General features: G+C 67.6%; 53 protein-coding genes (1 of these 53 cut by a window edge). 20 read left to right on the forward strand and 33 right to left on the reverse strand.

What is annotated here, in order from left to right:
* From GGQ93_RS08050 to GGQ93_RS08090, 9 genes are all read right to left on the reverse strand, one after another.
* A protein-coding gene (locus GGQ93_RS08050) for an RNA-binding protein (protein WP_054764484.1) crosses the window boundary here: on the reverse strand, nt 1-164 show its beginning. Its footprint begins 511 nt before the window's first position; the window shows 164 of its 675 coding nt (coding positions 1-164); its start codon is at nt 162-164; its stop codon lies beyond the left edge, outside the window.
* Between the two features lie 18 nt (nt 165-182).
* Nucleotides 183-1,901: a transcription termination factor NusA gene (nusA, locus tag GGQ93_RS08055; RefSeq protein ID WP_183216274.1), complete on the reverse strand. Its 1,719-nt coding sequence runs from the start codon at nt 1,899-1,901 to the stop codon at nt 183-185.
* A complete protein-coding gene (rimP, locus tag GGQ93_RS08060; protein ID WP_183216276.1) occupies nt 1,901-2,500 on the reverse strand; it encodes a ribosome maturation factor RimP in 600 nt (199 codons plus the stop codon). Before rimP ends, nusA begins: the two co-directional genes overlap by 1 nt.
* Nucleotides 2,501-2,601: 101 nt before the next feature.
* Nucleotides 2,602-3,168, reverse strand: coding sequence for a hypothetical protein (locus GGQ93_RS08065; RefSeq protein ID WP_183216277.1), 567 nt, complete (start codon nt 3,166-3,168; stop codon nt 2,602-2,604).
* 69 nt (nt 3,169-3,237) lie between these two features.
* Nucleotides 3,238-3,744, reverse strand: coding sequence for a DUF1993 domain-containing protein (locus GGQ93_RS08070; protein ID WP_183216279.1), 507 nt, complete (start codon nt 3,742-3,744; stop codon nt 3,238-3,240).
* A gap of 74 nt (nt 3,745-3,818) precedes the next feature.
* Nucleotides 3,819-5,771, reverse strand: coding sequence for a methyl-accepting chemotaxis protein (locus tag GGQ93_RS08075; protein ID WP_183216281.1), 1,953 nt, complete (start codon nt 5,769-5,771; stop codon nt 3,819-3,821).
* 109 nt (nt 5,772-5,880) lie between these two features.
* Complete coding sequence (gene trmB / locus GGQ93_RS08080; RefSeq protein ID WP_183216284.1) at nt 5,881-6,597, reverse strand: tRNA (guanosine(46)-N7)-methyltransferase TrmB; 717 nt, start codon at nt 6,595-6,597, stop codon at nt 5,881-5,883.
* A gap of 47 nt (nt 6,598-6,644) precedes the next feature.
* Nucleotides 6,645-7,217, reverse strand: coding sequence for a cob(I)yrinic acid a,c-diamide adenosyltransferase (locus GGQ93_RS08085; protein ID WP_054764479.1), 573 nt, complete (start codon nt 7,215-7,217; stop codon nt 6,645-6,647).
* A gap of 13 nt (nt 7,218-7,230) precedes the next feature.
* On the reverse strand, nt 7,231-7,425 hold the full coding sequence (locus tag GGQ93_RS08090; protein WP_370866411.1) for a twin transmembrane helix small protein: 195 nt from the start codon (nt 7,423-7,425) through the stop codon (nt 7,231-7,233).
* Nucleotides 7,426-7,530: 105 nt separating this feature from the next.
* On the opposite strand from GGQ93_RS08090, the gene GGQ93_RS08095 reads away from it, so the two are divergent.
* The gene (locus tag GGQ93_RS08095; RefSeq protein WP_152949311.1) at nt 7,531-8,682 is read left to right on the forward strand and encodes a hypothetical protein; all 1,152 of its coding nucleotides are present in this window, start codon (nt 7,531-7,533) and stop codon (nt 8,680-8,682) included.
* A gap of 19 nt (nt 8,683-8,701) precedes the next feature.
* On the opposite strand, the gene polA is transcribed toward GGQ93_RS08095, so the two are convergent.
* The 4 genes from polA to GGQ93_RS08115 form a co-directional block, all read right to left on the reverse strand.
* A complete protein-coding gene (gene polA, locus GGQ93_RS08100; protein ID WP_183216286.1) occupies nt 8,702-11,617 on the reverse strand; it encodes a DNA polymerase I in 2,916 nt (971 codons plus the stop codon).
* A gap of 38 nt (nt 11,618-11,655) precedes the next feature.
* Nucleotides 11,656-12,291: a DUF6655 family protein gene (locus GGQ93_RS08105; RefSeq protein WP_054764475.1), complete on the reverse strand. Its 636-nt coding sequence runs from the start codon at nt 12,289-12,291 to the stop codon at nt 11,656-11,658.
* Nucleotides 12,291-12,731, reverse strand: coding sequence for a VOC family protein (locus GGQ93_RS08110; RefSeq protein WP_054764474.1), 441 nt, complete (start codon nt 12,729-12,731; stop codon nt 12,291-12,293). Before GGQ93_RS08110 ends, GGQ93_RS08105 begins: the two co-directional genes overlap by 1 nt.
* Nucleotides 12,732-12,801: 70 nt before the next feature.
* The gene (locus GGQ93_RS08115; RefSeq protein ID WP_054764473.1) at nt 12,802-13,041 is read right to left on the reverse strand and encodes a zinc-finger domain-containing protein; all 240 of its coding nucleotides are present in this window, start codon (nt 13,039-13,041) and stop codon (nt 12,802-12,804) included.
* 106 nt (nt 13,042-13,147) lie between these two features.
* Between GGQ93_RS08115 and GGQ93_RS08120 the strand changes: the two genes are divergently transcribed.
* Nucleotides 13,148-14,122 (forward strand): ABC transporter ATP-binding protein, encoded by a 975-nt coding sequence (locus tag GGQ93_RS08120; protein WP_152949308.1) that lies wholly within the window; start codon nt 13,148-13,150, stop codon nt 14,120-14,122.
* Between the two features lie 65 nt (nt 14,123-14,187).
* Here GGQ93_RS08120 and GGQ93_RS08125 read toward each other — a convergent pair whose 3' ends face one another.
* Together GGQ93_RS08125 and GGQ93_RS08130 are read right to left on the reverse strand one after the other, a co-directional pair.
* On the reverse strand, nt 14,188-15,369 hold the full coding sequence (locus tag GGQ93_RS08125; protein WP_054764471.1) for an ROK family protein: 1,182 nt from the start codon (nt 15,367-15,369) through the stop codon (nt 14,188-14,190).
* Nucleotides 15,370-15,409: 40 nt separating this feature from the next.
* A complete protein-coding gene (locus tag GGQ93_RS08130) occupies nt 15,410-16,288 on the reverse strand; it encodes a DUF6528 family protein (RefSeq protein ID WP_054764470.1) in 879 nt (292 codons plus the stop codon).
* Nucleotides 16,289-16,390: 102 nt separating this feature from the next.
* Here GGQ93_RS08130 and GGQ93_RS08135 point away from each other — a divergent pair, with 102 nt between their 5' ends.
* A complete protein-coding gene (locus GGQ93_RS08135; RefSeq protein WP_183216287.1) occupies nt 16,391-19,030 on the forward strand; it encodes a TonB-dependent receptor in 2,640 nt (879 codons plus the stop codon).
* Here GGQ93_RS08135 and GGQ93_RS08140 read toward each other — a convergent pair.
* A complete protein-coding gene (locus GGQ93_RS08140) occupies nt 19,027-19,902 on the reverse strand; it encodes an alpha/beta fold hydrolase (RefSeq protein WP_183216681.1) in 876 nt (291 codons plus the stop codon). The genes GGQ93_RS08135 and GGQ93_RS08140 overlap by 4 nt on opposite strands.
* Nucleotides 19,903-19,971: 69 nt before the next feature.
* The gene (locus tag GGQ93_RS08145) at nt 19,972-20,481 is read right to left on the reverse strand and encodes a D-glycero-alpha-D-manno-heptose-1,7-bisphosphate 7-phosphatase (protein WP_183216289.1); all 510 of its coding nucleotides are present in this window, start codon (nt 20,479-20,481) and stop codon (nt 19,972-19,974) included.
* A gap of 311 nt (nt 20,482-20,792) precedes the next feature.
* Here GGQ93_RS08145 and GGQ93_RS08150 point away from each other — a divergent pair, with 311 nt between their 5' ends.
* The 8 genes from GGQ93_RS08150 (at nt 20,793) to pnp (ending at nt 28,604) form a co-directional block, all read left to right on the forward strand.
* A complete protein-coding gene (locus GGQ93_RS08150) occupies nt 20,793-21,956 on the forward strand; it encodes a DegT/DnrJ/EryC1/StrS family aminotransferase (protein ID WP_183216291.1) in 1,164 nt (387 codons plus the stop codon).
* 3 nt (nt 21,957-21,959) lie between these two features.
* A complete protein-coding gene (locus GGQ93_RS08155) occupies nt 21,960-22,892 on the forward strand; it encodes a Gfo/Idh/MocA family protein (RefSeq protein ID WP_183216293.1) in 933 nt (310 codons plus the stop codon).
* Nucleotides 22,893-22,939: 47 nt separating this feature from the next.
* Nucleotides 22,940-23,452: a hypothetical protein gene (locus tag GGQ93_RS08160; RefSeq protein ID WP_183216295.1), complete on the forward strand. Its 513-nt coding sequence runs from the start codon at nt 22,940-22,942 to the stop codon at nt 23,450-23,452.
* Nucleotides 23,453-23,529: 77 nt separating this feature from the next.
* Nucleotides 23,530-24,207: a DUF2459 domain-containing protein gene (locus GGQ93_RS08165; protein ID WP_183216297.1), complete on the forward strand. Its 678-nt coding sequence runs from the start codon at nt 23,530-23,532 to the stop codon at nt 24,205-24,207.
* Between the two features lie 65 nt (nt 24,208-24,272).
* On the forward strand, nt 24,273-24,722 hold the full coding sequence (gene rbfA / locus GGQ93_RS08170; RefSeq protein WP_183216299.1) for a 30S ribosome-binding factor RbfA: 450 nt from the start codon (nt 24,273-24,275) through the stop codon (nt 24,720-24,722).
* Between the two features lie 134 nt (nt 24,723-24,856).
* Nucleotides 24,857-25,786 carry a tRNA pseudouridine(55) synthase TruB gene (truB, locus tag GGQ93_RS08175; protein WP_183216301.1) on the forward strand — a complete coding sequence of 310 codons (930 nt, stop codon included), beginning with the start codon at nt 24,857-24,859 and terminating at the stop codon, nt 25,784-25,786.
* 80 nt (nt 25,787-25,866) lie between these two features.
* Nucleotides 25,867-26,136 carry a 30S ribosomal protein S15 gene (rpsO, locus tag GGQ93_RS08180; protein ID WP_183216303.1) on the forward strand — a complete coding sequence of 90 codons (270 nt, stop codon included), beginning with the start codon at nt 25,867-25,869 and terminating at the stop codon, nt 26,134-26,136.
* 245 nt (nt 26,137-26,381) lie between these two features.
* The gene (pnp, locus tag GGQ93_RS08185; protein WP_183216305.1) at nt 26,382-28,604 is read left to right on the forward strand and encodes a polyribonucleotide nucleotidyltransferase; all 2,223 of its coding nucleotides are present in this window, start codon (nt 26,382-26,384) and stop codon (nt 28,602-28,604) included.
* A gap of 69 nt (nt 28,605-28,673) precedes the next feature.
* Here pnp and GGQ93_RS08190 read toward each other — a convergent pair whose 3' ends face one another.
* Together GGQ93_RS08190 and rph are read right to left on the reverse strand one after the other, a co-directional pair.
* Nucleotides 28,674-29,048, reverse strand: coding sequence for a hypothetical protein (locus tag GGQ93_RS08190; protein WP_156314142.1), 375 nt, complete (start codon nt 29,046-29,048; stop codon nt 28,674-28,676).
* A gap of 61 nt (nt 29,049-29,109) precedes the next feature.
* Complete coding sequence (gene rph, locus GGQ93_RS08195; RefSeq protein WP_054764458.1) at nt 29,110-29,835, reverse strand: ribonuclease PH; 726 nt, start codon at nt 29,833-29,835, stop codon at nt 29,110-29,112.
* A gap of 106 nt (nt 29,836-29,941) precedes the next feature.
* On the opposite strand from rph, the gene hrcA reads away from it, so the two are divergent.
* Both hrcA and grpE read left to right on the forward strand, forming a co-directional pair.
* Entirely contained in the window at nt 29,942-30,994 is a 1,053-nt protein-coding gene (gene hrcA, locus GGQ93_RS08200; RefSeq protein WP_183216683.1) for a heat-inducible transcriptional repressor HrcA, read from the forward strand.
* The gene (gene grpE, locus GGQ93_RS08205; RefSeq protein WP_183216307.1) at nt 30,991-31,629 is read left to right on the forward strand and encodes a nucleotide exchange factor GrpE; all 639 of its coding nucleotides are present in this window, start codon (nt 30,991-30,993) and stop codon (nt 31,627-31,629) included. The genes hrcA and grpE overlap by 4 nt, the downstream gene beginning before the upstream one ends.
* Before the next feature lie 127 nt (nt 31,630-31,756).
* On the opposite strand, the gene GGQ93_RS08210 is transcribed toward grpE, so the two are convergent.
* The 7 genes from GGQ93_RS08210 to GGQ93_RS08240 all read right to left on the reverse strand — a co-directional run bounded on the left by GGQ93_RS08210 (nt 31,757) and on the right by GGQ93_RS08240 (nt 42,831).
* Entirely contained in the window at nt 31,757-33,808 is a 2,052-nt protein-coding gene (locus tag GGQ93_RS08210; RefSeq protein WP_311734592.1) for a S8 family peptidase, read from the reverse strand.
* A 275-nt stretch (nt 33,809-34,083) separates the two neighbouring features.
* Nucleotides 34,084-35,001, reverse strand: coding sequence for a dienelactone hydrolase family protein (locus GGQ93_RS08215; RefSeq protein WP_183216309.1), 918 nt, complete (start codon nt 34,999-35,001; stop codon nt 34,084-34,086).
* 199 nt (nt 35,002-35,200) lie between these two features.
* Nucleotides 35,201-36,805, reverse strand: a complete 1,605-nt coding sequence (purH, locus tag GGQ93_RS08220) for a bifunctional phosphoribosylaminoimidazolecarboxamide formyltransferase/IMP cyclohydrolase (RefSeq protein ID WP_183216311.1) — start codon at nt 36,803-36,805, stop codon at nt 35,201-35,203.
* Nucleotides 36,806-36,894: 89 nt separating this feature from the next.
* Complete coding sequence (locus tag GGQ93_RS08225; protein WP_183216313.1) at nt 36,895-38,748, reverse strand: heparinase II/III family protein; 1,854 nt, start codon at nt 38,746-38,748, stop codon at nt 36,895-36,897.
* Nucleotides 38,745-39,416: a ribulose-phosphate 3-epimerase gene (gene rpe, locus GGQ93_RS08230; RefSeq protein WP_152949292.1), complete on the reverse strand. Its 672-nt coding sequence runs from the start codon at nt 39,414-39,416 to the stop codon at nt 38,745-38,747. The genes GGQ93_RS08225 and rpe overlap by 4 nt, the downstream gene beginning before the upstream one ends.
* 47 nt (nt 39,417-39,463) lie before the next feature.
* Nucleotides 39,464-40,807, reverse strand: coding sequence for an RsmB/NOP family class I SAM-dependent RNA methyltransferase (locus GGQ93_RS08235; RefSeq protein WP_183216688.1), 1,344 nt, complete (start codon nt 40,805-40,807; stop codon nt 39,464-39,466).
* A gap of 47 nt (nt 40,808-40,854) precedes the next feature.
* On the reverse strand, nt 40,855-42,831 hold the full coding sequence (locus tag GGQ93_RS08240; protein ID WP_183216315.1) for a potassium transporter Kup: 1,977 nt from the start codon (nt 42,829-42,831) through the stop codon (nt 40,855-40,857).
* Nucleotides 42,832-42,998: 167 nt separating this feature from the next.
* Between GGQ93_RS08240 and GGQ93_RS08245 the strand changes: the two genes are divergently transcribed.
* Together GGQ93_RS08245 and GGQ93_RS08250 are read left to right on the forward strand one after the other, a co-directional pair.
* A complete protein-coding gene (locus GGQ93_RS08245) occupies nt 42,999-43,469 on the forward strand; it encodes an Rrf2 family transcriptional regulator (RefSeq protein WP_054766795.1) in 471 nt (156 codons plus the stop codon).
* A gap of 7 nt (nt 43,470-43,476) precedes the next feature.
* Nucleotides 43,477-44,274, forward strand: a complete 798-nt coding sequence (locus tag GGQ93_RS08250) for an SDR family NAD(P)-dependent oxidoreductase (RefSeq protein WP_183216317.1) — start codon at nt 43,477-43,479, stop codon at nt 44,272-44,274.
* Between the two features lie 18 nt (nt 44,275-44,292).
* Here the strand turns inward: GGQ93_RS08250 and lpdA are convergent, their stop codons facing one another.
* The 7 genes from lpdA to GGQ93_RS08285 form a co-directional block, all read right to left on the reverse strand.
* Entirely contained in the window at nt 44,293-45,690 is a 1,398-nt protein-coding gene (gene lpdA / locus GGQ93_RS08255; protein ID WP_183216319.1) for a dihydrolipoyl dehydrogenase, read from the reverse strand.
* Between the two features lie 286 nt (nt 45,691-45,976).
* Nucleotides 45,977-46,111 carry a 2-oxo acid dehydrogenase subunit E2 gene (locus tag GGQ93_RS08260; RefSeq protein ID WP_183216322.1) on the reverse strand — a complete coding sequence of 45 codons (135 nt, stop codon included), beginning with the start codon at nt 46,109-46,111 and terminating at the stop codon, nt 45,977-45,979.
* Nucleotides 46,111-46,476, reverse strand: a complete 366-nt coding sequence (locus tag GGQ93_RS08265) for a type II toxin-antitoxin system VapC family toxin (protein WP_183216324.1) — start codon at nt 46,474-46,476, stop codon at nt 46,111-46,113. The genes GGQ93_RS08260 and GGQ93_RS08265 overlap by 1 nt, the downstream gene beginning before the upstream one ends.
* Nucleotides 46,470-46,688 carry a ribbon-helix-helix protein, CopG family gene (locus GGQ93_RS08270; RefSeq protein ID WP_183216326.1) on the reverse strand — a complete coding sequence of 73 codons (219 nt, stop codon included), beginning with the start codon at nt 46,686-46,688 and terminating at the stop codon, nt 46,470-46,472. Before GGQ93_RS08270 ends, GGQ93_RS08265 begins: the two co-directional genes overlap by 7 nt.
* A 44-nt stretch (nt 46,689-46,732) precedes the next feature.
* On the reverse strand, nt 46,733-48,448 hold the full coding sequence (locus GGQ93_RS08275; protein ID WP_183216328.1) for a dihydrolipoyl dehydrogenase family protein: 1,716 nt from the start codon (nt 48,446-48,448) through the stop codon (nt 46,733-46,735).
* 1 nt (nt 48,449) lies between these two features.
* Nucleotides 48,450-49,574: an alpha-ketoacid dehydrogenase subunit beta gene (locus tag GGQ93_RS08280; protein WP_183216330.1), complete on the reverse strand. Its 1,125-nt coding sequence runs from the start codon at nt 49,572-49,574 to the stop codon at nt 48,450-48,452.
* Nucleotides 49,575-49,576: 2 nt separating this feature from the next.
* Entirely contained in the window at nt 49,577-50,824 is a 1,248-nt protein-coding gene (locus tag GGQ93_RS08285) for a 3-methyl-2-oxobutanoate dehydrogenase (2-methylpropanoyl-transferring) subunit alpha (protein WP_183216332.1), read from the reverse strand.
* Between the two features lie 150 nt (nt 50,825-50,974).
* Here GGQ93_RS08285 and GGQ93_RS08290 point away from each other — a divergent pair, with 150 nt between their 5' ends.
* From GGQ93_RS08290 to GGQ93_RS08310, 5 genes are all read left to right on the forward strand, one after another.
* A complete protein-coding gene (locus GGQ93_RS08290; protein ID WP_054764449.1) occupies nt 50,975-51,463 on the forward strand; it encodes an Lrp/AsnC family transcriptional regulator in 489 nt (162 codons plus the stop codon).
* A 39-nt stretch (nt 51,464-51,502) separates the two neighbouring features.
* The gene (locus GGQ93_RS08295; protein ID WP_182715105.1) at nt 51,503-52,441 is read left to right on the forward strand and encodes a pirin family protein; all 939 of its coding nucleotides are present in this window, start codon (nt 51,503-51,505) and stop codon (nt 52,439-52,441) included.
* 103 nt (nt 52,442-52,544) lie between these two features.
* The gene (locus tag GGQ93_RS08300) at nt 52,545-53,510 is read left to right on the forward strand and encodes a WD40 repeat domain-containing protein (RefSeq protein WP_183216334.1); all 966 of its coding nucleotides are present in this window, start codon (nt 52,545-52,547) and stop codon (nt 53,508-53,510) included.
* Nucleotides 53,510-54,220, forward strand: coding sequence for a monofunctional biosynthetic peptidoglycan transglycosylase (mtgA, locus tag GGQ93_RS08305; RefSeq protein WP_183216336.1), 711 nt, complete (start codon nt 53,510-53,512; stop codon nt 54,218-54,220). The genes GGQ93_RS08300 and mtgA overlap by 1 nt, the downstream gene beginning before the upstream one ends.
* Nucleotides 54,221-54,339: 119 nt before the next feature.
* Nucleotides 54,340-56,244, forward strand: a complete 1,905-nt coding sequence (locus GGQ93_RS08310; RefSeq protein WP_183216338.1) for a M2 family metallopeptidase — start codon at nt 54,340-54,342, stop codon at nt 56,242-56,244.
* Nucleotides 56,245-56,286: the final 42 nt, after the last annotated feature.

Here is a 56,286-nt window from a genome sequence, read left to right on the forward strand (position 1 = left end):
CTGGCTTCGACCCACAGGCCGCGACCGGGCAGTTTGCGCCCCAGGTCGGGAACCACCTGACCCTCGGGCCCGGCGACGAAACGGATCAGACGAGATTCGTCCATGACCTGGTGGCTGACCAGGTCCCGGCGTTCCCTATCGATCGTCGCGTCGCGCAAGCTCATGAAGGGCCAGGTCTCCCATCACGTGTTCGACGGTTCGGCGTCGTCGGACGCCTGGCCTTCGCCACCGGCCTCGCCGAACACCTGGTCGGGATCGTACTCGCCCTCGGCGTAGTCGCCCTCGTCCTCATACTCCGGCTCGGGCTGCGGCAGTTCCGAGGCGTCGATCCAGCCGGCGGCCACACGGGCCTGTAGGATCAGCAGTTCGGCCTCTTCCTGGGCCAGGTTGAAGCTTTCCAGAACGCCCGGGACCTTGACCCGTTCGCCGTTCTTCACCTCGTAGCCGCCGCGAATTTCGTCGGTCGCCAGATCGGCCAGGTCCTCGACGGTCTTGACCCCGCCTTCGCCCAAGGCGACCGCCATGGCGAGCGTCACGCCCGGCACGTCCAGAACCGCGTCCTCGACGCCCAGTTCGACGCGCTTGGCGTCCAGCTCGGCGGCCTTCTTGTCCAGATATTCGCGGGCGCGGGTCTGAAGCTCCTCGGCCGTCTCCTCGTCGAAGCCCTCGATTTCCGAGACCTCATAGGGATCGACATAGGCCAGGTCTTCCACCGTGGCGAAGCCTTCGGTGACCAGCAGCTGGGCGATGACCTCGTCCACGTCCAGGGCTTCCTGGAACAGGGCGGTGCGCTCGCCGAACTCGCGCTGGCGACGCTCGGAGTCCTGGCTCTCGGTGATGATGTCGATCTGCCAGCCGGTCAGCTGGCTGGCCAGACGCACGTTCTGGCCGCGACGGCCGATGGCCAGAGACAGCTGTTCGTCGGGCACGACCACTTCCACCCGGCCGGCTTCTTCGTCGAGCACGACCTTGGAGACTTCGGCCGGGGCCAGGGCGTTGACGATGAAGGTGGGCTCGTCCGGGTTCCACTGGATGATGTCGATCTTCTCGCCCTGCAGTTCGGCGACGACCGCCTGAACGCGCGAGCCGCGCATGCCGACGCAGGCGCCCACGGGATCGATGGAGCTGTCGTTCGACAGGACGGCCATCTTGGCGCGCGAGCCGGCGTCGCGGGCGGCGGCGCGGATCTCGATCACGCCGTCATAGACTTCCGGCACTTCCTGGGCGAACAGCTTGGCCATGAAGCCGGGGTGGGCGCGGCTCAGCATGACCTGCGGGCCCTTGGCCTCGGGCCGGACGTCGTAGATGTAGGTGCGAATCCGGTCGCCGATGTTGAACACTTCGCGCGGGATGGACTGGTCGCGGCGCATCACGCCCTCGCCCCGGCCCAGGTCGACGATGGTGTTGCCGTATTCGACGCGCTTGACCGTGCCGTTGACGATCTCGCCGACGCGATCCTTGAACTCTTCATACTGGTTGGCGCGCTCGGCCTCGCGGACCTTGCCGGTCACCACCTGGCGGGCCATCTGGGTCTGAACGCGGCCGAACTCGAACGGCGGCAGCTGTTCGACATATTCCTTGCCGACCTCGGCCTCGGGGTCGCGCTTCAGGGCGTCACGCAGACGCACCATGGCGCTGTCGTTGAACTCCTCCAGCTCGTCTTCCGGCTGCCAGTCGTCCTCGACGATGGTGACGTGACGGGTCAGGGACAGTTCGCCGGTCTTGTGGTCGATCTTGGCGCGGATGTCGTGATGGGCGCCGTAACGCGACTTGGCGCCCTTCTGGATCGCCTCCTCGATCGCCTCGATGACGATCTCGCGGTCGATGTTCTTCTCTCTAGCCACGGCCTCGGCGATCTGCAGCAGTTCGAGGCGGTTGGCGGAAATACCGGTGACGGCCATCAGGCTTTGTCCTCAGAAGGGGTCGTGGTGTCGGTGTCAGCGTCGTCGGCTTCCCCTTCGGGCAGGCCGTCGTCTTCAGGTTCGCCGCGAGCGGCGCGGATGGCGGCGCCCCGTTTCATCAGGGCGTCGGTCAGGACCAGCTTGGCGTCGGCCAGCCAGTCGAAGGGGATCAGGGCGGTGTCCTCCTCGCCCTCCAGGTCGATCAGGACATTGCCGTCCTCGAACCCGGCCAGCACGCCCTTGAAGCGTTTGCGGCCCTCGATCATCCGGTCCGTCTCCAGCCGCGCCTCCTCGCCCTCGAACAGGTCGAAGTCGATGGGACGGGTCAGGGGCCGGTCGATGCCGGGCGAGGACACCTCCAGCAGATATTCGCCGGAGATCGGGTCGGCGGCGTCGAACACCTCCGAAACGGCCCGGCTCAGCTTGGCGCATTGCTCCACCGAGATGTCGTGGTCGGACGGGCGCTCGGCCATGATCTGCAGGCGCTGGCGCTTGGAGCCGCTCATCAGACGAACGCGCACGACGTCAAGGCCGAGCGACTCCGCGATCGGGTCGATCAGCTCCAGCAGTTGGCGGTCCTGGGCGGTCTTTGCGCGCAAGCGGCGAATATCCAAAACAAAAGCGGCGGTCCGTCCGGGCCGCCGCTTTGAACGACGCCGTTGGACGCCGGTCTAACGATGTGGAGCGCCATATAGGCCTTTCACATTCGCTTGTCAGCCCCAATCGGCGCCCACCGACCGCGACAGAGGCGGAAATAGAGGGCGCCGGCCAGAAACCCGCCCGTCAATATGCCGGCCACGCTGGCCGCCAGCATCATGTCGAGGGCGCCGAAAACGCCCTCGGCGCCGGGCGTGAGCCCGGCCCGAAACATCCAAGGCGCCATCAGAAATCCCGCAGTCGGTGCGAAAGAGCGGCAGATCAGCGAAACGACGACATAGACGCTCGCGCTTGCACTTCCGGCCAGGCCCCAGGCCCACCAGGCTCGCGCTTGCAGGCTCCGCTCCGCGAGCCAGCATCCGACGCCGCCGAACAGGAGGGCGGGGATGAGGCCCCACAGGGTCACAAGAATGAACAGGGCGATGAGGCTGACGACGCCCGAGAAGATGGCGTCGATCGACACGTTGCCGCCGTCGACGCCTCCGGTGAGCGCCTGCGGAATGGAGGCCAGCAAAACACAGGCGAAAAAGGCGATCAGGGAAAGACCCGGCGCGTAGAGGACGCAGGCCGCCAGGTGATGGATGTTTGGTCCGGGACTGCTCCGCTTCATTTCGCATTCCCCGGCGCTCGAGACAGCCGACCGAAGAATGCCGCGCTCACCTCAGATTGCAACCTTTCCCTACTCGATCAAAGTAAGTCGCCCCAGATAATCCATCTTGCCCAACGGCACGCCCGCCTTGCGCAGGATGGCGTAGGCGGTCGTGACGTGGAAATGGAAGTTGGGCAGGACGAAACTGGTCAGATAGCCCAGGCCGTCGAAATTCAGTTCGCGGCTGGGCGTCTTCAGGCTGATCGGCCGCGTCTCGGCGCCGGCGAAGGCGGCGGGGTCCACGCCCTCGATGAAGGCCAGGGTCCGGGCGATCCGGTCCTTCAGTTCGGCGAAGTTCGTCTCCGTGTCCGCCATGGAGGGATTGCCCACCCCGGCCAGCCGCGCCACGGCGCCCTTGGCCGTGTCCGAGGCCAGCTGAACCTGGGCGGCCAGGGGGCGCATCTCGTCGTGCAGCCGGGCCTGGATCAGCACGGCCTCGTCGAAGCCCTCCGCCAGGGCCTTGTCCAGAAAGCCGGACAGATTGGTCAGGCCGCGCGCCAGAACGGGCGTGGCGAAGTCGTAGATCGAGAGGCTCATTCCAGGGCTCCAGTCGGAAACGCCATAGCCGGGCGGTCCGGCGTCATGGCGCCAGCCCGCCCCCGCCGCCGGATCTAGAACTCTTCCCAACCGTCTTCGGCGGGAGCGGCCTGTTGGGCGGGGGCGGGGGCGGCGCCGCCGCGGCCCAGGGTCTTGAGGGCCTGGACCATGCGGTGGGCGGGCTTGGCCGGTGCGGGGGCGGGCGCCGGTGCGGCGACCGGCGCCGGGGAGGCGGCCTGAGCCGCTGAGCCGACCTTGAACCGGGCCACCGAGGCCTGGAGCGACTGGGCCTCCTGGGCCAGAGAGTGGCTGGCGGCGGTCGACTGTTCGACCATGGCCGCATTCTGTTGCGTGACCTGGTCCATCTGGTTGACGGCCGTATTGACCTCGGCCAGGCCGATGGCCTGTTCCTGGGCCGAGGCGGCGATTTCCGCCACCAGGCCGTCGATCTCGGCGACACGGTCCACGATCCGCTGCAGGGCCTCGCCGGTCTGGCCGACCAGTTTCACCCCCGAACCGACCTGGGTGCTGGAGGTCGAGATCAGGGTCTTGATCTCCTTGGCGGCTTCCGCCGATCGCTGGGCCAGGGCCCGGACCTCGGAGGCCACGACGGCGAAACCGCGACCGGCCTCGCCCGCCCGGGCCGCCTCGACCCCGGCGTTCAGGGCCAGAAGATTGGTCTGGAAGGCGATCTCGTCGATGACCCCGATGATCTGGCTGATCTGTTCGGAAGAGCCTTCGATGGCCTGCATGGCCTGGACCGCGTCGCGGACGATGACGCCCGAGGTCTCGGCGTCGCCCTTGGCGGCCTGGACCACGTCCGAGGCCTGGCGCGCGCCCGAGGCGGTCTTGTTCACCGTGGCGGTGATCTCATCAAGCGCGGCCGCCGTCTCTTCCAGGCCCGCGGCCTGCTGTTCGGTACGACGCGACAGGTCGTCGGCGGCCTGGGAAATCTCCCCGGCGCCCGAGCGGATGCCGGCGATATTGGCCACCACCACCGAGACCGCCTGTTGCAGCTGGGCGATGGCGGCGTTGAAGTCGGACTTCAGCTGGGCGGCCTTGGGCGCGAATTCGGTGTCGATCCGATAGGTCAGGTCGCCGTCCGCCATGGCCGCCAGACCCCGGCCCAAGGCCTCGATCGTCACCCGGTCGGCTTCGGCCTCCGCTGCCTTCTCGGCCTCGCGGGCGGCCCGCTCCTGCTCGCTCATCGAGCGCTGCGAAAGCGCCTCCGCCGCCAGACGCGCCTTCTCAATGGCGGCGTCGCGGAAGGTCGCGAGCGCCAAGGCCATCTTGCCGATCTCGTCGCCGCGCGCGACGCCCGGAATCTCGGAGGCCGTATCTCCCTCCGCCAGGCCGCGCATCCGCCGCTCGAGCGCCACCACGGGCCCCGACACCGACCGGCCGATGAACCAGCCCGCCGCCCCGACCGCCAGCAACACCAGCAGGGCCATGGAGCCCAGGGCCAGGGCCGACTTGCCCACGGCCGCCGCGATCTGGTCGGTATAGACGCCTGAACCGATCACCCAGCCCCAGGGCGCAAAGCCCTTCACATAGGAGATCTTCGGCGAGGCCCCGTCCTGGTTCGGCTTGGCCCACTGGTAGTGGACGAAGCCCTCGCCGTCCTTCTGCACCACGGCGACGAATTCCTTGAACATCAGCACGCCGTCAGCGTCCTTGTTCTCGCTCAGATCCTTGCCGTTCAGCGCCGGCTTCATCGGATGCATCACCATGGTGGGATGCATGTCGTTGATCCAGAAATAGTCGTCCTGGCCGTACCGCATGGCCCCGACCGCCGCCTTGGCCGCCGTCTGGGCCTGATCCCGGCTCATCCGTCCGGCCGCCTCCTCGCCCTGGTAATAGGCGACCACGCTGTGGGCGATCTCGACGGACTTTTTAGTGCGGTCGGCGATGTCGTCACGCATGACCGCATCCAGCCGGAAAAGGGCCAAGGCCGTCACCACCAGAAGGCCGGCCACCGTCACAAGCGCCAGCAGATTAATCCGCCCGCCGATCGTCAAAGCCTTCATGGTTGTTTCCCTAAGCATCGGACCATGCCTAAAGAACGAGGTTAAACGGGGACCTATGAGGGGGCTAGGTAGATACCCTTATGCGACAATCAGCCCCGCACAAGTTCCCTCAGGCCGCCTTCTGATATTCCAGGAAGATCGGCGCGGTGTCGCCCAGTCGCTTTTCCTCATAGCGGGTGATCACATGGTCCGACGGGGCGACATGCCAGTCGGCCTCGGCCGCTCCGATCCGTTTCAGCCCCGGCGCCCTCTCCAATCGCTCCAGCGTCCATTCCGCATAGTCGCGCCAATCGGTGACGAACCGCAGCGTCCCGCCGGGCTTCAGAATGCGGGCGAAGGCCTGGGCCGTCTCGTCCTGCAACAGGCGGCGCTTGTTGTGCCGGGCCTTGTGCCAGGGATCGGGAAACAGGATCAGCACCCGATCGACCGAGGCGTCGGGAAGGGCCTCGACCAGGTCGCGCGCGTCGTCGGCGTGGATGCGGACGTTCTCCAGCCCGCCTTCCTCGACGTGGCGCAGGGCCGAGGCGACCCCGTTCAGAAAGGGTTCGCAGCCGATCACCAGAACGTCCGGCCGCCGCGCCGCCTGGGCCGCCATATGTTCGCCCCCGCCGAATCCGATCTCCAGCCAGACCTCGGCGGCGTTGGGCATCAGAGTCTGCGGGTTCACCGGTCCCGCCTTCGGGTCCGGCACGGCGATCCGTGGGAGCAGCGTCTCCATCAGGGCGGCCTGACGCGGCTTGATCGGGCGAGCCTTGATGCGGCCGAACGACCGCAGCGGCCGCTCCAGATGCGGATTGTCGTCCTCGGGGGGCAGGTCGGTCTTCATCCGCCTGCCGTTAGCCGTCCGGAACCCCGGCGTCCATAAGCGACGCCTCAGCGGGTCGCGCCCGGCTTCCACTTGACGTCATTGGCGCCGTTGGCGTTGGCGCGGCGCCCGGCGACGAACAGATGGTCCGACAGCCGGTTCAGATAGCGCAGGGCCGCGCCGTTGACCGCCTGCCCCGCCTCGACCAGACGCACGGCGTCCCGCTCGGCGCGACGGCACACGGTGCGCGCCACATGCAGATGGGCCGACAAGGGCGAACCGCCGGGCAGGATGAAACTGTCCAGCGGTTTCAGGCTCTCGTTCATCCAGTCGATCTCCTGTTCCAGCCGCTCGACCTGGCTGTCCAGAATTCGCAGCGCCTCCCAGGCCGGGGGCGGGTCCAGCGGCGTGGCCAGATCGGCCCCCAGGTCGAACAGTTCGTTCTGAATCCGCCCCAGCATGGCGTCGATCCGGTCGTTCTGGCCGCTGCTGAGCCGGGCCACCCCCAGGACGGCGTTCAGTTCATCCACCGCCCCATAGGCCTGGACCCGCAGATCGGTCTTAGACACCGGCGCGCCCGAGGCCAGCCGCGTCAGGCCCTCGTCCCCAGTCTTGGTGTAGATCTTGTTCAGCGTCACCATGGACGACCTCCGGTCAAGACGCCGTCGCCTTCCACAGCATGCCGATCACCAGAAGCAGGACCGCCAGGGCCTGCAACCCGACCCGCCAGCGCATCAGCCGGTTGGAATGGCTGCGGGCGTAGGCGCCCCCGCGAAACAGCGAATACAGCCCCAGGCCGAGCGTCACCGTCACGGCGGCGATGGCGAGGAGGATCAGAATGTCCAACATCTGCATGACGTCCTTTTAGGCGCGTCGCGCTTCCGGCGCCAGCACGGCGCGATTTGGCCGCCCAGCTAAGCCATTGGTGACGATTTGTGGTGCAAGGTGCCGCTCATGACTGATCGCGCCGTCCGAAATCTCGACCATTTGAGGGGCTCGGCCTCCACCGCCCGCGTGCTGAACCTGCTGAAGGTGTGGGAAGAGAACGGCGACAGCCGGGCAGACGGCGCCCTGCGCAATCCCGACTGGGCCGCACGCCCGATCTTCCGCACCCCGGTGCTGAACCGATCCCTGATCATCAAACACCGGCTCCGACGCAACGAGACGGACCTGTTCACCGGCCGTCGCCATGTGGCGACCAAGGTGATCATTCCGATCGACGACGAGGATCTGAAGACCGGCGGCCGCTATGTCTTCGTCAATCAGATCGGCTTCGAACGGATGATGATGGAATCGTTCGGCGTCCCCGCGACCCACGCGGACATCGTCACCCTGCGCCAGATCGACCGCCTGCCGTCGCTCGACCCCTTTTTGCTTCGCGAACAGCTGCGCCGGTGCGGCCTGGAGCCGGCGCCCTGCTATTTCTCGATCAGCGAGAGCGATCTTCAGCGGATGACCACCTTCGTCCGGGGCGAGATCGAACCCCTGGTCAGCCTCAGCCTGGGCGCAGGCAACAGCGAAGCCGCCGATTCAGCGGCGCGGATGACGGCCAAGATCCTGTCCAACACCCCTGGCGACCAGCTGGAGGCCCTGCGCGAGACCCTGCGTCTGGCCCCGGAACAGTATCAGGAAGGGGTCTTCTGCTGGAAAGGCTTCCTCTACTACAAATGGACCCTGTCGACCCTGCTGGGCGAGGTGGCGGCCGTCGCCGAGGCGGTGCGCACCATCAAGCCGGTCGGTAAGGTCGATCGACAGGCCCGCGAATATCTGGACCGCAGCCGCGCCGTCCTGCGGGGCCGCATCATTCGCACCTGCGACGAGGTCAGCCGCACCCTCAGCGTCTATGACGACGCCTACGCCCGGCTGACGCGCGAGGGCAAACCCATCGCCTTCCGCGACTTCCTGCTGGACGCCCCGTCGATGTTCGCCCGCCTGGGCGACCAGCTGGGCGCGGTCCAGCACATCGTCAGCTATTGGCGTTTCCGCTTCGGCGCCGGCGCCCATCCGGCGGGGGTGGCCGAGCTGCTGGACATCTTCATGGACTTTGAAACCGGCCTTCTGGGGCGCGGCGAAAGCCCCGACGACATCATCGTCCTGGCGGCCTGAACGCCGCCGCGCCGGCGTCTCAGTGCGCCTCGTCCCAGTTGGGGGCGGCGCGGGCGTCGACGACCAGGGGCACGGTCAGGGCGACGGCGGGGTCCGAAGCGGTTTCCATGACCCGCTTGATGACGGGAATGGCGCGCTCAGCCTCCGCTTCTGGAGCCTCGAACACCAGTTCGTCATGGACCTGCAGCAGCATGCGGGTCTTCAGTCCCGCCTCGGCCAGGGCCGCGGGCATGCGGATCATGGCGCGGCGGATGATGTCGGCGGCCGCGCCCTGGATGGGGGCGTTGATGGCGGCGCGCTCGCCGAACTGGCGTTCGGCGCCCGATTTCGAGTGAATGGCGGGGATATGGATCCGACGCCCGAAGACGGTGGAGACGAAGCCGGCCTGGCGGACCTCGGCCTTGGTCCTGTCCATATAGGTCCGAATGCCGGGGAAGCGGTCGAAATAGGTCTTGATATAGGCGCCGGCCTCGCCCTGATCGATGCCCAGCTGGGCGGCCAGGCCGAAGGCCGAGATGCCGTAGACGATGCCGAAATTGATGGCCTTGGCGCGGCGGCGAGTCTCGGACGGCATGCCCTCGACGGGGACGCCGAACATTTCGCTGGCGGTGGCGGCGTGGATGTCCAGCCCGGCCTTGAAGGCGCGTTTCAGCTCGGGGATGTCGCCGATATGGGCCAGAAGGCGCAGTTCGATCTGGCTGTAGTCTGCGCTGATCAGAAGATGGCCGGGGGCGGCGATGAAGGCCTGACGGATTTCGCGGCCTGTCTCGGTGCGTATGGGGATGTTCTGGAGGTTGGGATCGCTGGAGGCCAGACGGCCGGTCGAGGCGGCGGCCAGCTGATAGGAGGTGTGGACGCGGTCGGTCCGGGGGTTGGCGGCGGCGATCAGGGCGTCGGTATAGGTGCCTTTCAGCTTGGACAGCTGTCGCCAGTCCAGAAGGACACGCGGCAGGGCGTGGGTCTGGGCCAGGTCCTCCAGAACGCTGGCGTCGGTGCCCCACTGGCCGGAGGCGGTCTTCTTCCCGCCCGGCAGATTCAGCTCGCCGAACAGGATGTCGCCGATCTGGCGGGGAGAGCCGATGTTGAAGGGACGGCCCGCAATCTCATGGGCCTGGGTCTCCAACTCGGCCATGCGCAAGCCGAATTCGCTCGACAAACGCTTGAGGCGGTCGGGATCGATGCGGACGCCGGCGGTCTCCATCTCGGCCAGGACGGCGGGCATGGGCCGTTCAAGGGTCTCATAGACGGTGGACAGGCCCTCGCGCGCCAGCCGGGGCTTTAGAATGCGCCACAGACGCAGGGTGACGTCCGCATCCTCGGCGGCGTAGGTGGTGGCCGACTTCAGAGCGACGTGCTTGAAGGATTTCTGGCTCTTGCCGGTCCCCGCCACGCTCTTGAAGGGTATCGGCTCGTGGCCGAGGTGGAGCCGCGCCAGCTCGTCCATCCCGTGACCGTGCAATCCGCCTTCCAGCACATAGGAGAGCAGCAGGGTGTCGTCATAAGGCGCGACCCGGATTCCGCGCCGCGCCATGACCGCCAGATCATATTTGGCGTTCTGCAGCACCTTCAGGACCGACGGGTCTTCCAGCAGCGACTTCAGCTTCGTCAGGGCCGTCGCCTTGTCCAGTTGCTGAATAGGCTCGCGCGGCTCGCCCGCTTCCCCGAACAGCCCGCCCTCGCCCGCCTGGGGCTCATGCTCATGGGTCAGGGGGATGTAGCAGGCCTGGTTCGGCCCGACCGCCAGGGATACGCCGCACAGGCCCGCATGGGTCGCTGACAGGGCGTCGGTCTCGGTGTCGAAGCCGACCACCCCCGCCTCAGTCGCCCGCGCGATCCAGCGGTCCAAAGCCTCTTCGGTCTGGACGCATTCATAAGCGTCGAGATCGAAGGACTGCGCCTCGACCGGCCCGTCCGCCGTCTGGCCATAGCGGGGCGTGGCCACCGGGACGTTCAGATTGGGCGTGCGTTTGGGCGCGAAGGCGGAGGTTTCGCTGGGCCCCGCCTTGCCGTCTCCGACCCGACGCTGCAGCGACCGGAACTCCATCTTGTCCAGAAAGGCCGACAGGGTCTCAGGATCGGGATCGCGCACGGCGAAATCCTCGATCGGCTCCGGCGCCGGCGCATCGCAGGTCAGGCGGACCAGTTCGCGCGACAGGCGGATCTGGTCGGCGAAATTGATCAGGGTCTCGCGGCGTTTAGGCTGTTTGATCTCCCCAGCCCGCGCCAGCAGGGTGTCCAGGTCGCCGTATTCGTCCAGCAACTGCGCCGCCGTCTTCGGGCCGATGCCGGGCGCGCCCGGCACATTGTCGACGCTGTCGCCGATCAGGGCCTGAAGATCGACCATCTTTCCCGGCCCGACGCCGAACTTTTCGAACACCTCGGGCTCGGCCAGACGCCGATCCTTCATCGGATCCCACATGACTACGCCGCCGCCGATCAGCTGCATCAGATCCTTGTCGGAGCTGACGATCACCGCCTCGCCTCCGGCGTCGCGGGCCTTGCAGGCATAGGTGGCGATCAGATCGTCGGCCTCATAGCCGGGCAGCTCGACGCAATGGACGCCGAAGGCCGCCGTCGCCTCGCGCACCAGAGGAAACTGCGGCACCAGATCCTCGGGCGCCGGCGGGCGGTGAGCCTTGTACTGGTCGTACAGGTCGTTGCGGAAGGTCTTTTCCGAATGGTCGAAGATGGCGACCAGATGGGTGGGGCCGTCGGCGCCCTTCATGTCCTTCAGCAGCTTCCACAACATGTTGCAGTAGCCCTGGACCGCCCCCACGGGCAGGCCGTCCGACTTTCGCGTCAGGGGCGGAAGGGCGTGATAGGCGCGGAAGATATAGGCCGAGGCGTCAATCATCCACAGCCGCAGGGCGGGTCCGTCCTGGGTGAGCGGGCGGTCCTGGGAGGGGGCGGCGTCGGAAGCGGAAGCGTCGGTCATGGACGGAACATAGGCGGCCCGAGCCGCCGCGTCAGCCGTCAGAATTCCGTCCAGCTCGATCCCGGATCGCGCTGACCCGGCTGCGCCTGTTGCTGGCCCCAGGTCACGATCATGAACAGCTTGTGGCTGCGAATCCGGTACTGTCCGATCATCGGCAGAACCGCGCCCAAGGGCGCTCCGGTCTTGGCCTCATAGAGAAAGCCGGAGAATTCGGCCACGCCCGCCCGGTCGCGATTGCTGTAAACCGACAGCTCCGGCAGCGAGACGACGTTGAAGTTCTCGTTGATCGGAATCCGCATTTCGGGAATGCCGAAGACGCGGCGCATCTGCTCCAGCGCCAGGGCGCCGGTGCGGATTTCGAACACGGCGTCGGCGTCCTCCCGGGTGCGGGTCAGCCGATAACCGGCGTCCGACAGGGCCCCGCGGATTGCGCTGATGGCGTAGCGGGAGTTTTCGGTCTGGAAATAGGTCTCATCGACAAACACGGTCGCGCCGGTCGGAAGCGGCAGGGACAGGCCCTCCACCGCCTTGTCTGCGGCCCGGGCCAGCAGCAGGTTTTCGGTCGCCGTGCGGCCGATGTTGGATTCCGTGGTTGAGGCGCAGGCCGAGGCCAGAAGGGCTGTCATCGAAAGGGCGGCGACGAGGCGCGCCGACGTCGCGCGAAATCCGCCCATCACCAGCTCCCCGTATTGGGCATGGACGCCCAGGGCTCGGCCGGCGTCAGGGGCGGACCGTCCTGAAGCAGTTCGATCGAAATACCGTCAGGTGAGCGGACGAAGGCCATATTGCCGTCGCGCGGCGGTCGGTTGATCACCACGCCCCCGTCCATCAGCCGCTGACAGGCGGCATAGATGTCATCGACCTTATAGGCCAGATGTCCGAAATTGCGGCCGCCCTGATAGGTTTCCGGGTCCCAATTATAGGTCAGTTCCAGCTCAGGCGACCGTTCCGCCGCCGACTGCTCCAGATTCTTGGGCGCCGCCAGAAAGACCAGGGTGAAACGTCCCGCTTCATTCTCGGTGCGACGCACCTCCTGAAGCCCCAGCAGATCGCAGTAGAAATGCAGAGAGGCGTCGAGGTCGCGAACGCGGACCATGGTGTGCAGATAGCGCAACTCTGTCTCTTTTCAGTTCAAAGGCGGGGTCGAGCGTCTCTTACAGCGGCTGAGCGGCCAAACCGCAGCCTCAGTGCGCCTCGGCCGCGCGGGCGGCGGGGCTCAGATATTCGCTTTCGTCATGCGGCTGGGCCGACAGGACGAAGCGACGGTCGCAATAGCCGCATTCGACGAAATCATCCTCGCCCATGTCCATATAGACCAGCGGATGGCCCAGGGCGCCGCCGCCGCCGTCGCAGGCGACACGCTTTGTCGAGACCACGATCTCTTCGGGGGGCGGAATGATCGCATCGGGGTGGCGGGGCGGCATTATTCGGCTCGTGTCTTGGCGAGGAGGCGTCGGACGCATACCTATGCGGCCCATTCGGCGGCGTCAAACCGCCGCGCCCCTTCCTGTCCGATCAAAGCCCGACCGAATGACCGACCCCACCACCCTGCCCGACAACGCCATTGAGGTGCGGGGGCTCAAAAAGACCTACGCCGGCTCCAAGAAGGCCGCCCCCAAGACCGCCCTGCACGGCGTGGACCTGGCGGTGAAACGCGGGTCCGTCTTCGGACTCCTGGGCCCGAACGGCGCCGGCAAATCGACCCTGATCAACATCCTGGCGGGGGTGGTCAAGAAGTCCGAAGGGACCGTTACCATCTGGGGCCGCGACATCGACAAGGAGCCGCGTGACGCCGCCGCCGCCTTGGGCGTGGTGCCTCAGGAGATCGTCGCCGACGTCTTCTTCACCCCGCGCGAGTCGCTGGAGGTTCAGGCGGGCTTCTACGGCGTGCCCAAGAACGAACGCCGTTCCGACGAGCTCCTGGCGGCCCTGGGCCTGTCGGACAAGGCCAACGCCTATGTCCGCGCCCTGTCCGGCGGCATGAAGCGTCGCCTGATGGTGGCCAAGGCCCTGGTCCACAATCCGCCTATTCTGATCCTGGACGAGCCGACGGCGGGGGTGGACGTCGAACTGCGCCGTCAGCTCTGGGCCTATGTGCGCCAGATCAACGCCGAGGGCGTGACCATCGTCCTGACCACCCACTATCTGGAGGAGGCCCAGGAGCTGTGCGACACGATCGCCATCGTCAATCGGGGCCGGGTGGTGGCCTGTGAGCCCACGCCCCAGCTGCTGCGCCGGCTGGACAGCCGCAATGTGGTGGTCACGCCCGAGACGCCGCAGCAGACCCCCCCGGTCCTGAACGGCTTCCAGGTCGCGCCGCGGGCGGGCGGAGCCTTCGCCGTGACCTATAAGAAGGGGCAGTCGTCGGTGGAGCAGGTGATCAATGCGGTCCGCGCCGCAGGCGTCACCATCGCCGACATCACCACCGAGGACCCCGACCTGGAGGACGTCTTCCTAGCCCTGACCTATGGGGACGCCAGTCAGGTCGATCCGACCAGGGACTAGAAGGGGGCGAAGACAATCAGACGACGGCGCCGAACGGCCCGCTCATGAAGGGGGCCGGTTAGAGGTCAAGAACCGGCGGATTCGTGCGACGCGAGCGAGAAAAAGGCGGCTCGCAAAGGGAGTGCGGCGGCCCCCGCCGCCGAGGCGTCGCCAAGGATCGGCGAGGCCTCGACCTTCGGGACAGGGCGGCAATGCCCGCGACGTTGCGGGTTGGTGAAGCGCAGCCGTTCGATCAGGCGAAGAGCCAGGGCGTGAGGCAGCCGCCCGCCCAGGACGATCCCGCCGGGATCCAGCACGCCCGATATGGCGGAAAGCACCAGGTTTAGCGGCTGTTCCGCCGCGTCCAGCCACTGGTCGATGATCGGATGATCGGCGGGGAAGTCGGCCAGAAGGTCGCCGAGCGACGCCCACCGGTCGCCGTCGCCAGCCTGCATCATCCGGAGCAGGGCGGTCAGATTGGGTTGGAACCAGTCAACGGGTATGACAGAGGCGAACTCGCCTGCATTGCCGTTGTCGCCGCGCAGGGGTTCGCCTCGCACGACGACGCCGCCGCCGAATCCTGCCGAGAAGTACAGATAGGCGAAATTGTCCAACCGGCGCCCGACGCCGAACATGGCCTCGCCGATGGCCGCCGCCGTGCCGTCGTTCTCGATCCACACCGGGCCGTCGAAGGCCTTGGAGAGAATCCCGTCCAACGGTTGAAGGGCCCAGGCGTCCAGCGCAGGCGGCGGGTTGAGGCGGGCCCCGTCACCGATGAAATATCCCGTCACGGCGGCGCCGACGCCGATCCTTTGAGAGGCGGACACGCCCGCCTGGGTTTCCAGATCTCTGACGAGCTTCTGCATCTCGGCGATGGCGGCCGTCAGGGACACGTCGCGGATCGGGATCTGGCGACGGGCCAGGATCGAGCCGCTCAGATCCATGACGGCTGCGGCGACGGCGTCGGTCATGACGGAGACGCCGACCGCGTGAAGCGCCTTTGAATTGAGGCTCACGGGAAGACCCGGCTTCCCACGACCCGCCACGACGGGCGCGCCTTCGATCAGCAGGTCGCGCTGCAAAAGAGATTCGACCAACCGAGCGATCGACTGTTCCGTAAGCTCAGTGGCGCGCGCCAGTTGCGCGCGCGTCATCGGCCCGTCCCGGCGCAGCAGGGACAGCAGCCGACGTTCGTTGGCCGTCGCCGTGCGTACGCCGTCCTCACGCAGGAAACGCGGCGCGATTGATCCGTAACCGACTCCCACCATAGACGGATGCATAGCGGAAACGGCCAGCTAAGCACCTACCTTATGGTCGGGGCGGCGCAGGAATCCACCGCACCTTGTACAAATGCATGTCGTTGATCGGGACACGGACGACGCGGCCGTCTTGCATGACCGAGAAGCCGAACGCCCACCAACGTTCCTCAGCCTTGACCCAGGCCAGACGACCCTCGGCGTCGACGTCGACGGATTTGACCTGCAGCGCAGGATTCAGCGGCTCCAGAGCCTTGAAGGCGTTGGCTTCGGGATCGAAGCGCCAGGCTCCGTCGTGGGTCGTGACCAGATAATCCGATCCGTCGGCTGCCCTGGACAGATCATGTCCGTCGCGGGCGCCGGGCAGCGTCCACCGCGCCGTCTCCTGAAGTCGCGGCTCGTCACCCTCCCAATCCACCAGGGCGAAGGCCTGGATGGTGTCGTGCGATAGGGCGAAGAGACGTTGACGCTCTGCGTCCCAAACCGCCCCATGACCCGACGGCAATGGCAGGCTGAGAACCGGCTTTTCGCCGTCCGTGAGATCGTAAACGTTCAGTCGATCACCCCTGTCGTGAATCGAGAGCGCCACGGCGATGCGATCGCCGGGCAGGACGGCGGCCGAATGCGCCATGGGCGCTTCAGCGCGAAAAAGCACGTCTCCAGACGCACCGTCCAGCAGTACCACGCCCCCCGTTGAGGCTGTGATCAGCACACGACCATCGGCGACGGGCTTGCACTCATCGATCTTTTCCAAGAGCCCCGCGCGAAACCCCTGCGGCAGGTTTTCGGCCTCCGAGGCGTCCCAGCGCCAGGTCTCGCGCGGTCCTTCGGCGGCGAGTTCATAGCGCCGGACCTGATCATCTCCACAGGCCAGAAGGGCGGGCGAAGCGGAGAGCGCCGATGCGAGGGTGAAGAGGGCGGAGAGGATCATGGAGGCTCCTGAAAGTGACCCGGAACCTATAACGACGGATCATGTCATAAATATCTCACTATGAGTGAGTAAATGGAGCGCATCCCGATCACGGAGGCCCACATGTCGGTTCGCCACTCTTCGCTTCGTCAACTCTGGTTGGCGTCCACCGTTCTCTTCGCAACGCCGACGGTGGCCCAGACGGTCCCGACCGCTCCCGCCGCCCAGTTGGATGAGATCGTCGTCACCGGGGTTCGACTACAGGCGCAGAACGAAATCTCGACGAAACGCACGGCCGCGATCATCTCGGATTCGATCAGTTCGGACGAAATCGGCAGCTTGCCGGACTTTGGTCTGGGCGAGGCGCTCGAACGGGTTCCAGGGGTCTCGACGGTTCAGAACAATGAGCGGGGCGAAGCGCAGTTCTTGTCAATTCGCGGCTTGAACGCCGATTATAATCTGGTTCAGGTCGATGGGGTCGCACTGCCGGCCAATGAACTCGGGCGTCGAAACGTTTCGCTCGACGTCATCCCCTCGTCGCTGGCGCGGCGGGTGGATGTCGCCAAGTCCGTGACCCCGAACATGAACGGAAACGCCCTCGGCGGCGCGGCCGACCTCGTGACCCGCAGCGCCTTTGACGGACGCGGCGATCTGTTCATCGCTGGACGGTTCGATATTGGCTTTTGGGACAACGAACGGCATTTCAGAGACGGCGGACCGTCCGGTCAGGGCGAGGTCGTGGTCTCCAACACCTTCGGGCCCAACAACCGATTTGGCTTCGTCGTGTCGGCGAGCCGCTATATCCGCGATTCTTCGTCACTGAACTCGGCCGTCGACAACTATAGTTTCTTTGATCCGGTCACCCATGCGCGACTGGCTGTGACGGCGCCGGGTCTGGATACGGCGGACGTCGCGCCTCAGCGTCGTCGTTGGCTGGCCTACGACAATGTGCGTAAGCGAGAGGGCGTGTTCGGCAAGTTCGAATACCGTCACGGCGGCCTGGAGGCGCGCCTCACGGCGGCGGACTTCACCCATACCAACGATGAGGACCGCCAGAGCAACATCCTGATCGCGAACGGCAATCCGGTATCGGCCGGCATTTCCGCCACGGGGGGAAGCGTGACTTCCGCCAACGCCCAAGTCGATCTGGTCCAATATGACCAGGCGCGCGGCATCCGATATGTCGATTTCCGGGTGCGCTGGGCGCCCGGCGCGCGTCAGTTCGTCGACTTCGGCTTGAACGACGCCGTGGCCACCTACCGCCAGGACGCGCGTCTGGCGACTTATCGCATCGCCAATACGACGAACCTCGCCTTCACCTATGACATCGAGCGGGGCGCGTTTCCTTATTTCGACGTGGCCAACCCGGCCTTCGCCTTCGATCCCGCCAACTACCGGCAGTTTGAATACGGCACGACGCTGGACGACGCCCGCGAACAGGCCAAAACCGCGCATCTCGACTGGGGGTTCAACGTCGATCGAAGCGACCGCGGCCTGGGTCTGCAGATAGGCGCCTATGCGCGTCGCCTTGAGCGCAGCTACGATAGGGGCGTTGACAACTACCGGCCGCTGAGCTCCAGCGACTATCGCCTGTCCGCAGTAGGCCGGTTGTCCGACTACTCGCCCTTCAATGCGCGGGGGACACGAATTCTGATCGTTGATCCAGGCTTGGCCCGGGCGTTCTTCGAAGCCAACCGAGCGGGTTTCGCGGCGACCCCGACGAATGCGGCCGGCAGCATCTCCGCCGACTATGACATCGACGAGGATATTGACGCGGGCTACGCCATGGCGCGGTTCGGCGCCGATCGCCTCACCGTCTCAGGCGGCCTGCGCTACGAGCACACGAAACTCCGGTCCGGTTCCGCCGCCCTGACCGCCGGCGCCTACCTTTATGGCGTTCAGGAGACAGACTATGACGACTGGCTTCCGTCATTCCAGGCCAACTACGATCTGACCGAAAACCTGAAAGTCCGCGCCGCCTGGAGCCGGACCATTGGGCGGGCCAACTATGACGACCTCGCTGCGCGCGAAGTGCGGACGGTCAACACCGAGGGCGACTACACCATTCAGGGCGGCAATCCCTTTCTCAAACCGCGCCGGTCGAATAACGCGGATCTGAGCCTGGAATATTACGCGGGCCGTGACACCATGGCCTCGGTCGGCGTTTTCGAGAAGGATGTTTCGGACGAGATCATCGTCCTGCGGTCCACGGCAGACGAAATCATCGACGGCTCGCTGGAATCCGTCACTCGCGTACGTCCCGTCAACGCTGGCGACTTCAAGGTCCAGGGGATCGAGTTCAACCTGGTGGTTTCGCGCATGGACTTCCTGCCGACCCCGTTCCAAGGGTTAGGGGTGTCCGCCAATCTGACGTTGTTGGACGGGACGCCGCCCAGTGTCGCCATGAGCGACTTCACGCAACGTCGCCTGCCGGGGCTGTTCGAGAGCGCTGACCGGGTCGTCAACCTCAAGGTCTTCTACATCTCAGGCCCCTTCACGGTGCAGGGCGCCTGGAATCATGTCGGCGACATGCTCTATTCGGTGTCCAGCAGCGACCCGCTGCAGGACCGGATCGTTGAAGCCAATGACAGGTTCGACGCCCAGGCCCGGTATCGCCTGAGCCGGAACCTCACGCTCGTCGCCCAGGCCAAGAACCTGACCAACGAACGCCGCCGCAGAATGTTCGGCCCCGACTTCGGCCTCTTGCGCGAGGAGCTCGACAACGGCCGCGCCTTCTATGCCGGCGCATTGTTCAGGTACTAGTTCAGCTCAGCCAGAAATTCGAAAATGGCCGCCTTGGCCTCCGGCTCGTCCAGCATGGGGGCGTGGCCGATCTGGGGAACCTCGACATAGGCCATGTCCGGCGCCGCCTTACGCATGCGCGCGGCGATGTCGGCGCTGAGCAGGTCCGAGACGCCGCCGCGCACCAGCAGGGTCGGCCGGTTGCGGGCCAGCCGCCGGAACATGGGCCACAGATTGGGAACCAGGGCCTTGGCGCCCGCCGCCCGGATGGGCACGGAGATGTCGGGATCATAGTCCAGGCCGATCTCGCCGTCCGGCCCCTGGCGGAAGATGCGTCGCGCGAAGGCGTCCCAGTCCGCATCCGAATAGTGGGGGAAGGCGACGGCGTTGATCCGCTTCGCATAGGCCGTCGCGTCCGCCCAGCTGTCGATCTCGACCGGCTGTCCGCTGTAGGCGGCGATGCGCGCCAGGCCCTCGGGCGCCACTTCCGGGCCAATGTCGTTCAATATGGCGGCGACCACCGCCTTGGGCCGCAGGGCGGTCAGGGCCATGGTGATCAGCCCGCCCATGGAGGTGCCCATGAAGACCGCTCGGCCCACGGCCGCCTGGTCCATCAGCGCCAGCACGTCGGCCGCATAGACGTCCGGTCGATAGGTCATCGGATCGGGCGCGCGGTCCGACAGTCCGCGTCCGCGCACATCGACCGCCAGGACCCGCCGCCCGCTCTGGGCCAGAAGCGGGGCTATCGCTTCGAAGTCGGCGCTGTTTCGCGTCAGCCCGTGGATGGCGATGACCGGCGGCCGCGCCGGGCCGGGGCCGGGCGCATAGTCGCGGGCGAAAAGATCCAGGCCGTCCGGCGATTTCCAGCGACGTTCGACATAGGCGGCGGCCATAGTCACGGGCGGTCTCCTTGAACCGAGAAGCCGCCACAGTAATTCACCGCGCGACGAATTGCGATGGCGTCAGCCGCCGAGCAACTCCTTCACAAAGACGTCCAGCTCGCCGCCCTCGAACAGAAAACCCGAGACCCCGGCGGCTCGGGCCGCCGCCATGTCGGTCTGCTGGTCGCCGATCATGAAGGACCGCGCCGGATCGATCTGGTGATCCGCGATCGCCCTCAGCAGCATGCCGGGGTTGGGCTTTCGGTCAGGGTGATCCGGATGGCGATAGCGTTCGTCCTGGGCGTCGGCATGGAAGGGACAGGCGTAGACGGCGTGGATCACCGCCCCGTCCTGGGCCAGCCGTCTGGTCAGCAGACCGTTGAACGCATGCATCTGATCTTCGCTGAACAGACCGCGCGCGACGCCCGACTGGTTGGTGACGATCACCGCCAGATAGCCCAGTCGATTCAGCCGGCGCACCGCGGCCGAGGCGCCGGGAATCAGTCTCAGATGTTCAGGCAGATGCGGATAGCCCGAATCCTCGATCAGAACCCCGTCGCGATCCAGAAAAACCGCGGGAACACCAGTCATGCGTCTTGTCTCGAACGTAGCCGTATCGACGCCGCAAGGCGCGGCGCAAAGGGACGGTTAGAAAAGGAACCTGGCTTAGGATGAGGACAAGCCGGCGCCAAGAGCGGTCGAACACCGCCCTAGAGCATGATCGTTTCAGGCGGAGCCGCGAGGCGGTTCCTCCTCAACGGATCAGGCTCTAACGTTGCAAAGGGCAACGCGAAGTGACGCAGCCCCGTTTGGCCCCTGGGACTGATCTTGCTAGGAGGGCGGCCATCCTCGCGGCCGATCCGTCGGTCCGCCGCCCCCGAATCACCGTGGAGAGCGCCCGCATGATCCCCTTCATTGACCTCCAGGCCCAGCGCCTGCGCCTCTCCGGCAAGATCGAGGCCGCCGTCCAGGAGGCCGTCGTCGGCGGCGCCTGGGTCATGGGGCCCCAGGTCCGTCAGTTCGAGGCCGACCTGGCCGCCTTCGGCCAGGCCAAGCATGCGCTCGGCTGCGCCAACGGCACCGACGCCCTGATCCTGCCGCTGATCGCCTGGGGCATCCGCACCGGCGACGCTGTCTTCTGCCCCAGCTTCACCTTCACCGCCACGGCCGAGGTCGTGCCCTGGCTGGGCGCCTCGCCGGTCTTCGTCGACGTCGACGCCCGCACCTACAATATGGACCCGGCCAAGCTCGAGGCCGCCATCGAGGCGGTCGAGGCGGAGGGGCGCCTGACGCCCAAGGTGGTCATCGCCGTCGATCTGTTCGGCCAGCCGGCCGACTATCCCGCCATCCGGGCCATCTGCGACCGCCACGGTCTGAAGCTGATTTCGGACTCGGCCCAAGGCTTCGGCTGCACCCTGAACGGCGCCCATCCCCTGAACTGGGCCGACGTCATCACGACCAGCTTCTTCCCGGCCAAGCCGCTGGGTTGTTACGGCGACGGCGGAGCCGTGCTGACCAACGACGACGACCTGGCCCAGGAGATGGACTCCCTGCGCGTCCACGGGAAGGTCGTGGCCAAGGACCTGGAGGCCGGGGCGGCCGCCTTCGCCCATGACCCTAAATATCTGGCCATGCGCATCGGCATGAACAGCCGGCTGGACACCATCCAGGCCGCCGTCCTGATCGAGAAGCTGAAGGTGTTCGGTCAGGAGATCGAATGGCGCAACCGGATCGCCGCCCGCTACAATGAACGTCTGGCCCCCCATGTCTCGGCCGTGCCCCATGTCATCGACGGCGGCGTGTCCGTCTGGGCCCAGTACACGATCGAGCATGCGGACCGCGACGGCCTGGCCGCCCATCTGAAGGAACAGGGCGTGCCCACCGCCGTCTACTATCCGGTGCCCATGCACCTGCAGCCGGCCTACCAGCGGTTCCCCCAGGGCGCCGGCGGCCTGCCGGTCACCGAGCGGCTGAAGGATGCAGTCCTCAGCCTGCCCATGCACTCGGACCTGGATGAGGCGACCCAGGACCGGATCATCGCCGCCGTCGCCGGCTACAAGGGCTGAACCATGCCGAACACCCCCGTCCTCAAGTTCGGCGTCGCCGGCGTCGGCGTCATGGGCCGCAACCATGCCCGCGTCGCGGCCGAGATGCGCGAGTTCGACCTGACCACGGTCTTCGATCCCGATGCGGTCGTCGCCGAGGGCGTTGCGGCCGCCTATGAGGCGACCCCGGTCACGACGGCCCAGGCCTTCGTCGACGCCGGCCTGGACGCCGCCGTCGTCGCGACGCCCAACCGCTTCCACGCCGAAGTCGGGGTGGCCCTGTTGGAAAAGGGCGTCCACGTCCTGGTCGAAAAGCCCATCGCCGCCACCGTGGCCGACGCCCAGCGGATGATCGACGCCGCCAAGGCCAATGACCGCGTCCTGATGGTCGGCCAGGTCGAGCGGTTCAATCCGGCCGTCGAGACGGTCAAGCGAGCCGTCGCCGACGACGAGATCATCTCCATCCAGATCACCCGCGTCGGCCCCTTCCCGCCCCGCATGGGCGAGGTCGGGGTGGTCATCGACCTGGCGGTTCACGACATCGACATCATCCGCCACCTGACCGGGTCCGAGATCGTCGAGGTCCAGCCTCAGCTGGCCCGCACCCGCGCCGAGCGCGAGGACACGGCCCTGCTGCAGTTCCGGCTGGACAACGGCGTCATCGCCCACATCACCACCAACTGGGTCACCCCCTACAAGACCCGCACCCTGCAAGTGGCCACCAAGACCAAGTTCATCGTCGCCGACCTGATCACCCGCCAGGTGACCGAATATTTCGGCCAGCAGCCCGACGGCTCCTATTCGACGAAAATGCTGAACAGCTGGCCCGCCGAACCGCTGAAGAAGGAGCTTGAGGCCTTCGCCCGCGCCATCCACGCCGGCGAGACCCCGGCGGTTACGGGCGAAGACGGCCTGCGCAATCTCGAGGTCGCGCTGCGCTGCCTGGGTGAACACTGATCGGGACGAGGCCTAAAGTCGCCGCAATGGAGAGGAAGGAAAGAGGCATGCGCACGCCCCTCGCCGCCCTGTCCATCGCCCTGTTGACCGTGTCGACCGCCGCCCCGGCCCAGGCCGACACCCGCTACTTCTCCTACAACGCCACAGATCGGATCACCCAGGCCCTCACCAAGGGGATCACCCTTCAGGTGCGGCGCGGCCTGTTCGGCGCCGTCGCCATAGAGCGGCTGTTCTCGACCACCGCCCGTGGCTCGGCCGACCTGGCGCGCGGCGGCCCCGATGCAGCCCGGCGGATCCTGCCGGAGGACGCCCGAGGCGCGGACCTCTATGAAGTGCAGCAGGTCGGCGACGGGCGCGGTCTGGCCCGCGCCCTGTGTCCGGGGGCCGACCAGGTCTGGCTGGCGGCAAGCCGCATCCGCGCGCCACGCCCCCTGACCTTGAACGCAGTCGGTCGCTGGGCCGACGGGACCCACCGTCATTGCGTGACCCTGACCTATGAATGGCGTGGAGAGTGGCAGACGGCGCCGGCCTCCCCCTTCGCCGACGCCCCCGGCGCCTGATTGGGCGAACCCGCCTTCCAACCGCACCGCTTGATCGCCTAGTCTGGCGATCGACCGAACCTTCGGAGATGACGGCGATGCGATGGGCCCTGCCCCTGGCGGTTTTGATCGGCCTTGTCGCCGCCCTTCTGACTTGGACCCGCCTCGGTCCGGCCGCGCCGCCGGCGACCGAGGCCCCGATCGTGATCTATTTGCTGGACAACGGCTTTCATTCCGATCTGGCCCTGCCCCGCGCCGCGCTTGAACGGCGAGGCGGCGCCCTGGGACGGGCGGTTGAGACCCTGGCGCCGGGTGACTGGATTCTGGTCGGCTGGGGCGACGCCCGATTCTATGTCGATCAGAGCCCGATTCCGGATCGGCTGCCCGACGGCGCGCGCGCCTTCTTCCGGCCCGGCAATCCGTCCGTCGTCATGCTGGATCCCGAATCAGGCGACCCGCGCGCGCGACACGCCCCCGATCGGCGGGCCGCCCTTCATCTGACGCCCGTCGCCTTCGACCGGATGGCGGATCGGATCGAGGCGTCGCTGGACCTGTCGAGCGGCGCGCCCCGCGTCGCCGCCGCCCGCCCCGGCGACCACGCCCGCTTCTTCGCCAGTCGTGAGACCTTTTCCATCCTGCACCTTTGCAACCACTGGACGGCCGGCGTCCTGAACGCCGGCGGCGTGACGATCCGCCCCGCGCGGTCGATCTTTTCCAGCGAGGTGATGCGGTCCGTCCGGGCCGCAGAACTGGACACGGCGGTCCCACACGCCTAGACCGCCCGCCTTTCGCTTATCCGGCCGGGTCCGAACCCCGGCGGGCGATGAAGAAGGAGCGGCCGATGGCCCGTAAGCAACACACCCGAAATTCATCCGGCCTTGCCGGTCCCAGCCAGCGCCAGCTGCGCGCCGGCGAACTGATCCGCCACGCCCTGGTCGACATCCTGCGCGAGGAGGACATCCACGACGAGGCCCTGGCCGGGGTCTCGGTCACCGTGACCGAGGTCCGCCTGTCGCCGGACCTGAAGCACGCCACCTGTTTCGTCGAACCCCTGGGCGCCGGTGTCGAGACCGCTCCGGTCGCCGGCCATGAGAGCGAGATCATCAAGGCGCTGAACCTCCACGCCAAATTCCTGCGCGGCCAGCTGGGCCGCCGGCTGGACATGAAGTTTACTCCCGACCTGAAGTTCCGCCACGACGAGAGCTTCGACGCCGCCAGCCACATTGACCGTCTGTTCGACGACCCCCGCGTCCGCGCCGACCTGGAACGCCGCGACGAGGTTGAAGACTGATGCCGGCGATCCTCCCCCATTGGGGGAGGGGGACCGCGAAGCGGTGGAGGGGGCTCACCCCAGACACCACGCGCGGATCAGCCCCCTCCACCCCGCTGCGCGCGGTCCCCCTCCCCCGACGGGGGAGGATTTAGATGGCCCGCAAGAAGAAGGGCGACGTCGTTGACGGCTGGGTCTGCCTGGACAAGCCGTTCGAGATGGGTTCGACCGAGGCGGTCAGCCGCATCCGCCGCCTGTTCAACGCCCAGAAGGCCGGTCACGCCGGGACGCTGGATCCCCTGGCCAGCGGCGTCCTGCCCATTGCCCTGGGCGAGGCGACCAAGACCGTGCCGATGATGATGGAGGCGAAGAAGGTCTATCGCTTCACGATCAATTGGGGCGTCTCGACCGACAGCGTGGACCGGGAGGGCGAGATCATCGCCCGCTCCGACGTGCGCCCGCCCCTCGACCAGGTGAAGGCCGCCTTGCCGGCCTTCGTCGGCGAGATCGACCAGACCCCGCCGCGTTTCTCGGCCATCAAGGTGGACGGCGCCCGCGCCTATGATCTGGCCCGCGACGGGGTGGATTTCGAACTGCCGTCCCGGCGGGTGGTCATCCATTCGGCCGAGGCGACGGCCGCGCCGGACGCCGATCATGTCGAGATCCGCATCCTGACGGGCAAGGGCGTCTATGTCCGTTCGCTGGCGCGCGACCTGGCCTTGGCCCTGGGCGCGGAGGGTCATGTGTCAGCCCTGCGGCGCGAGCGGGTCGGGCCCTTCAGCACGGAAAACGCCGTCACTCTGGATTCTCTGGAGGAAATGGTGCATAGGGGCGCCGCCTCGGAAGGCTTGCTTCCCGTCGCGACCGCTCTGGACGACATCCCGGATCTGGCCGTGACGGAACAGGACGCCTTCTCGCTTCGGCAGGGACGACCGATCGTTCTGCTCCCCCGTCAGGTGGAAACCCTCAAGACCCGTCTGTCAGACGGCTCGCGAACGGTTTCAGCCTTCCAGGGCCAGACCCTCGTCGCCCTCTGTCAGTTGCGGGCCGGCCGGTTAGAACCCGACCGCGTTTTCAACCTCTAGGCCCGGGCCATTCGGCAAGGGCCGAGACCCCACGGCCTCAACCAGCGCGAAGCGCGATAGGCCAGGAAAGGACTCCTTCGATGTCGATCACTGCTGAACGCAAGAACGAAATCATCGCCGACAACGCCCGCACCGCCGGCGACACCGGCTCGGCCGAGGTTCAGGTCGCGATCCTGTCGGAGCGCATCGCCAACCTCACCGAACACTTCAAGACGCACAAGAAGGACAACCACTCTCGCCGTGGCCTTCTGAAGATGGTGTCGCAACGCCGCCGTCTGCTCGACCACCTGAACAAGGTCGACACCGGGCGCTATCAGGCGCTCATCGCCAAGCTGGGCCTGCGTCGCTAAGGGCGCGGATCCGTGTAAGACTGCATTTCGAGGCGCGGGCGGTCACGTCCGCGCCTCGTTGTGCAACTAGAGACCACCTGAGCGCCGCAGGACTTTAACGGCGCAGACGCGAGGGCCGAGCCGGTCCTCAACCGGGTCTCCGCGATGGCGCGGCGGCCTTTGGATCGAAGGACTGAACGCCGACGCATCCGCCCAATGATGGGACCCCGCACGGAATACGCCGTCCGGGATACGAAAGACGAAATATGTTCGATATCAAACGCAAGACGATCGAGTGGGCCGGACGCCCGCTGACTCTGGAGACGGGCCGCATCGCCCGCCAGGCCGACGGCGCCGTGCTGGCGACCTATGGCGAGACCGTGGTCCTGGCGACCGTCGTCTACGGCCGCTCGCCCAAGCCGGGCCTGGACTTCTTCCCCCTGACCGTCAACTACCAGGAAAAGACCTTCGCCGCCGGCAAGATCCCGGGCGGCTACTTCAAGCGTGAAGGCCGGCCGACCGAGAAGGAGACCCTAGTCTCCCGCCTGATCGACCGCCCGATCCGCCCCCTGTTCGTCAAGGGCTTCAAGAACGAGACCCAGGTCGTCGTCACCGTGCTGCAGCACGATCTGGAGAATGACCCGGACGTTCTGGGCATGGTCGCCGCCTCAGCCGCCCTGACCATTTCCGGCGTGCCCTTCATGGGTCCGATCGGCGCCGCCCGCGTCGGCTTCATCGACGGCGAGCTGGTGTTGAACCCGACCGTGGACCAGATGGAAGGCTCCGAGCTGGACCTGGTGGTCGCCGGCACCCAGGACGCCCTGATGATGGTGGAATCCGAAGCCAAGGAGCTGTCGGAAGAGACCATGCTGAAGGCGCTGATGTTCGCCCACGCCGGCATGCAGCCGGTGATCGACGCCATCATCGACCTGGCCGAACACGCCGCCAAGGAGCCGTTCGACTTCCAGGCCGAAGACCATTCCGACGTCGTCGCCTCGATCAAGTCGTTGGTCGGCGATGAGATCAAGGCCGCCTACGCCCATCCGGGCAAGTACGACCGCCGTTCCGGCGTCGACGCCGCCAAGAAGAAGGCGGCGGAAGCCCTGGTGAAGACCGACGACAAGCCCGAGGGCGTCGACAGCTCCAAATTCTCGGCCGCCTTCAAGGAGTGCGAAGCCGAGGTCCTGCGTCGCGACATCATCGAGAACGCCCACCGCGTCGACGGCCGCGCCCTGGACAAGGTCCGCGCCATCGTATCGGAAGTCGGCGTCTTGCCGCGCACCCACGGTTCGGCCCTGTTCACCCGCGGCGAAACCCAGGCCCTGGTCGTCGCCACCCTGGGCACCGGCGAGGACGAACAGTACATCGACAGCCTGCAGGGCACCTATAAGGAGTCCTTCCTGCTGCACTACAACTTCCCCCCCTATTCGGTGGGTGAAGCCGGCCGCATGGGTTCGCCCGGCCGTCGCGAAATCGGTCACGGCAAGCTGGCCTGGCGCGCCATCCGTCCGATGCTGCCGAAGAAGGAAGACTTCCCCTACACCATCCGCCTGGTCTCCGAGATCACCGAGTCGAACGGCTCGTCCTCGATGGCCACGGTCTGCGGTTCGTCCCTGGCCCTGATGGACGCCGGCGTGCCGCTGGTCCGTCCGGTCTCGGGCATCGCCATGGGCCTGATCCTGGAGCCGTCGGGCGAGTTCGCCATCCTGTCGGACATCCTGGGCGACGAAGACCACCTGGGCGACATGGACTTCAAGGTCGCCGGCACCTCGGAAGGCATCACCTCGCTGCAGATGGACATCAAGGTCCCCGGCATCACCGAGGAGATCATGAAACAGGCCCTGACCCAGGCCTCGGCCGGCCGCCTGCACATCCTCGACGAGATGTCCAAGGCCATGGACGCCCCGCGCGCCTCCCTGGGCGAGCACGCGCCCAAGATCGAGACGATCAAGATCGCGGTCGACAAGATCCGTGAAGTGATCGGTTCGGGCGGCAAGGTGATCCGCGAGATCGTCGAGAAGACCGGCGCCAAGGTCGACATCGGCGACGACGGCACGATCAAGATCGCCGCCAATGACCAGGAGAAGATCGACGCCGCCAAGGCCTGGATCCAGTCCATCGCCTCGGAACCGGAAGTGGGCGCCATCTACTCCGGCAAGGTGGTCAAGGTCGTCGACTTCGGCGCCTTCGTGAACTTCTTCGGCGCGAAGGACGGCCTGGTCCACGTGTCCCAGATCGCTCTGGAACGCGTCGCCAACCCGGCCGACGTCCTGTCGGAAGGCCAGGAGGTCAAGGTCAAGTTCCTGGGCTTCGACGACCGCGGCAAGACCAAGCTGTCGATGAAGGTCGTGGACCAGACCACCGGCGAAGACATCACCGACAAGATCAACGCCGAACGCGCCGAACGCGGGGAGGAGCCGCTGTCGGAAGACACCGGCGGCCGTCCCAAGCGCGAAGGCGGCGATCGCGGCCGTCGCCGTCGCGACTGAGCCTCGGCCTGAGGTTTGAATGACGAAGGCCCCGCCGGCGACGGCGGGGCCTTTTTCATAACAGCCGTCTCAAGAGCGGCATTCGGCGGGCGGATCCTTGTCCCACAGCTTGCAGGACCGGTCGATCTCGCCCCGGATCAGGGCGCAGGGATTGTCGGCGTGGCAGGGCGGATGGGTGGCCGGGCTGACCTTGATGCAGCGCTCGACCAGACGCGCCGCCGCCGCCTCGCCGATATCCGCGCGGCATGCGGTCTGGGCTGCGAGGCCTCGTTCAGCGCCCGTATCGGGCTGATCCGAAGACGCCGGACCCGGAGCCGTCTCTGCTATGGTCTGCGCGCCCGAACCGGGGTCCGCAGCGGGCGCGGTCCTGTCCTCCCCGGACTGGCAGGCGGCGACCGCGAGGGCGGCCGACAGGGCGAAACAGGCGGACAGGAAAGGGCGCATCGACATCTCCGGGCTGAGGGTCATAGCCACGATGACCCGCCTGTTGAACGCACGAAACTCCTTAAGAGCGCACCGCCTCCAGCGCCGCCTTCTGCAGGGCGAACAGTTCGGCGCAGCCGGTCTCGGCCAGGGCGAACAGGCGGTCGAACTCGGCGCGGGTGAAGCCGCGCTTTTCGCCCGTGGCCTGGATCTCGACGATCTGGCCCGAACCGGTCAGGACGAAGTTGGAATCGGCCTCGGCCTCGGAATCCTCTTCATAGTCCAGGTCCAGCACCGGAACCCCGTCGCAGACGCCGCAGGACACCGCCGCCACCTGGTCCAGAATCGGATCAGCCTTCAGCACGCCTTCGTCGCGCAGATAGTTGAGGGCCGAGGCCATGGCGACCCAGGCGCCGGTGATGGCGGCGGTGCGGGTGCCGCCGTCGGCCTGGATCACGTCGCAGTCCAGCACCACCTGACGCTCGCCCAGCGCCTTCAGATCGACGACGGCGCGCAAGCTGCGGCCGATCAGACGCTGAATCTCCTGCGTCCGGCCCGTCTGTTTGCCGGCGGCGGCTTCGCGGCGGCCGCGGGTGTGGGTGGCGCGGGGCAGCATCCCGTATTCGGCCGTGACCCAGCCCTGGCCCTTGCCCCGCATCCAGCCGGGAATGGTCTCCTCGACCGAGGCCGTCACCAGAACCTTGGTGTGGCCGAAGGTGATCAGGCACGAGCCCTCGGCGTAGCGATTGACGCCGGTCTCGATGGTCACGGGACGCAGCTGGGCGTCGGTGCGTTGCGAATGGCGCATGAGATGAGTCCTTGGAAGCTGGGGCGGCGGTGATTATCCTGAAAACGTGAGCCTGTATGCCCCCAAAACCCCGCCGTTCGACGGCGGTCCGGCGACGGGCCAGTCTCTGGCGGGGCTGGCCGGCCTGGACGCGCGCGCGCGCGACATCTTCCGGCGCATTGTGGAGAGCTATCTGGAGACGGGCGAGCCGGTGGGGTCGCGGACCCTGTCGCTGGGCGGGATCGCCCTGTCGCCGGCCTCGATCCGCAATACGATGCAGGACCTGACCCTGGCGGGCCTTCTGGCCTCGCCCCACGCCTCGGCGGGGCGGATTCCCACCCATGCGGGTCTGCGCCTGTTTGTCGACGGCCTCTTGGAAATCGGCGACCTGACCAAGGAGGAGCGGCGCGAGATCGACGCCCGCCTGGCCGGCCGGGGCCGCAATTTCGAGGCCGCCCTGGACGAGGCGTCCAATCTGCTGTCGGGCCTGGCGGGGGGCGCAGGCGTGGTCTCCAGCCCGGTGCGCGACGCCGGGGTCAAACATGTTGAGTTCGTGGCGCTTGGCGGCGATCAGGCCCTGGCGGTCATCGTCGCCGACGATGGCACGGTGGAGAATCGGATCATGAGCCTGGCGGCGGGGGTCACCCCCTCGACCCTGGCGGAGGCCTCCAACTTCCTGAACGCCCGACTGCGCGGCCGGCCCTTCGCCGAGGCCAAGCGGGAAATGACCCAGGAGCTGGAGATCGCCCGGCGCGAGCTGGACCAGGCCGCCGCCCGGCTGGTCGAGGACGGTCTGGCCGCCTGGTCCGGCGGGCCGGACCGCGAGCGGGCCCTGATCGTGCGGGGTCGGGCCAATCTGCTGCAGGACGGCGAAGGCCTGGCCGATCTGGAGCGGGTGCGGGTCCTGTTCGACGACCTGGAGCAGAAGGAACAGCTGATCGGCCTGCTGGACGGTGTGGATGCGGCGCAGGGGGTGCGGATTTTCATCGGCGCTGAAACCCGTCTGTTTTCACTTTCGGGTTCCGCCGTGATCGCGGCGCCCTATATGAGCGGCCGACAGCGGGTTCTGGGCGCCATAGGCGTCATAGGACCGGCGCGACTGAACTACGCCCGTGTCATTCCGTTGGTGGACTATACCGCCCGGGTGCTGGGCCGAATGCTGGACGGGAAAGAAACGTGAGCGACAAACCCCAGAACGACGATTTCAACGAACTGGACGCCGACATGGCCCAGGCCAACGCCGAACACGGGCTGGACGCCGATCCCTCGGACAATCTGGCGCCGCTGGACGCCGTGATCGCCGAGCGGGACGAGTGGAAGGACCGCGCCCTGCGCGTCGCCGCCGAGATGGAGAATCTGAAGCGCCGTTCAGAGGCCCAGCAGAACGACGCCCGCGCCTACGCCATCCAGCGCTTCGCCAAGGATCTGCTGGGCGTGGCCGACAATCTGGAGCGCGCCCTGATGGCTGCGCCCAAGGACGCCGAGGGCGCCACGGCCGGTCTGGTGACGGGTCTGGAAATGACGCAGAAGGCCCTGCTGCAGGCGTTCGAGACCAACGGTCTGAAGCGGGTCGCGCCCGAGGCCGGCGAGGCCTTCAACCCCCATCTGCACCAGGCCATGATTGAACAGCCGTCGGACACGGTGCCGGGCGGAGCCGTGGTCCAGACCATGCAGTCCGGTTTCGAACTGTTCGGCCGCACGATCCGCCCGGCCATGGTGGTGGTGGCCGCCAAGGGATCGGGCGCCCAGCCGTCAAACCCCTATGGCGGCGGCGGCGGCGAACCCCAGACTCACGCCTTCGACGGCAAGGCTTGATCACCGCCCTCCTCTGAGGGGGTTTGTGCTAGTGAATAGTGCTGGTGAGCGGCAGGTGAGCGAGGCGTTCGGCACGATGTTCGAGGCCGCACAATTCTCGCTCACCTTCACCAGCGCCGACACCCCCTCAGAACCGGCGTCGCCAGCCCCCGATCAGGGCGAACTCGGGCGCGGCGTCGGCGGTGTGGCGCGGCTCGCGGCTGGCCACGGCTTGCAGCGACAGGCTGGAGCCGTCCCTCAGACTGCGTTCGCCGCCCAGGATGAAGTCGATCTGACGCCCGCTGGGCGCGGCCGAGAAGCGGCGCCGCGAATAGGTCAGGGGGTCGAAATAATCGACCGGCACGTCCGCCAGCCAGGCCGAAAAGGTTCCCCGCTCCATCCGGAGCGGCTGTGAGACGGTGAAGCTGATCCGATCGCACAGGGCGGTGCAACCCGTCAGCAGGGCCAGCCGCCAGTTGGAGCTGATCGCCGCCCCGTCCGTCGACAGGAAACGGCCTTCGGTCTCGGTGGCGCCCACGCCGACCTCGCCGAGCAGGGCCAGACCCGGTCGCAGGGCCCAGTCCCCGCCGACCGCATAGAAGCGGGTCCGCGACGGCAGGGCGAAGTCCGAACCGCCCGGGATGAAGGCCCCCAAGGGCCCCAGCCGTTCGTCCAGGGCGCCCAGGCTCAGCGACAGGCCGCCGTCGGCGCCGCGCCAGGCCAGGGTGGCGCGGCTGTAGGTCGAGGCCGCTTCCTCGACCCGACGCAGCGGCATGCGACGGTCCCCCCCGCCGCTCTCGGCCGCCAGGGTGAAGGCGCCGAGCCGAACCTGACCGCGCGCCGCATGATCGGCCTGGGCCAGGGCGGCGAAACCGTCGCCGGCCGCGCCCTTGAACGGAGAGACGGCGCCGCCGCGACCTTGCCAGGTGGCGAAGTTCAGGCGGCCGATCTCCAGATCCAGCAGGGCCTCCTGGCGGGGTTCGTCGCCCAGCCAGGGCGCGTCGGTCAGGTCGCGGCGGGCCGTCACCGCCTCGACCGGTTCGTCAAGCTGGGCCGCCGTCAGGCTCAGCCGCCCGCCGCGGGGCAGGCTGAGGCTGGTCGTGGCGGTGCGGCTGGGTTCGAACGGCGCAGCCTGGTACGAACGGCTGGGCGCCGTCGGATAGGCGCCGCCCAGCTGGACCGCGAACATTCGATCATAGCCGTCGAACAGCACGGTCTCGAGCGCCGTCTGGCGTGCAAAGGCGTCGCCGAAGGCCGAGCCGACAAAACTGCCGGGCTCCGTCGCGGCGACCAGGGTCGCGCCGTCCGCCAGGGGCACAGAAGTGGTCCCCGCCGGCTGGAAGGCGCGCGCCAGGTCCAGAAGACCGCGGCCATAGACGACGTCGGTCCCGGCGTCCCCGGCGTCCCGCGCAGTCTCTATCAGCAGGGACAGGGCTTGGCGGCCGGTCAGATTGGGAAAGGCGTCCATCAACAGGGCCAGGGCGCCGGCGACGTGCGGGGCCGAGAAGGACGTGCCGCTGACCCGCCAGCAGCTGGTCGTATCGCAGCCTGTGACGATCGCCTCGCCCGGCGCCGAGATATAGCCCGCCGCCGCCACCCCGGCCCTGTTCGAAAAGCTGGACATGGCGTTGGAGGCGTTGTGCGATCCCACCGCGATCACGGCCCCGGCGAAGCGCGGATCGACGGCGTAGCGCGCCGGCCAGCCGGGATTGGCCTCGCCGTCATTGCCGGAGGAGGCGACGATCACCGCCCCCGAATTGACCGCCCGGAGCAGCGCGGCCTCAAAGGCCGAACCCAGACGGTCGTCGCCGCCCAGGGACATGTTGATGATCTTGACCCCATTGGCCACGGCGTAGTCCAGGGCCCGGACCAGGTCCGAACTGCTGAAACAGACGTCGGTGTTCTTCTCCTCGCAGTCGGAGATGTCGGTGCGGATCGACAAGATCGTGGATTCGTAGGCGACGCCGATCGTGCCCTGGCCGTTGAAGTTGGAGGCGATCACCCCGGAGACCCGTGTCCCGTGGCTGCTGTCGGCGACATAGGGCGCATTACGGCCGGGAACCACGTCGGTCGAGGCGGCGGAAATCCGCCCCACCAAATCCGCCGTGTCTCGGCTGACGCCGGAATCGACCACGGCGACCGTCACACCGCTCCCGGTGGCGCCCGCCCGCCACGCCGCCTCAGCCTTCACATTGGCCACGCCATAGTTGCGCTCATATTCGGCGGACGTGGTGGACGGCGGCGCAGGGGGAGGTGGCGGCGGTGGAGGCGGGGGAGGGGGAGGAGGAGGAGGAGGGGGAATCACCGGCGTGACCGAACCGGAACCGCCTCCTCCGCCGCCACCCCCGCCGCAGGCCGCCAGCGGCAGGGCCAGAAGACCGACGCTCAGCAGAATCGCCCGCTTCAACTGTTTTCCGACCACGTCGTTCCTCCCGAGCCGCGCGGTCGGTCGCCGCGCCTTCACCCAGTAACCGCCTAATTCTTTAACGCTTTATCGAAAACCGCCAGCAGTTTGGCCCAACCGTCCTTGGCGTCCGCCTCGGCGTAGCTGGCGCGGTAGTCGGCGTGGAAGCCGTGCGGGGCGTGGGGATAGACGTCGATCCGGCTCTGGGTCTGACCGGCGCGGGCCAGGGCCTGGCGCATCCGCTCGACGCTGGCCAGGGGAATGCCCTGGTCCTGACCGCCGTAGAGGCCGAGCACCGGCGCCTTCAGGTCGTCGGCCAGATCGACCGGCCAGGGCTGGCCGGACGAGACCTGGGCCGGGGTCGCGTCCGCCGCCGGCGCCAGACGGCCGTACCAGGCCACGCCCGCGCCGATGGCGGCGAAGCGCGCCGCCGCCTGCCACACCACCTTGCCGCCCCAGCAGAAGCCGGTGATCCCGACCTTGCCGTCGCGCGCCCACAGCTGCTGGCTGGCCCATTCCAGGGTGGCCGACAGGTCGCCCATCACCTGTTCATAGTTCGCCGCGCCCACGATCTGCATGATCCGGCCCATGTCGGACAGGGGCGCCGGATCCTCGACCCGGACGAAGAAGGCCGGGGCGATGGCGGCGTAGCCCTGTTTGGCCAGGCGGCGGCAGACGTCCTTGATATAGTCGTGAACCCCGAAGATCTCGGACACGACGATCACGACGGGGAAGGGGCCGTCTCCGGCCGGACGCGCCACATAGGCCGGCAGTTGAAACCCGTCCGGCGCCGGATAGGCGACCTCCGCCGTCTCCAATCCGGCGGCGTCGGTGGTGATCGGCTTGGCCTCCCTGGCCAGGGCGGCGACCGCATAGCCGGAAAAAAACAGCCCCCCAAGCGCCCCCACCGCCCCCACCGCCCCCACCGCCCTGCGGCTGAGCTTCAGATCATCGGCGGTCTGGCCTTCGGGACGGATCAGGGTGGTCATGGGACGGCTCCAGAAACGGGGGAACCGCCAGACCATCACGGCGCGCGGGGGGCGTCCAGTCACGAACGCGAGGACGTCAACGACGGAAAGCAGGCCGCTCAAGCAGCGCGCGACCGCGTCGCGAGCGGTAGTGGACAAAATCCCGCTCAAGCAGCGAGCGACCGCGTCGCGAGCGATAGCGCCCTTCTTCCCCAAGAGGTCAGTGCCGGAAGACCCGCACGCCCGTGAAGGCCATGGCGATCCCCTTCTCGTCGGCGGCGGCGATGACTTCGGCGTCGCGCATCGAGCCGCCGGGCTGGATCACCGCCGTGGCCCCGGCCGCGACGGCTTCCAAGAGGCCGTCGGCGAAGGGGAAGAAGGCTTCCGAGGCGCAGGCCGACCCCTCGGCCAGCGAAGTGGTCAGACCCTTGGCCTCGCCGGCCTCCTTGGCGCGGATGGCGGCGATACGGGCGCTGTCGCGGCGGTTCATCTGGCCCGCGCCGATGCCGGCGGTCTGGCCGTCCTTGGCGTAGACGATGGCGTTGGACTTGATGTGTTTGGCCACGGTGAAGGCGAACAGCATGTCCTGGATCTCGGTCGGCGTCGGCTGGCGCTTGGTCACGATCTTCAGGTCCGACGGCTTGATCAGCGACCGGTCGCGGCTCTGGACCAGGAAGCCGCCCGCGACGGAACGGAAGACCTCGCCCGGCCCGTGCGGATCGGGCAGGCCGTCGGTGATCAGCAGGCGCAGGTTCTTCTTGGCGGCGAAGACGGCCTTGGCCTCGTCGTCGGCGCCGGGGGCGATGACGACCTCGGTGAAGATTCCAGTGATGGCGCGGGCGTCGTCGCCGTTCAGCGGCCGGTTGACGGCGATCACGCCGCCGAAGGCCGAGACGGCGTCGCATTCCAGCGCGCGGGCATAAGCTTCCGACAGATCCTTGCCCACGGCCACGCCGCAGGGGTTGGCGTGTTTGACGATGACGCAGGCCGGGGCCTCGAACTCGGCGACCAGCTCATAGGCGGCGTCGGCGTCGGCGATATTGTTGTAGCCCAGCTCCTTGCCCTGGACCTGGGTCGCATAGGCCACGCCCGGCCGGCGCTCGCCGGTGCGGTAGAAGGCGCCGGTCTGGTGCGGGTTCTCGCCATAGCGCAGGGTCTGGGCCAGAGAACCGGCGATCGACTTGCGGGCCGGGGCGGCGTCCTCGACCTGCTGGGCGAACCAGGCGGAGACGGCGGCGTCATAGGCGGCGGTGCGGGCGAAGGCGCGGGCGGCCAGCCGCTTTCTCAGGGCCAGATCGGTCGAGCCTTCCGCCTTCAGCGCCTCAAGGATCAGGCCGATGCTCTCGCCGTCGACGGCGACGGCGACATAGCCGTGGTTCTTGGAGCCCGAACGGATCATGGCCGGGCCGCCGATGTCGATATTCTCGACCGCCGCCTCGAACGAACCGCCCGCCGCAACGGTTGATTCAAACGGATAGAGGTCGATCCAGACGATATCGATGGCGCCGATGCCGTGGTCGGTCATGGCCTGGGCGTGGTCGGCCGCGTCGCGCACGCCCAGGAGGCCGCCGTGGACCACAGGGTGCAGGGTCTTGACCCGGCCGTCCATCATCTCGGGGAAGCCGGTCAGATCGGCCACATCCTTGACCGGCAGGCCCAGTTTGGCGATCGCCGCCTTGGTGCCCCCGGTCGAGACCAGTTCGACGCCCAGGTCGTTCAGGGTGCGGGCGACCTCTTCCAGCCCGGCCTTGTCGGACAGGGAGATCAGGGCGCGTTGCGGCTTGACCCGATCAGGGGCGGGCGGAAAGTCGGGAGCGGCGGGCATGGCGGCGTCCGTGAAGGCTGGGGGAGGATGGGGCGCCCTCTAGCGCCAAACGGCCGCCTCGTCACCCCACGGACGGTTTCTGACGAGGATCAACTCGGATCGCCGCTCGCGCCCGCCGGGCTCAGCTTCCAGCGGATCCGGCTCTCGCTGTCGGTGCGGGCCGATCCCCGCACGACGATCTGCAGCGATCGGCGGGTCAGCCCGGCGTCGATATGGACGCTGGGCTCTATGGCCACGTCGGGGCCGTCGGTGCGGAACCACCAGCCCCGGCCCGAGGCGCCGCGCAGCAGGATCGAGCGACGGTCCCGCGCCAGCGAGGCCTGAACCCCCGGCTCCAGATGGAAGCGGATGGCGTAGGGGGCCGCGATCTGGCGGATCACCTCCTTGCGGCCGGGCGTCGGGAAAAGCTTCTCCTCCGCCCGCAACTCGTCCAGCCTCTGGTCCAGATACAGGCGCCGCTGGTGGTTCAGGCCGAAGGCTTCGTTCCAGCCGTCATGCTCCATCTCCAGCCAGACCGCCCCCTCGGCTTCCCTCTGGTCGGTGGTCACATGGATCGGCGGCCCGACCAGGCGCGGTCCCAGAAGCTCGCCCTTCCAGCCACCCAAGGGTTCGTTCAGCGACCGCTCGCCCAGGGTCAGGGTCGAATGGCCGGGGGTCAGGCGCAGGGCCTGACGATCGGTGGCGGCGGGGGTCCAGCCGGAGCCGGTGACCAGACGGTCCTTGCCGCAGGCGATCTCCAGCGCCAGCGGCTGGGCGCAGGCCGTGGCGCCCCAGGCGCCGCGCGCGGGCGAGGCAGCGTCGGCGACGATGGACAACAGGGGGCTGGCGATCCGCACCAGTCCGCCGATCCGGCCGACCGGCGGATGGGTGGGATCGGCCGCACGGCTCGCCGTCGCGGCCTCGTCATGGGCGCGGGCGGCGGCCACACGGGCGGCCGATGAGGGACCGCCGCCTTGAAAACCGGCCAGCCGCCCGTCGGGGAGGGTCAGAAGGCGCAAGCCCTGGGTCAGGCGGTCGATCGCCTCCGACACCGGCTGCGGCGTCGGTTCGGACAGCTGGGCCAGGGCGTCGTCGAGGGTCAGGAGGTCCAAGAGCAGCTCCAGCCCCGCCTCGGGACTGCGTGACGCATGCGAACCGTCGTCGTGAACCGTGACGCGCAGCGCCCCCGCCAGACCGCCCAGGGCGCGGCGACGCAGGCCCTGCCCCGGCGCGCCGGCCAGGACGCAGCCCCCGATGGCGGCGGCGGTCAGACGCTCCGCCCGCGTGGCCAGGCCGCCCGGCGGACGCAACAGCTGGCGCGTCTGGCGCGCCAGACTGTCGGCCAGCCTCAACCGTTCCGCCTCGGTCGCCACCGCCCCCATGCGGCGGGCGGCGCAGGCCAGGTTGATCACCCGGCGCGGCAGAATCTCCGGCCCCCAGGCGAAGGGCGACCAGCGGGCGAAGGCGTCAGCCCAGGCCAGGGTCAGGCGCAGGGCCTCGCGCGCGCCGCGCTCGCCCTGGGCCATCAGGGCCGGCAGCCAGTTGAAGGCGTGCAATTCGACGGCGAAGGGCCGCGACGGACTGGGTCGGTTCCATGGATCGGACGGGGGCTCCACCTCCATGGAGGCGCCGGCCAGGATAAAGCGCCCGACCAGCAGGTTCTTGCCCGGGGCGGAATCGTGCGGCCGGAAATCTCTCGGCGTCGCCGCAAAGGCCGTGACCTTGCCCCCGCCCAGCACCGGGCCCAGGGTCAGACCATAGCCAGGAAGGCCGTAAAGCTCGATCCACAGTTGACGGGTGATCAGACGCCCGGCGATGGCGGGCCAAAGACCGGCGCTGGTCGCCGCCTGCCCCGCCCGGACGGGCGTGCGGACCGGCGCGCCCGGAAGGCCCGGAATCTGGCCCGAGGCGACGTCCGGCGTCTCGGGCTCGCGCCGCGGAGCGAAGGGACCCAAGGGGCTCACCCGGCGGTCGAAGCGTTCGGGGCGGACTTCAGGGCGGCGATATTGGCCGCATAATCGCCCTTGAAGACGAAGGAGCCCGCGACCAGGGCGTCGGCCCCCGCGCCGACGCAGGCGCCCGCATTGGCTGAGGTCACGCCACCGTCCACCTGTAGATGGGCCGGCGATCCGGCGCGATCCAGAATGGCGCGCGCCCTTTCGATCTTACGCAGCGAACCGTCGATGAACTTCTGTCCGCCGAAGCCCGGATTGACCGACATGATCAGCACCAGGTCCACCAGATCGACCACCTCCTCCAGGATCGACAGGGGCGTGCCCGGATTGAAGACCAGACCGGCCTTGGCGCCCAGCTGGCGGATCCGGCCCAGGGTGCGGTGAACGTGCGGCCCGCTTTCGGGATGGACCGTCAGCAGATCGGCCCCGGCCTCGCGATAGGCCTCCAGCCACGGATCGACCGGCGCGACCATCAGATGGACGTCGAACGGCAGACGGGTGTGCGGTCGGAGCGCCTTCACGATGTCGGGACCCAGGGTGATGTTGGGCACGAAATGGCCGTCCATCACATCGATGTGGATCCAGTCGGCGCCGGCGGCTTCCAGAGCGCGGACTTCTTCACCCAGGCGCGCGAAATCGCTGGCGAGGATGGATGGGCAGATCAGGGGTGCGGCCATGGCCCCTCGGATAGGACGGCTTGCCCACGGGGGCAAGCCGCCGACCGTCAGGAAATCCGCTCCAGCCGTGCGGCGAAGAAGCCGTCCAGGCCGCCGCGTTCGGCCCATTGGGACGGCAGAATGCGCAGCCAGCCTTCCGGCGTCAGGGCCTCGGCCGGGGCGCCGACGGCGGCGGGGTCGGCCGGAACCGTGCGGAAACCGGGGTTGCGGCGCAGGAAGGCGATCACCTGGGTCTCGCCCTCCTCGCGCTCCAGCGAACAGGTGCAATAGACCAGACGGCCGCCCGCCTTGACCCGTTCGGCGGCGGCGTCGAGCAGCCGGTGCTGGACGTCGGCCAGTTTGGCGACCTCGGCCGGCTTGGTGGCGCGCAGGACTTCCGGATTGCGGCGGAAGGTGCCGGTGGCCGTGCAGGGGGCGTCCAGCAGCACGGCGTCGAATGTGCGGTCGTCCTCCCAGTCCTCGGCCGGGACGGCGACCACCTCGGCGGCGAGGCCGGTGCGCTCCAGGTTCTGGGTCAGACGTTTCAGGCGCGGGGCCGACCGGTCCAGGGCGACCACCGAAGCGCCGGCGGCGGCCAGTTGCAGGGTCTTGCCGCCGGGGGCGGCGCACATGTCGAGGGCGGTCTCGCCGGGCTTGACGTCCAGCAGGCGGCCAGGAACGGCGGCGGCGGCGTCCTGAACCCACCAGTCGCCGGTCTCGAAGCCGGGCCAGGTGGCGACATCGCCGCGCCGGCCGGTGCGGACCGTACCCCCGTCCAGAACCTCGCCCTCAACCGCCTGAGCGACGGCGGCGGGATCGACGCCGGGCTTGAGGCTGAGATCGGTCGGCGGCTCCTCGCGCGCGGCCAGGGCCAGGCCGGTCAGGGCCGCCTCGCCATAGGTCGCACGCCAGCGGGCGGCGATCCAGTCGGGCAGATTGCTCTCGGCCGTGGTCAGGCCGGGGCCGTCGCGCCCCACCCCGCGCAGCACGGCGTTGACCAGGTTCTTGTACGGCCGGGTCTTGGGGTCCCGCTCGGCCAGTTTCACGGCCGTGGAGACGGCGGCGAAGGCCGGGGTCTCCAGCACCAGGGTCTGAGCCAGGGCGATGCGCATCAGGGTGCGGACGGCCTCGGGCGGAGACTTCTGCAGGCGGCGATCCAGTATCTGGTCGATCTCGCCCAGGCGACGGAGCGCCGCCATGGCCACGGCGCGGGCGAAGGCGCGATCGACCGGCGCCAGGGCGCGGGCGGGCGGCTGGGCCAGGGCCTCGTCCAGTCCGTTGCGTCGCTCCAGCGCCGCGTTCAGCAACAGGCCGGCGACGAGGCGGGCCTCCACCCCGATATCGTCCTGGTGCGGGGTTTCAGACGAGGCTTCCGACGCAGAAGCGGGACGCGGCTTGCCCTTGGTCGCCATCCGGCGGCCCCGCGCCTCGGAGTTCTGGCCCGGCCGGGCGCCCGGCCTCAAACCGCCACCTGGGCGCCCAGCTCGACCACGCGGCCGGGCGGGATGTGGAAGAAGTCGGTCGGATTGGCGGCGTTGCGCATCAGGAAGATGAACAGCCGGTCCTGCCACAGGGGCATGCCCTGGCGCGCCGACGGGATAAGCGACCGGCGGCCCAGGAAGAAGCTGGTCGACATGATGTCGAACTTCAGTCCCTGTTTGCGGCACAGACCCAGGGCGCGCGGCACGTTCGGCGTCTCCATGAAGCCATAGGTGATGGTCAGCTTCTTGAAGTCGTCATTGATCGGCTCCATCCGCACCCGATCCGCCTCCTTGACGCGGGGCCGCTCGGAGGTGCGCACGGTCAGGATGACGTTCTTCTCGTGCAGGACCTTGTTGTGCTTGAGATTGTGCATCAGGGCGACCGGGGCGACGTCGGGATCGCTGGTCAGGAAGATGGCCGTGCCGGGCGCGCGGTGCGGCGGCCGGGCCTGAAGCATCTCGATCAGGTCGGTCAGAGGCAGGCTATCCTTGCGGGTCTTGGTCGTCAGTATCTGAGTGCCGCGCACCCAGGTCCACATGATCAGGACCAGCATCGCCCCCAGAACCAGGGGCATCCAGGCGCCGTCGGGAATCTTCAGCAGGTTGGAGGTCAGGAAGACGCTGTCGATGAAGGCGAAGGGGATCAGGGTTCCGGCGACCGCCCACATCGGCCATTTCCAGCCCTTGGTGATCACCGAATAGCTCATCAGGGTGTTGACCAGCATGGTCCCGGTGACGGCCACACCATAGGCGGCGGTCAGATTGTGCGAGCTCTGGAAGACCACCAGCAGCAGCAGGACCCCGATCATCAGGAAGGTGTTGACCGCCGGCACGAAGATCTGGCCCGCCTGGGTTTCGGAGGTGTTGCGAATGTCGATCCGGGGCAGCAGGCCCAGCTGCACCGCCTGCTGGGTGACCGAGAAGGCTCCGGTGATCACGGCCTGGGAGGCGATGACGGTGGCGGCGGTGGCCAGGATCAGCATCGGCCAATAGGCCATCTCCGGCACCATGTTCCAGAAGGGGTTCTCCGACGCGGCCGGATTGTCCAGGATCAGGGCGCCCTGGCCCAGATAGTTCAGGGTCAGGCAGGGCAGGACGAAGGCCAGCCATCCCATGCGGATCGGCGCCTTTCCGAAATGGCCCATGTCCGCATACAGGGCCTCGGCGCCGGTCACGGCCAGGAAGACGCTGCCCAGGATGACGAAGCCCAGGAAGCCGTCATTGATCAGCAGCATGACGCCGTAGTGGGGCGAGAGAGCCCGCAGAATGCTGACGTCGTCGAAGATGTGATAAAGACCCAGCCCCCCGAGGCTGAGGAACCAGACGGCGGTGATCGGGCCGAAATATTTGGCCAGGCTGGCGGTGCCGCCCGACTGAGCCATGAACAGGGCCACCAGAATCCCGGCGGAGATCGGCACGATGAAGGGATCCAGACGTCCGGCCAGGCCCGGCGCGTCCTGAAGGCCCTCGACGGCCGACAGCACCGAAATGGCCGGGGTGATGATGCCGTCGCCATAGAAGAGGGCCGCGCCGCAGACGCCCAGGATGAAGATCCAGGCGCTGCGCCGTCCGACCGCGTGCTGGGCCAGGGCCATCAGGGACAGGGTGCCGCCCTCGCCCTTGTTGTCCGCCCGCATCAGGAAGAAGACGTATTTGAACGTCACCACCACCATCAGGGCCCAGAAGGCCAGGGAGACCACGCCGACCACGGCCAGGTCGCCGCCCACGCCCGAGCGGGCGTGATCGATCGCCTCGCGCAGGGCGTAGAGCGGGCTGGTGCCGATGTCGCCGAACACCACGCCGATCGCGCCGACCGTCAGGGCCCAGAAGCCGCCGTGTTTGGCGATCTGGCCTGCTGGAGCTTGGGACTCGGGTCCCGTGGCGTGGGTGGACTTGTTCGGCGTGTTCGACGCGGCGGGGAGAGCGCCCGCGTCGTGGGGAGTGTCCCCGGCCATGCGTATCCTCCGGGTCGTCGACGACAGGTCGAGCCCTTCAAAGCGGCGAGCCTTTAGGCTCATTCCGCGTCCGCTTCAATCGCGGCGCGCGGGATTCGGTTTCTCCGGACAGGCGGAGATTTGTGATTCGGCGCGCGAGCGCCTATTTTCCCTTCAGGAACACGATCATGTCAGACAGCCAGCGCTTCCCCGTCGCCGCCCACGCCCTGGCCTATATGGCCCACAAGGGGGCGTTTTCGCCTGATCGGGCGGCGCCCAGCGGCGTTCTGGCCTCCTCCATACCCACCAATCCGGTTGTGGTGCGCCGGGTGACGGCCCTGCTGGCAAAGGCCGGTCTGATCGCCACCCGCCCCGGCGCGACCGGCGGCTCCTGGCTGCTGCGCCAGCCGCAGGACATCCGGCTGGACGAGGTGTTGAAGGCCGTCAACGGTTGCGCCCACATCGGCTCGCCGCCGTCCGGCGCCAAGGGCTGCCCGATCAGCGAACATATCCCGCGCCAGGTGGCCAAGGCCCTGACCGCCGCCGACGAGGCCGCGACCGAGGCCCTGTCCAAGATCACCATCGCCGATCTGCTGGCGGAAAATCCTGTGTCGCTGGCGGCCTTTACGCCGCACAAATCCTGCCCCGTCGCGGCTTGACGCCCCGATGAGACGGACGGTCCTGATCACCGGCGCCTCGGCCGGCATCGGCGCCGCCCTGGCCCGGACCTATGCGGCCAAGGGCTGGAACCTGATCCTGACCGCGCGCCGCGAGGGGCCGCTGACGAGGCTGGCGGACGAGTTGACCGCCGCCCACGGGGTGACCGCGACCGTGATCCCCGAGGATCTGTCCGATCCGGCCGCCCCTGAACGGTTGATCGCGGCCGTTGCGGCGCGGGGCCTGACGGTTGACGGCCTCGTCAACAATGCGGGCTTCAGCCGGGTCACCGGCTTCCTCGACACCGACCTCGCGGCCCACCGGGCCATGATCCAGGTCATGCTGACCGCGCCGGTGGAGCTGTCGCGCCTGGTCCTGCCCGGCATGGTCCAGCGGGGCTTCGGCCGGGTGCTGAACGTCGCCTCCCTGGCGGGCCAGATGCCGGCGACGGGCGGCGACACCCTGTATGGTCCGATCAAGAGCTTCCTCATCAAGGCCTCCCAGGGCCTGCATCTGGAGACCCTGGGGACGGGGGTCCACGTCACGGTCCTGAACCCCGGCTACACCCTGACCGAGTTCCACGACGTCAATGGGTCTCGCGATCAGGTGTCGCGCGCCTATCCGGCCTGGATGTGGATGGACGCCGCCCGCGTGGCGCAGATCGGCTACGACGCCTGCGAGGCGAACCGGGCCAGCGTGACGCCCGGCGTCATGAACAATGTCATGGCGGGCCTGGCGCGCGTCCTGCCCGACGGTCTGGCCCTGAAGATGGTGGCGAACCACGCCAGGCGGCTGGAGCGGCTGTAGGACCGCTCCAGGTCGAGGTCAGATATGGATCGCGTGGCCCAGGGCCCGCAGGGACGCCTCGTGGAAGGCTTCGCCCAGGGTCGGGTGGACGTGAATGGTCCCGGCCACGTCTTCCAGCACCGCCCCCATCTCCAGCATCTGGGCGAAGCTGTTGGACAGTTCCGACACATGCTGGCCCACGGCCTGGATCCCCAGCAGCCGGTGGTCGGCCTTGGAGGCGATCACTCGCACGAAGCCGCCGTCCTCGCCGGCCTCGATGGCTAGGGCCCGGCCGATGGCGGCGAAGGGGAAGACGGCGGTGATCACGTCGTCGCGGCCCTCGACATCGCTGGGGCCCAGACCCGCCGAAACAATCTCCGGCTCGGTGAAACAGACGGCGGCGATCGCCGTGGGATCGAACACCCGGTCGTGGCCGGCGATGATCTCGGCGACCACCTCGCCCTGGGCCGAACCCTTGTGCGCCAGCATCGGTTCGCCCGTCAGGTCGCCGACGGCCCAGACATTCTTCATGCTGGTGGCGCAGCGGTTGTCGATCTTCACGAACGGACCGGCCATGGCCACGCCCATGTTCTCCAGACCCCAGCCCTGGGTGCGCGGACGACGGCCGACCGTGACCAGCACCTTGTCGGCCTCCAGCTGCAGCGGCTCGCCGTCCTTGGTCGTGATCGACAGTTTTCCGTCGCCGAAGCCGCCAGCCCGCGCGCCCAGATGAAGCTCGACCCCGTACTTCTCCAGCCATTTGGCGACCGGATCGGTCAGGGCCTTGTCATAGAGGGGCAGGATCCGGTCGGCCATTTCGACGATGGCGACTTCGGCGCCCAGCTTTCGATAGGCGATGCCCAGCTCCAGCCCGATATAGCCGCCGCCGACCACGACCAGCTTCTTCGGGACCTCCGACAGGCTCAGCGCCTCCGTCGAGGAGATGACGTCGCCGCCGAACGGCAGGAAGGGCAGTTCGACCGGCTCGGACCCCGTCGCCAATATGACGTGTTCGGCGGTGATGCGGATATCGCCTTCGTCGGTTTTCACCACGCAGGTCTTGGCGTCGGCGAACTCGGCCCAGCCCTTGATGACCTTGACCTTGGCCTTCTTCAGCAGGGCCGCGACGCCGGCGTTCAGCTTGCGGACGATCCCGTCCTTCCACGCGACCGTCTGTTTCAGGTCGATCGCCGGCTTGGCCGCCGTGATGCCCAGGGTCCCGCCCCCGGCCGCCTTGGCCACGGTCTCGAACTTGCCCGCCGCATGGATGATAGCCTTAGACGGAATACAGCCGATGTTCAGGCAGGTCCCGCCGAGGCCGTCGCCACCGTCCACCAGCACAGTATCGAGGCCCAGCTGCCCGCAACGGATGCCCGCGACATAGCCGCCGGTGCCCGCGCCGATGATGAGAACTTTGGTTTTCAGGGTCTGGGTCACTGAGAGTCTGTCCCAAAGTCAAAGCGCCGTTTATCGCCGGAAGAACGCAGCGATTGAGTCGATATGGAGAACTGTTGGGCCTCGAAGCATCCGGCTGAACGACAAACTTCTACTCGGCCGGTCAGGGCATTCATGCGATAGAACCCATCTGCAACTGGAACGATCTTCGTCACATTCGAACAAGCGGACACTGCCGCAGAGATCGCGAGAGAAACCATCAAAAACACGCCCGCCACTCTTACCGCTTCTGGCGTTCCCAATCTGCTAACCAAACCCTGCATCTAGCTCACCCCATCCACAGTGTCGCGGGCTGCTCCAGCAACCCCTTGATCCGCTGCACGAACACCGCCGCGTCATGCCCGTCGACGATCCGGTGATCGAAGCTGGACGACAGGTTCATCATCTTGCGCACGACCTTCATCAGAGTTGGTAGGGCGCACGAACCCCCGGCTCATCGGCCGGAAAGTCCTTGGTGTTGCGGGTGACCAACAGCCGCCCCGTCGTCTGGGCGGCTGCCCAAATGACGGCGTCGGGGAATTTCAATCGGTAGGTCTGACGCAGAACGACCGCTCGCTCGGCCACAGCGTCGTCGAGGCCTATGACTATGAAGCCGTCCAAAAACTGTCGGGTATGGTTGGAGGACTCATCCGCCGCACCGACCATGACTTCGATCCAGGTCACGATGCTGATGGCCGGATTCTCGTAGCGTCCGATCTCGGCGGTCGCCTGTGGGTAGCCCTTCAGGTGATCGACGAGAATATTGGAATCCAGCAGGGCCGCTACCATTCGCTGCGGAGCCGCTCTTGGTAGGCGAGGCCGTCTTCACCGTCCTTGCCCCATATCCCGAAAGACTCTTCGAGGGTCGCTTTCCGACCGTTCCGCGCGACATAGTCGTCGATGGCGGCGCGGATCACGGCGGCGCGAGGCCGCTGCTCGCGCTTGGCGAGCTCGTCCAAGGCGGCGACCTGGGCCTCATTGGCGTCCACGAGAATACGCATCTCAAGCCTCCATGATATATGATGTGTATATCATGTCTGCGCGCTCACATCCACAAGGTCGCGGGCTGTTCCAGCAGGCCCTTGATCCGCTGCACGAACACCGCCGCATCATGGCCGTCGACGATCCGGTGATCGAAACTGGACGACAGGTTCATCATCTTGCGCACGACCATCTGGCCGTCCTTGACCACGACCCGGTCGGCGATCTTGTTGGGACCGACAATGGCGACCTCGGGGTGGTTGATGATCGGGGTGTGGACCACCCCGCCCAGGGTCCCCAGCGAGGTGATTGTGATGGTCGAGCCCGACAGTTCCTCGCGCTTGGCCGAACCGTCCTTGGCCGCGCCCGAGACGCGGGCGATCTCCAGCGCCGTATCCCAGGCGTCGCGCGCCTCGGCGTGGCGGACCACAGGCACCATCAGGCCGTTCGGCGTCTGGGCGGCTATGCCCAGATGGACCGGGGCGTGCTGGATCAGGACGCCCGCCTCGTCGTCATAATGGGCGTTGATCTGCGGCTGATCGCGCAGGGCCACCACGATGGCGCGGGCGATGAAGGGCAGCAGGTTCAGCTTGGGCTGATCCTTCGCCTTGGTCGCGTTCAGATGGGCCCGCAGCTCCTCCAGCGCCGTCATGTCGATTTCCTCGACATAGGTGATGTGCGGAATGCGGCGCACGCTCTCGGCCATCTTCTCCGCGATCTTGCGGCGCAGGCCGATGATCTTGACCTCGGTGGTCCCTTCGGCGCGGGCGAAGGGCGAGCCGCCGGCCGGAGCGGCGGACGTCGGAACCTGGCCGCCGCGGGCGATGAAGCCGTCCAGATCCTCGTGGGTGATCCGTCCGGCCGGGCCGGAGCCGGGCACGAAGGTCAGATCGACGCCCAGGTCGCGCGCGCGGTTGCGCACGGCGGGCGAGGCCAGGGGGCGTTCGCCGGGGGCCCGGCCGGTCAGGGCGGGGGCCGGTTTGCCCCCCTCCCCCGCTGCGCGGGTGCTCCCCCCAGGGGGGGGAGATTTTGGTGGGGCTGCCGGCGTCGATCCTCCCCCCTTGGGGGAAGCAGCGCCGGAGGCGACGGAGGGGGCCTGAACGGGGCTCTTGGCGACATTGCCGGCCCCGGCCACATCGAAGGCCACCAGCGGCCCGCCGACCGGCACGGCCTTGCCCGCCTCGCCGTACAGGGCGACGACCGTTCCGGCGACCGGCGAGGTGATCTCGACCGTGGCCTTGTCGGTCATGACGTCGGCCAGGATCTGGTCTTCCTCGACCGCATCCCCGACCTTGACGTGCCAGCCGACCAGTTCGGCCTCGGCCGTGCCTTCGCCGACGTCGGGCAGTTTGAAGACATAGTTGCCGGTGGAGGCCTGGGGGGCGTCAAGAGCCCCTCCACCACGCTTCGCGCGGTCCCCCTCCCCACTGGCGTGGGGAGGAGACGATGCCGCTACTGTCTCCTCCCCGCGCGAAGCGGGGGGAGGTGGCTCGGAGCGCAGCGGAGAGACGGAGGGGCTCTCTTCCGCATTCCCCGCCCCCTCGACCTCGAACTCGACCAACGGCCCGCGCACCGGCACCATGGCGCCGGGCTCGCCGTGCAGGGCGATGACCTTGCCGGACACAGGCGCGGTGATCTCTACGGTGGCCTTGTCGGTCATCACGTCGGCGACGATCTGGTCCTCGGCGACCGTATTGCCGACCTTGACGTGCCAGCCGACCAGTTCGGCCTCGGCGGTGCCTTCGCCCACGTCGGGCAGTTTGAAGACGAAACGACCCATCTTAACGTCCTCCGGCCATGACGCTCTTCGCGGCGTCTGAAACCCGTTGCGGTCCGGGGAAATATTCCCATTCGAAAGCATGGGGATAGGGGGTGTCCCAGCCGGTGACGCGGGCGATCGGCGCCTCCAGGTGATAGAAGCAACGCTCCTGCACCAGGGCCGACAGTTCGCCGCCGAAGCCCGAGGTCTTGGGCGCCTCGTGCACGATGACGCATCGGCCGGTCTTTTTCACGCTGGCCTCGATGGCCTCGATGTCCAGCGGCACGAGCGAGCGCAGGTCGATCACCTCGGCGTCCACGCCGGCGTGTTCGGCTCCCGCCAGCGCCACCCAGACCATTGTGCCATAGGCCAGGATGGTGACGTCGTTTCCTTCGCGCATCACGCGCGCCTTGCCGATCGGCTCGACATATTTGCCCGTCGGAACCTGCGCCAATTCTTGCGCCTTCCACGGCGAGACCGGCTTCTCGTGCCAGCCGTCGAACGGGCCGTTGTACAGGCGCTTCGGCTCGAAGAAGACGACCGGGTCGTCATCCTCGACGGCGGCGATCAACAGGCCCTTGGCGTCATAGGGGTTGGACGGAATGACGACCTTCAGCCCGGCGATATGGGTGAACAGGCTTTCCGGCGACTGGCTGTGGGTCTGGCCGCCGAAGATGCCGCCGCCATAGGGGCTGCGGACCACGATGGGGCTGGTGAACTGGCCGCCCGAGCGATAGCGCATCTTGGCCGCTTCGGAGACGATCTGGTCGTAGGCCGGATAGATGTAGTCGGCGAACTGGATCTCCACGACCGGACGCAGACCATAGGCGCCCATGCCGATGGCGGCGGCGACGATGCCGCATTCGCTGATCGGGGCGTCGAAGCTGCGGGTCAGGCCGTGCTTCTGCTGCAGCTTGTCGGTGACGCGGAAGACCCCGCCGAAATAGCCGGCGTCCTCGCCGAACGACAGGACGTTCGGATCCTCGGCCATCTTGACGTCCAGGGCCGAGTTCAGGGCCTGGATCATGTTCATCGGAACGACGCCGGCGCCGGTCGCTTCCGAAGCGGGAGCGGCGTTCTGATCGACCATGTCCGGTTCGACTCCGTCAGTACGATCCGCTTCGATAAAGGTGGTTTGCTCGCTCATGATCAGACCCCCACCTCGCGACGCTGTTCGACCAGGCGCCAGTCCTCGGTCGCATAGACCTCCTCGAACATGGTCTTCACGCTGGGACGCGACTGGCCCAGGGTGCCGATGGCCTCGGACTCCTTGCCGGCGGCGCGAACCTGTTCGACCGCCTCCTTGAGCGCCGCCGTGTGGCGCTCATCATCCCATTCGCCGATCAGCGTCAGATGCTGGCGCAGCCGCTCGATCGGATCGCCCAGCGGCCATTTCTCGTGCTCGTCGCCGGGGCGATAGCGGCTGGGGTCGTCCGAGGTCGAATGCGGGGCGCCGCGATAGGTGAACAGCTCGATCACCGTCGCCCCTAGGTTCGAGCGGGCGCGCTCCTCGGCCCACTGGGTCGCGGCCCACACCGCAAGAAAGTCGTTGCCGTCCACCCGCAGGGCCGGCAGGCCGTAGCCGATGGCCTTGGAGGCGAAGGTGGTCTCCAGCCCGCCGGCGATGCCCTGGAAGGACGAAATAGCCCACTGGTTGTTGACGATGTTCAGGATGACCGGGGCGCGATAGACGCTGGCGAAGGTCAGGGCGTTGTGGAAGTCGCCCTCGGCCGTGGCGCCGTCGCCGATCCAGCTGATGGCGATCTTGTCGTCGCCCTTGTAGGCGCTGGCCATGGCCCAGCCGACCGCCTGGGGGACCTGGGTGCCCAGATTGCCGCTGATGGTGAAGAAGCCGTAGTCCTTGGCCGAATACATGATCGGCAGCTGGCGGCCTTTGATCGGGTCTTCGGCGTTGGAATAGATCTGGTTCATCATCGCCGTCAGCGGATAGCCGCGCGCGATCAGCAGCCCCTGCTGGCGATAGGTGGGGAAGCCCATGTCCTCGCGGCTCAGGATCATGCCTTGGGCGACTGCGATGGCCTCCTCGCCGGTGCACTTCATATAGAAGCTGGTCTTGCCCTGACGGTGGGCGCGGTGCATCCGGTCGTCGAAGGCGCGGGTCAGGATCATGGCCTTCAGGCCGCGACGAAGTGTCTCGGGGTCCAGGCGCGGATTCCACGGCCCGACGGCGTTTCCATCCTCGTCCAGCACCCGGATCAGTCGAAAGGCGTGATCGCGCATCTCATAGGGCGCCGTCGAAACCTCCGGCCGATCCACGGCTCCGGCGGGGTCCATCGTCAGATGGCTGAAATCCGGCGCGTCGCCCGGCCGACCCGAGGGTTCAGGCACGCGCAAAGAAAGGGGGCGACTGTTCTTTTGGCTCATTTTGTCGTTCATGCGGGCGTCCGGTTCCGTTCGGAGGATGCGTCCGTGTTTCCTCTGGACGTGTGATAACACGGCCCCTAAGCAGGCGCTCGCTCAAATTGACCTTGCAAAATCCCTATTTAGGGTATTTTATTTCGCCATAACCACAATCGGAGAAACGCATTGGCGGACGAACTCGATCCCATCGACGCCCGGATCCTGGATATCCTGCAACAAGACGCCGGACTGTCGGTCGCCGAAGTGGCGGATCGGGTCGGGTTGTCGGCCTCGCCCTGCTGGCGGCGCATCAAACGGCTGGAAGATTCCGGCCTGATCACCAAGCGCGTCACCCTGCTGAACGCCAAGCTGCTGGGCCTGGATTTCGAGGTCTACGCCATCGTCAAACTGATGCTGCCCTCGGCCGAGAACCTCGACATCTTCGAGGCGGCGGTCGCCAAATGGCCGGAAGTGGTCCAGTGCGCCACCATCACGGGCCGCGAGGACTATGTGCTGCGAATCATCACCTCCGACATGCACGCCTTCGACAAGTTCCTGCGCGAAAAGCTGCTGGCCCTGGGCATCGTCTCAGACTGCGAGAGCCATATCGTCACCCGCGGCGTGAAGAATGTGACCGCCCTGCCTCTTGGCATAGTGACCCCTCACGTCGGATAAGACCGTTCGGCGGCGTCTTCCGCCGAGGGGATGCCGAACATGATCGAACTGGTGATCGACGCGCGCCGTAAGGACCTGGGCGGGTTCGAGGTCGGCCGCGTCCTGCCCTTCCATTCGCGCCGGATGGTCGGGCCCTTCATCTTCCTGGATCAGATGGGCCCGGCCGAGTTTGCGCCGGGCGCCGCCGCCATTGATGTGCGGCCGCACCCCCACATCGGCCTGTCGACCCTCACCTATCTGTTCGAGGGCGAGATCCTGCACCACGACAATCTCGGCTATAACCAGCCCATCCGCCCCGGCGAGGTGAACTGGATGACGGCCGGCAAGGGCATCGTCCATTCCGAGCGCACCGACCCACTGAAGAAGAGCCGCGGCGGGCCGATGCACGGCATGCAGGCCTGGGTCGCCCTGCCCGACGAGGCCGAGGAAATCGACCCCTCCTTTCATCATCTGGGCGAGGACGCCCAGCCTTCCTATGAGAACGGCGGCCTGTTCGCGCGTCTGGTGGCCGGAGAAGCCTATGGCGCCAAGGCGAGCGCGCCGGTGTCCTCGCCCCTCTTCTATGTGCACTGGGAGCTTCAGCCCGGCGTCCGCACCGCTCCGCCTCCGGGCAAGGGCGGCGGCGGCATGAGCGAGCGGGCCCTGTTCGTGGCCAAGGGGGCGATCGAAGTGGGCGACCGCACCTTCCATGAAGGCCAGATGATCGTGCTGGAGCCGACGGCCGAGCCGACGGTCAAGGCCCTAGTGCAATCGACCGTCATGGTCCTTGGCGGCGAGCCGGTGGGCGAACGGCTGATCTGGTGGAACTTCGTCGCCTCCAGCCAGGCCCGCATCGACCAGGCCAAGGCCGACTGGAAGGCCGGTCGGATGAAACTCCCGAGCGAGGACGATCTGGAGTTCATCCCCCTTCCGGAGGAGCCGGTCCAAGCCCAGGCCGCCCCGGCCCCGGTCGAACCCAAGCCGACAGATCCGGTCTGAGGGCGCACCCGCATTCTCTCTCCCCGTTCCGGGGGGGGGGAGAAACGGATGACTTGTTCTCCCCCATTTGCCCCCGCCCCTGCAACCGGCTAACGCCTCGCGCATGAACTTCGCATTCGACGCCCAGGTCACCGCCGCCCTGTTCGACAACACCGGCGCCGTCTTCGCCCTCGGCGACGGCTCGGTCCGGTTCGCCGACGGCGCGACGGTCCAGGCGCATGACGGCGCCGTCCTGTGCGCCGCGGTTCATCCGTCCGGCGAAGGGGTGGTGACCGGCGGCGACGACGGTCGGCTGGTCTGGAGCCGCCCCGGCGTCGAGCCTGCGGTCTTGGCCGAGGCGAAGAACCAGTGGATCGACGCCGTGGACGCCTCGCCAGCGTCGGGCCTGATCGCCTTTTCCTGGGGGCGCACCCTGTCGGTGATCGATCCGTCCGAACCGGGTTTCCGGCGCGACTTCCAGCATGAACGCACCGTCTCCGGCGTGGCCTTCGAACCCAAGGGACGGCGCATCGCCGCCTCGACCTACGGCGGCGCGGCCCTCTGGTACGCCCGGATCGAGAAGCAGCAGCCGACCAGGCTGAGCTGGGCCGGGTCGCACACCGGCGTGGCCTTCTCGCCCGACGGCGCCTTCGTCGTCACCACCATGCAGGATAATCAGCTTCACGGCTGGCGGCTGAAGGACGCCAAGAATCTGCGGATGGGCGGCTATCCATCCAAGGTCCGCTCCCTGGCCTTCCTGGCGAACGGCCAGCTGCTGGCCACCTCGGGCGCCCAGGGCGCCGTGCTTTGGCCCTTCATCGGCTCCAACGGCCCGATGGGCCGCGAGGCGACCGAGATCGGCTATGACGAGGCCAGCCGGATCAATCTGGTCTCGGCCCGCGTGAACCACGGCCTGCTGGCCGCCGGCCTGAACGACGGCCGGGTCTGGGTCGCCCATCCGGCCGCCCAGGGCCTGAACTTCGTCAAGGCCAACAAGGGCCCGGTCATCGTCGCCCTCTGCCTCAGCCCGGCGGCTGATGCGGTCGCCTGGGCCGACGAGGACGGGGCCGCCGGGGTGGCGATCCTCTGATGGCGAGGTGGCCTCGTCCATCCTGGCTCCGGGCGGTCGTCATCGCCGCCGCCATCCTGACCACCGTGCCGGTCGGCGGCGTCCTCTGGGTCGCCCTCTTCCCGCCCCTGCCCACCATCCTGATGCTGCGCCAAGCCGTGCGCGGCGAGGGGCTGGACTACCAGTGGCGCGGGCTGAAGCAGATTTCGCCCCATCTGGTCGACGCCGCCATCGCCGCCGAGGACGCCCGCTTCTGCAGCCACCACGGCTTCGACATGGAGGCCATCCAGAAGGCCCTGGACCACAACGCCGAGGGCGGGCGCATCCGGGGCGGCTCCACCATCAGCCAGCAGACGGCCAAGAACGTCTTCCTGTGGCCCGGCCGCGACTGGGTCCGCAAAGGCTTTGAGGCCGGATACACCGTCCTGATCGAGACCGTCTGGTCCAAGCGGCGGATCATGGAGGTCTATCTGAACGTCGTCGAATGGGCGCCGGGCGTCTACGGCGCCCAGGCGGCGGCCCAGCACTGGTTCGGCAAGGACGCCGCAGACCTGAGCCGGCGCGAGGCGGCTCGCCTGGCCGCCATCCTGCCGGCGCCGCGCCGCTATCAGGCCGCGGCCCCCGGCCCCTACGTCCGTCGCCGCGCCGGCCGCATCCAGGCCGCCATGGGAACGGTGCGTAATGACGGCCTGGATAACTGCGTCCGGCTCAAGCAGGCCGAAGGTCGGTAGCCCGGCGACGGCTCAAGTAGGCCGAAGGCCGATAGCCCAGAACGATTCCGGCTCAACCGCCCCGCTTGACGCGGCGCCGCCCCTGACCTCTCCTGCGCCCGCTGTTCAGGAGATCCATCATGAAGCGTCAGATGACGACCGCCGCTGCGGTCTGCGCCCTCGCCTTCGCCGCCGGCTGCGCCGCCTCCCCGACCCCGGACAAGGCTCTGCCGCTTCAGGCCGACGCCGGCGCCCAGACCTTCACCCCCGCCCCCGTCACGGCCACGGGCCTGAGGGCCGACTATCCCACGACCGCCGAAGGCGCGACCCAGTTCGTCGCCGACGCCGAGGCCAAGATGCTGACCTTCGGCGAATACGCCGCCCGGGTGCAGTGGGCCCGCGCCACCAACATCACCTTCGACACCATGTGGCTGGAATCCAAGGTCAACGCCGAGGCGACCGAGCTCCAGGTCCAGTTCGCCAACCAGGCGGCCAAGTTCAACGACGTCGCAGTCGATCCGGTGGTCCGCCGCAAGCTGAACCTGCTGCGGCTCGGCATCGTCCTGCCCGCCCCGAACCGCCCCGGCGCCGCCGAGGAGCTGTCGCAGATCGCCACCCGTCTGGATTCGACCTATTCGACCGGCAAGTTCGACTTCAAGGGACGGCAGATTACCCTGGACGAGGCCTCGCTGATCCTGGCCGACAGCCGCGACCCGAACGAAACCAAGGCCCTTTACGAAGGCTGGCGCACCATCTCGCCGGTGATGAAGAACGACTACGCCCGCATGGTCGAGATCGCCAATGAGGGGGCGCGCGAACTGGGCTTTTCCGACACCGGCGCCCTGTGGCGGTCCGGTTACGACATGCCGGCCGACGACTTCGCTGAGGAGACCGATCGGCTCTGGGCCCAGGTCAAACCCTTCTACGAGAATCTGCACTGCTATGTCCGCGCCCGGCTGAACGCCAAATACGGCGACGCCGTCCAACCCGACCACGGCCCGATCCGCGCGGATCTGCTGGGCAATATGTGGTCCCAGCAGTGGGGCAACATCTATGACGTGGTCGCCCCGACCAGCGGCGGCGCCTCCAGTTACGACCTGACCGAACTGCTGAAGGCCGCCGACTACGACCCCGTGAAGATGGTCAGGACGGGGGAGGGCTTCTATGTCTCCCTGGGTCTCGATCCCCTGCCCCAGACCTTCTGGGAACGCAGCCAGATCGTGCGCCCCCGCGACCGCGAGGTCGTCTGCCACGCCTCGGCCTGGGATCTCGACAACACCGAAGACATCCGCATCAAGATGTGCACCAACGTCAACGGCGACGACTTCTACACCGTCCACCACGAACTGGGGCACAACTACTACCAGCGGGCCTACAAGAACCAGCCGATGCTGTTCCGCAACGGGGCGAACGACGGCTTCCATGAGGCGATCGGCGACTTCGTCGGCCTGTCGGCCCTGACCCCCACCTATCTCAACCAGATCGGTCTGTTGAAGACGACGCCGGGCGCGGAAGAGGACATTCCCTTCCTGCTGAAGATGGCGCTCGACAAGATCGCCTTCCTGCCCTTCGGCCTGATGGTGGATCGCTGGCGCTGGGGCGTCTTCTCCGGCGAGACCTCGCCGGACCAGTACAACGCGGCCTGGACCGCAGACATGCTGAAATATCAGGGCCTGGTCCCGCCGGGGCCGCGTCCGGCCAACGCCTTCGACCCCGGCGCCAAATATCACGTACCGGGCAACACCCCCTACACCCGCTACTTCCTGGCCCACATCTATCAGTTCCAGTTCCAGCGCGCCGCTTGCCGCCAGGCCGGCTGGACCGGCCCCCTGCACCGTTGCTCGGTCTATGGGAACAAGGCGGTGGGCGCCCGTTTCAACGCCATGCTGGAAATGGGCCAGTCCAAGCCCTGGCCCGAGGCCCTTCAGGCCTTCACCGGAGAGAGCGCAAACGACGCCTCGGCGGTCGCCGACTATTTCGCCCCTTTGAATCAATGGCTGACGGTCCAAAACCGCGGCCATGACTGCGGCTGGTCGCAGGCCTGAAGACGGTCCTTAGGCCGGGTCTGTTAACCGCGATCCGTCAGC

Source organism: Brevundimonas aurantiaca (assembly GCF_014199955.1).
GTDB classification, from domain to species: domain Bacteria; phylum Pseudomonadota; class Alphaproteobacteria; order Caulobacterales; family Caulobacteraceae; genus Brevundimonas; species Brevundimonas aurantiaca.

Excerpts from the sequence above, each read along its gene's own strand:
- GGQ93_RS08265 (WP_183216324.1), bottom strand. The coding sequence starts at position 46,476 with ATGGTAGCGGCCCTGCTGGATTCCAATATTCTCGTCGATCACCTGAAG.
- GGQ93_RS08115 (WP_054764473.1), bottom strand. The coding sequence starts at position 13,041 with ATGCCGCCCCGCCACCCCGATGCGATCATTCCGCCCCCCGAAGAGATC.
- GGQ93_RS08140 (WP_183216681.1), bottom strand. The coding sequence starts at position 19,902 with ATGGCCGCCGCCTATGTCGAACGTCGCTGGAAATCGCCGGACGGCCTG.
- GGQ93_RS08245 (WP_054766795.1), top strand. The coding sequence starts at position 42,999 with ATGTCAGACAGCCAGCGCTTCCCCGTCGCCGCCCACGCCCTGGCCTAT.
- GGQ93_RS08280 (WP_183216330.1), bottom strand. The coding sequence starts at position 49,574 with ATGAGCGAGCAAACCACCTTTATCGAAGCGGATCGTACTGACGGAGTC.
- GGQ93_RS08150 (WP_183216291.1), top strand. The coding sequence starts at position 20,793 with ATGATCCCCTTCATTGACCTCCAGGCCCAGCGCCTGCGCCTCTCCGGC.
- rpe (WP_152949292.1), bottom strand. The coding sequence starts at position 39,416 with ATGGCCGCACCCCTGATCTGCCCATCCATCCTCGCCAGCGATTTCGCG.
- GGQ93_RS08215 (WP_183216309.1), bottom strand. The coding sequence starts at position 35,001 with ATGACCACCCTGATCCGTCCCGAAGGCCAGACCGCCGATGATCTGAAG.
- pnp (WP_183216305.1), top strand. The coding sequence starts at position 26,382 with ATGTTCGATATCAAACGCAAGACGATCGAGTGGGCCGGACGCCCGCTG.
- GGQ93_RS08155 (WP_183216293.1), top strand. The coding sequence starts at position 21,960 with ATGCCGAACACCCCCGTCCTCAAGTTCGGCGTCGCCGGCGTCGGCGTC.
- GGQ93_RS08295 (WP_182715105.1), top strand. The coding sequence starts at position 51,503 with ATGATCGAACTGGTGATCGACGCGCGCCGTAAGGACCTGGGCGGGTTC.
- GGQ93_RS08300 (WP_183216334.1), top strand. The coding sequence starts at position 52,545 with ATGAACTTCGCATTCGACGCCCAGGTCACCGCCGCCCTGTTCGACAAC.
- GGQ93_RS08190 (WP_156314142.1), bottom strand. The coding sequence starts at position 29,048 with ATGCGCCCTTTCCTGTCCGCCTGTTTCGCCCTGTCGGCCGCCCTCGCG.
- GGQ93_RS08065 (WP_183216277.1), bottom strand. The coding sequence starts at position 3,168 with ATGAAGCGGAGCAGTCCCGGACCAAACATCCATCACCTGGCGGCCTGC.
- GGQ93_RS08285 (WP_183216332.1), bottom strand. The coding sequence starts at position 50,824 with ATGAACGACAAAATGAGCCAAAAGAACAGTCGCCCCCTTTCTTTGCGC.
- GGQ93_RS08085 (WP_054764479.1), bottom strand. The coding sequence starts at position 7,217 with ATGGTGACGCTGAACAAGATCTACACCAAGACTGGGGACGAGGGCCTG.
- polA (WP_183216286.1), bottom strand. The coding sequence starts at position 11,617 with ATGACCGACGCTTCCGCTTCCGACGCCGCCCCCTCCCAGGACCGCCCG.
- GGQ93_RS08090 (WP_370866411.1), bottom strand. The coding sequence starts at position 7,425 with ATGTTGGACATTCTGATCCTCCTCGCCATCGCCGCCGTGACGGTGACG.
- GGQ93_RS08135 (WP_183216287.1), top strand. The coding sequence starts at position 16,391 with ATGTCGGTTCGCCACTCTTCGCTTCGTCAACTCTGGTTGGCGTCCACC.
- purH (WP_183216311.1), bottom strand. The coding sequence starts at position 36,805 with ATGCCCGCCGCTCCCGACTTTCCGCCCGCCCCTGATCGGGTCAAGCCG.
- GGQ93_RS08240 (WP_183216315.1), bottom strand. The coding sequence starts at position 42,831 with ATGGCCGGGGACACTCCCCACGACGCGGGCGCTCTCCCCGCCGCGTCG.
- truB (WP_183216301.1), top strand. The coding sequence starts at position 24,857 with ATGGCCCGCAAGAAGAAGGGCGACGTCGTTGACGGCTGGGTCTGCCTG.
- GGQ93_RS08105 (WP_054764475.1), bottom strand. The coding sequence starts at position 12,291 with ATGGGCGGATTTCGCGCGACGTCGGCGCGCCTCGTCGCCGCCCTTTCG.
- GGQ93_RS08275 (WP_183216328.1), bottom strand. The coding sequence starts at position 48,448 with ATGGGTCGTTTCGTCTTCAAACTGCCCGACGTGGGCGAAGGCACCGCC.
- GGQ93_RS08250 (WP_183216317.1), top strand. The coding sequence starts at position 43,477 with ATGAGACGGACGGTCCTGATCACCGGCGCCTCGGCCGGCATCGGCGCC.
- rbfA (WP_183216299.1), top strand. The coding sequence starts at position 24,273 with ATGGCCCGTAAGCAACACACCCGAAATTCATCCGGCCTTGCCGGTCCC.
- rph (WP_054764458.1), bottom strand. The coding sequence starts at position 29,835 with ATGCGCCATTCGCAACGCACCGACGCCCAGCTGCGTCCCGTGACCATC.
- rpsO (WP_183216303.1), top strand. The coding sequence starts at position 25,867 with ATGTCGATCACTGCTGAACGCAAGAACGAAATCATCGCCGACAACGCC.
- GGQ93_RS08260 (WP_183216322.1), bottom strand. The coding sequence starts at position 46,111 with ATGAAGGTCGTGCGCAAGATGATGAACCTGTCGTCCAGCTTCGATCAC.
- GGQ93_RS08235 (WP_183216688.1), bottom strand. The coding sequence starts at position 40,807 with ATGGCGACCAAGGGCAAGCCGCGTCCCGCTTCTGCGTCGGAAGCCTCG.
- GGQ93_RS08270 (WP_183216326.1), bottom strand. The coding sequence starts at position 46,688 with ATGCGTATTCTCGTGGACGCCAATGAGGCCCAGGTCGCCGCCTTGGAC.
- GGQ93_RS08120 (WP_152949308.1), top strand. The coding sequence starts at position 13,148 with ATGACCGACCCCACCACCCTGCCCGACAACGCCATTGAGGTGCGGGGG.
- GGQ93_RS08070 (WP_183216279.1), bottom strand. The coding sequence starts at position 3,744 with ATGAGCCTCTCGATCTACGACTTCGCCACGCCCGTTCTGGCGCGCGGC.
- GGQ93_RS08125 (WP_054764471.1), bottom strand. The coding sequence starts at position 15,369 with ATGGTGGGAGTCGGTTACGGATCAATCGCGCCGCGTTTCCTGCGTGAG.
- nusA (WP_183216274.1), bottom strand. The coding sequence starts at position 1,901 with ATGGCCGTCACCGGTATTTCCGCCAACCGCCTCGAACTGCTGCAGATC.
- GGQ93_RS08145 (WP_183216289.1), bottom strand. The coding sequence starts at position 20,481 with ATGACTGGTGTTCCCGCGGTTTTTCTGGATCGCGACGGGGTTCTGATC.
- GGQ93_RS08165 (WP_183216297.1), top strand. The coding sequence starts at position 23,530 with ATGCGATGGGCCCTGCCCCTGGCGGTTTTGATCGGCCTTGTCGCCGCC.
- trmB (WP_183216284.1), bottom strand. The coding sequence starts at position 6,597 with ATGAAGACCGACCTGCCCCCCGAGGACGACAATCCGCATCTGGAGCGG.
- GGQ93_RS08130 (WP_054764470.1), bottom strand. The coding sequence starts at position 16,288 with ATGATCCTCTCCGCCCTCTTCACCCTCGCATCGGCGCTCTCCGCTTCG.
- GGQ93_RS08160 (WP_183216295.1), top strand. The coding sequence starts at position 22,940 with ATGCGCACGCCCCTCGCCGCCCTGTCCATCGCCCTGTTGACCGTGTCG.
- mtgA (WP_183216336.1), top strand. The coding sequence starts at position 53,510 with ATGGCGAGGTGGCCTCGTCCATCCTGGCTCCGGGCGGTCGTCATCGCC.
- GGQ93_RS08095 (WP_152949311.1), top strand. The coding sequence starts at position 7,531 with ATGACTGATCGCGCCGTCCGAAATCTCGACCATTTGAGGGGCTCGGCC.
- GGQ93_RS08310 (WP_183216338.1), top strand. The coding sequence starts at position 54,340 with ATGAAGCGTCAGATGACGACCGCCGCTGCGGTCTGCGCCCTCGCCTTC.
- GGQ93_RS08075 (WP_183216281.1), bottom strand. The coding sequence starts at position 5,771 with ATGAAGGCTTTGACGATCGGCGGGCGGATTAATCTGCTGGCGCTTGTG.